Raw genomic sequence first — 57671 nt, 5'->3', positions numbered from 1 at the left:
TGATAATCATTTATCACACGGCCTCTAACCTCATCTAAAGTTTTAACCGCTGGAGCAAATGTTTCATCAATTTGAACAACATAGTAATAATCCCCAACTTTAACGATGTCTGAAATTCCTTTTTTGTATTCGTTCAGTTTTGGTAAGTTTTCAGAACCTACTTCGAAAGTTCCTCCGTTAGTCATTACCTCAACTTTATTGTTTTTGTTCAGTTGTTCTTTGATGTAATCAGCTGACTTTCCTTTCTTTAAAAACTTCTGAGCCTTTTTAATGATATCTTCTTTGGTTGACGAGAAAACATTCGCTTTTACACGCTCTTTCCATTGATACTTGGTTTTATTCAAGTCATAAAACTGTTGCAACCCTAACGAATCGGTTTTTGCTTTCTGCCAGATTTCTTTTTCCATCAAATCGAAAAGCAACAACCCGTCGCGGTATTCATCCATTACATGACCAAACTCCGGGAATTCCTTTTCTAAATTATTATCGTAATATTCCGCTAGTTTAGCATCTACGAAATCATTGTATAATCTTTCGTAAAGCTTCCCTAATGGTTTGATATTCAAATTCGCTTTCTGCTGGTTTGACATATAAGTGACAAACGCCGTAGATTTAACTTTTTGATCTTTATTGATTGTAAACAAAACCTCTTGTGGATCCTTCACTCCCGGCATTTCCCATTCTTGGGTATAAAATTTATCGTTCAAATAAAGCAGACAAGTATTGTAGGCTTTTTTGTTCTGCTCCACTTTATACTTCGCACGTAATTTATCATTCAGCGATTTGCTGATTAATTTGGAACGATCGTCTTTACGGATTCTGGAATCGAATTCCGCCTCAACTTCTTCAATTGGTTTTACGGGATGTTTCTCCAATAATTTGATGATATGCCAACCGAATTCCGATTGAAATGGCTCAGAAATCTGCTCTTTATCTTTCAATGAAAAAGCTGTGTTTTCAAAAATTTCAGAACTCAATTCTCCGGAACCAAATCGCTGTAAGGCACCACCTTTTCCTGAAGATGATTTATCCTGAGAAAACTGTTGTGCTAATGCCTCAAAACTTTCGCCTTGTTTCAATTTTTTATAAACTTCGTCAATAGTCTTTTTAGCCGTTTCAGCTTCGACAGGATTTTGACCATTTAACGTCATAATATGAGCTACAGTAACTTGTCCTCTGTTGTCTCTAACATCATTTACTTTTACCAAATGATATCCAAAACGCGTTCTCACTGGCAAAGAAATACTTCCTTTTGATGTTTTAAATGCCGCAGATTCAAACGGATAGACCATTCTAAAAACTGAAAACCATCCTAAATTTCCTTTATTCTCTTTAGCCGATGGATCTTGCGAATATTGTGTCGCAAGTGTTTCAAAATTTTCACCTGCTAAAGCTTTTTTACGGACATCCATTGCCTGATTGTAAGCCTTTAAAGTATCTGCAGGAGCAGCATTCTCATCAACATTGAATAGAATATGCGACGCTTTTACCTCCTTCAACGAACGCTCATAAGCCTCATTGATCAATTCTTTGGTAACTTTAGTATCCGAAGTATAGTTGCGGGAAAGTTGTGTTCTGTAGGATTTCAATTCATTCTGATACGCCACACCATTTTGCAAGCCTAATTTATTAGCTTTGGCTACTTTCAGTTTGTATCCGATAAACAAGTCCAAATATTGGTTCAAATCTTTTTGCGAATCGTCTTTGACCAAATCCAGATTTTTCCTGTAAACTCTTGCAAACTCGTCAGTATAATACGGTTTATCATCAATGGTAAAAAGAACTTCTTTTTTGATTTCCTGAGCATTGGCAGCAACACCTGAAGCTAAAATCAAGCCCAACAAAACAGCTTTGAATTTCATATAATGAATAGTTTTTGTTTGTATAAATAACGGCAAAAGATCTATTTTCTTTTTGCGACCAACAAAAATAGCAATTCATAGCTATTATACAACCACACTACATACTATTAACAAAAAATTATGCGCAAAATCAGTAGTTTATTTTCAAAAGCATCTTCACAAAATGACTTCTCATAAATTATACCTACTTTTGCAGCCTAAAATTAATGATTGATGAGTTTTCAGAAAGAAATACAACGCAGAAGAACCTTCGGAATTATTTCCCACCCCGATGCCGGTAAAACTACCTTAACCGAAAAGCTACTTCTATTCGGAGGAGCGATTCAGGAAGCCGGAGCGGTAAAAAGCAATAAAATCAAGAAAGGAGCCACTTCCGATTTCATGGAAATTGAGCGCCAGAGAGGAATTTCGGTTGCCACTTCCGTGTTAGCTTTCAACTACAAAGACAAAAAAATCAACATTTTAGATACGCCGGGTCACAAAGATTTCGCCGAAGACACTTTCAGAACTTTAACCGCCGTAGACAGCGTAATTGTAGTGATTGACGTTGCCAAAGGGGTTGAAGAACAAACCGAAAAATTGGTAGAAGTGTGCCGTATGCGTAACATTCCAATGATTGTTTTCATCAACAAATTGGACCGTGAAGGAAAAGATGCGTTTGATTTGATGGACGAAGTGGAAAAAAAACTTGGTCTTCACGTTACGCCGTTGAGTTTTCCGATTGGTATGGGATACGACTTCAAGGGAATTTACAATATTTGGGAGAAAAACATCAACTTATTTGAAGGTGATAGTCGTAAAAATATTGAAGAAACCATCGCATTTGACGACGTAAACAACCCGGAGTTAAGTAAAATTATCGGTGAAAAACCAGCCGATAAACTGCGCGAAGAATTAGAATTAGTTTCCGAAGTATACCCAGCGTTCAATCGTGAAGATTATTTGGAAGGAAAATTACAGCCCGTATTTTTTGGTTCGGCTTTGAACAACTTTGGAGTTCGTGAATTGTTGGATTGTTTTGTCGAAATCGCACCAACGCCACGACCAAAAGATTCTGATACCAGAGAAGTGAAGCCGGATGAAAATAAATTTTCAGGTTTCGTCTTTAAAATTCACGCAAATATGGATCCGAAGCACCGTGACCGTTTAGCGTTTATCAAAATTGTATCGGGTACTTTCGAAAGAAACAAACCGTATTTGCATGTACGTTTGAATAAAAATCTGAAATTTTCAAGCCCGAATGCCTTTTTTGCCGAAAGAAAAGAAATTGTTGACATTTCGTATCCAGGTGACATTGTCGGATTACACGATACCGGAAATTTCAAAATTGGGGATACGTTAACCGAAGGCGAATTGATGCAGTTTAAAGGAATTCCGAGTTTCTCGCCGGAACATTTCCGTTACATCAATAATGCCGATCCGATGAAAGCAAAACAACTTGAAAAAGGGGTTGACCAGTTAATGGACGAAGGTGTTGCGCAGTTATTTACGTTGGAAATGAACAATCGAAAAGTAATCGGAACGGTTGGAGCGCTTCAGTATGAAGTAATTCAGTACCGATTGGAACACGAATACGGTGCAAAATGTTCGTATGAAAATTTCCCTGCTTTTAAAGCGTGTTGGGTAAAACCGGAAGATGCTAAAAATGAGGAATTTGCCGAATTCAAACGTATCAAACAGAAGTTTTTAGCCAAAGACAAATACGGACAATTGGTGTTTTTAGCGGATTCGGATTTCTCTATTCAGATGACACAGAGTAAATATCCATCGGTTAAATTGCATTTTACTTCGGAATTTGATTAATGCAATTAATTAACTATCAACATGGTTGATACAACGAGAGAATTAATATATTTGCCATCAGAAACAAAGATTATGAAGTCAACACTTTTAAAAATATACATTTTTAGTTTTTTATTCATGACGGATTTCATCATGGCGCAACCCGGAACCGATGACGGTGGCGGCGGATTAGAAGACGATGATCCACCACCAGCACCAATCAATTCCAAGTTGATTATTTTAGCAGCTTTCGGAATTTTGTATGCTGCTTACTATTTTAAAAACAGAAAACAAACTGCATAAAAAAATCCACCGTTTGGTGGATTTTTTCTTTTTTAAATATTTTTTAGAATAGTATTTTCTTCTGAACCACCAATCCGTCTTGCGTTGTAATTCTTACCAACAACACTGAGTTTTCCATTCTTAAATTTGAAAACACAATCACATTGGCATCGATGTCTTTTTTGTCAGCGAGTAACTTTCCTTCAATATTGTACACTGAAACCTGATTCAAATTATCTGATTTCGATGTTACCATTAAATTACCATCTGTATTTTTAAAAACTGTGACAGCATTAGCAAAAAGCTGCTCGTCAGAACCTAAAGTAGATTCTTGGTAATGAATTTCAAAACGATTGTCAAACGCTCCAACATCCGATGTGAAATTGTAATCTGACGCTTTGATATCATGCATTACATTCAGCATATTATCTTTTAGATAAATATTCTGAGTTCCGGTAAAAATTCCGTCCAAATGATCGACAGCAATAGTATGCGAACCCGAAAAAGTGGTTTTAAAACTCAATGGCACCACATCGGTTATAGCAAAAGTTGGACGACCTTGAATGATATACTTCGTTCCATCAATATCCATGTTTAATGAAACCGGCGCGTCTTCAATAGCTTTTCCGTCGATTCCAAAATCAACATCTAAAGTTGCCGAATCGAAATAGCCAACCAACATTTGATTGTTCGCTCCGGATGTATTGGAAACATTCAGCCAAATTCTGTCACCAGATAACTCATCATTAGAAACTGCTGTTTTAAAGAACTGATTTGCAGTATTGGTTGAACGCATGGCATTGGTAAAAGCTACCGTCGTCGAACTTCCGGTCATTTCAACAAGAAAACCTTGTCCGGTTCGCAAAATCCCATTAGGATTAACAACCTGAGCTTCGCCATTACTTACAAAACCGGCTGTTGTCCAAGTACAATAACCTGGTTCTGTATTGGCGTTATTCGTTTTTCTCCAAAAGTATAATGTTCCTGTAATATTTCCCGAATTTCCATTTACAAAACTCGTCATATTAACTGGTGAAGGATACGGATTCGAAATGGCATTATATCTAAACCCTGCTCCACCGTTACTCGTTGTTAAATTGATGGCTCCATTATTAGGAACACCTGTGTACTGACCGTTCCAAATAGTTGGCGTAGTTGGATGATTATTAGGCATTCGAATTAAATAACCTTTTCCAAGTGCAAAATTACCTGAAGGTGAAATTGACGTATAAACATTCGTTGAGGGCGTATATTCATAGAAACGATTAGCCAAGGTTTGCGGTGAAAAACTCAACAAATTCTGATTCGAAACCGGAGAACCCCACATCGTATAATCCTGACGCATCAAAGCGGAACTGTTTCTGTTTACTGTAATATTCCCGGTATTGCTCACATTATTCACCTGAACCAGATTAGCATTATTCTGAAGTACAAATGAGGCTCCCGAAGCGACATTAAGAGCGTTTGTTATGGTTAAATTGTTTCCAGAAATTACGGTTATAACAGAAGTTCCATTAAGAGCTAATGATGCTGCCAATGCGTTTATTCCTGAAATTTGAATGCTGCCTGAATTAATTATAACATTCGTGGCTGCTGTCGGCACTATTCCACAACTCCAATTGCCTGCAGTACTCCATTGATTGTTTATTGCTCCCGTCCATTGATTGGTGGAATTAATCACAACTGTTGAGGAACCGGAAATCATTATTGAACAAGGAGCTAGGCTAATTGAAACCAAAGTAAGTGTTTGATTGACTGTCACTCCTGAAATTGTTACAGCAGCCGATCCACCTGTTAAAGTTATCACTTGATTAGCTCCTCCGTTTATGGTATAAGTTACAGTCGCACCAGTAGTTCCTGATAAGTTAAAAATAGCATTACCTCCAGCACAAACAGGACTATTATTACTCACAATGGATGCATTCAACTGCGGTATAACTGTAATAGTTGCAACGGTACTATTAGCTGTACATCCAAAATTATTAACCAAAACCACTCTGTAATATCTTGTGACAGTTAAGTTGGAAACCGTCAAAGAAGCCGAAGTATTACTCACATCAACCACACCGGAAGAAAAATCACTAACAAGGGAATACTGCCATTTTTGAATCGTACCACTATGCCCTGAAAGTGTTAATGCAGTACTATTAATTCCGTAACAAACTGTTGCACTTCCGGACAAGGTACCTCCATTCGGCACATTTCTAACACGAACTCTAGCCGAAGTACTATTCACTTGGGCGCAATTTCCACTCTGAACAACTGCTCGATAATATGTTGTAGTCGTTAAATTCGTAACAGTTAATGTCGTAGCAGTATTGGCAATATCTACCGGATTGTTGAAATTTTGTTGAAGAGAAGATTGCCATTTGACAACCGCTCCCGTATGACCCGATAAGGTTAAGGTAGTGGAATTGTTTCCGTAACAGACATCTACATCGGAATTTACATCCCCTCCTACAGTTTGCGGAGTTACCGTAACCGTAACTACAGCACTAAAAATAGTTCCACAGCCTCCTGTCAGCCTCGCCCTGTAATAGCGCGTTGCCGTTAATGTTCCCATTTGACCCGAAGTCAGAGTAGCATTAGTTGCGCCGTTGATGTTCACAAAGGTAACATTATCTGTTGAGCGTTGCCATTGAATCGTACCTGTACTGCCGGACAAAACTATATTGGCCGGTTGCGTTCCCGAACAAATACTTTGATCTGAAGAAACAGTACCAGCTGTTGGATTAACTGTTATTGTAGCTACATTACTATTTGCCTCACACAACCCATTCGTCACAACGCAACGATAATAAGTTGTAGTTGCTACGTTAACAGCGGTATAACTGGTAGTCGTATTGGCTATATCCACTACTCCTGAAGAAAAATCATTAACGGGTGACGATTGCCATTTTACAACACTTCCGGTATGACCCGACAAGGTTAAAGTTGTACTGTTTGCACCTGGACAAACCGAAGTACTTCCGCTTATGGTTCCACCCGTTGGAAGTGGATTAACCGTAAAAAGTGGTGAAGCTCCAGTTCCGTTAAATCCTCCTAAAAACAAAGGTCCAATCGAAGCTAAAGAAATTCTATAATTGCCCGAAGCGGTGGTAGGAATCGTCACTAAGGCCTGAACTCCTGAATTGACAGCACCATTTCCCGTTGTGAACGTATAAGGCAAAAGCGTCGCAACTCCGATAGCACTGTATGGAGCACCACCAGTATTGGAACTCAAACAAGCAATAAAAACTGTATCGGAATCGTATTGACCGTTGTTACCATTCCCATTGGTTGTGGTAAAAGTTAGCGTTACTTGTTGTCCTGCACATACCGGATTTGGCAGCACAGAATTGACTTGAATAGATTGTGAAAAAACATTTAAACCCCATAAAACAAATAATAAACAAATCGTTTTATGAATTTTAACCGAACAAGTTTTTTGTTTAAATAGTAATTTTATTATCAACATCCACCGAATATTTAACAACTCTATCTTATAAAGTTACCAATTAAAAGGTGAAAAATCACTTTTTTTAATCAAAATCGATAAAAGACAAGAATTATTACAAAAAAACCTCCAAAATAATGGAGGTTCAATTTAATGAATTATCTTTTTTGATATTCGGATTCCGGTTGTGTTTTGTATTTCAACCAACCATACTGAATGTTTGGGATTAAGCGGAACTTCAACAATATTATCTTTTATATCATTTTTTTGAGCGACAAGTCTTCCTTGTAAATCATAAATTCTTACGCTTTGAAGTAATGATCCTGAATTTCTTACTGTAATTAATTCACTATCGGAATAAACAATAAAATTATTTTCGTCGCTTGCAACATCCGAATTTCCTAAAGTAGTATTTGCATATACAACTTCAAACCTATTTGAAAAGTTTCCAATTTCAGACACAAAATTATAATTACTTTGTTTCAAATCGTGCAAAACACCAATTGCTTTATCTTTAAGATAAATTGCTTGATGTCCTGCAAATACGCCTTGTAACTGCTCTATGGAAATTGTAAACTGACCTGCTACATCCGTTTTAAAAGTTAAAGGAACAACATCGGAAACATCAAATGCTGATCTTCCTTGAATAACGTAATCCTCTCCATTTATCAGTGTTGTCAGACTAAGTTTGGAGTCTTCTAACGCCTTACCGTCAATTGCATAATCAACACCTTCGGTTGCTTCGTCAAAATACCCTAATAACATTTGACTTTTATCAGCTGATGAACCATTTTGAACATTAAGATAAATTTTATCTCCAATCAATTCTTCATTGGCAGAAGTAGATTTAAAAAATTGATCTGCAGTATTTCCTATACGCATACTGTTATTAAAAACCACAGTTGTTTCGGCATTGAGCATTTCCACCAAAAAACCTTGACCTGTTCTTAAAATCCCATTAGGGTTCACAACTTGCGTTTCACCATTACTCACAAAACCTGCAAGTGTCCATGTACAATATCCAGGATCTGTGGCAGCACTATTTGTTTTTCTCCAAAAATATAGTGTTCCGGTTATTCTTGTATTATTTCCATTGACAAAACTACTCATTCTCACTGGGGAAGGATAAGGATTCCCAATAGCATTAAATCGCAATCCTGAACCACCGTTCACAGTCGTCAAATTGATTGTTCCGTTGTTAGGCACACCTGTGAATTGTCCGTTCCAAATAGTTGGTGTTGTTGGATGATTGTTAGGCATTCGGATTAAATACCCTTTTCCCGTTTCAAAATTGTTGCTAGAGGGATTAACCGAACTATATGTATTTGTCAAGGCATTATAGTCATAAAACCTATTCGATAAAGTTAGAGGCGAAAAAGACAGTAGATTTTGAGCTGTTACCGGAGAAGACCACAAAGTATAGTCCTGGCGCATCAAAGGTGAACTGTTTCTAAAAACGTGAATCGATCCTGAATTGGGTCCGGTATATGAAGTTTGCATTAGGTTTGCATTATTCTCCATTGTAAGATTACCATCGCCTAACACTGTGACCGCCCCCGAAACTGTTAAATTATAACCGGAAGCAACAGTTAACAAACTTCCAGGTTGCAGAGTCAGCTCTTTAGCGTTTGCAGTTACAGCAACAATCGGATTATTCACCGCAGGCAATATTATTGCACTGCTCGCTGAACTTGGAACTCTGTTACAACTCCAGTTAGCAGGATCATTCCATGCAGAACTCAAAGTACCTAACCATCTATTTTTTCTAACCGCGATAGCCTCATTTAATGATGTTGCAACAGAACAACCTCCAGAGCCTTGCGCTAAGACTCTATAATTCCAGGTAGCTTCATCCGTTCCATAGGCAACGTTAATCGTAAGAATACTTGAAATCACTGTTCCTCCTGCATTAATACGCTGTTCCGTTGAATAACTTATTCCTGAAATAGGAAACAAGTTTAAATCCTGCCATACACCTGGGGCAGACTCAACTTGCCAAACAAAAACAACTGAATTAACATTGCCTGCAAAAACAGAACATGTTCCATTGGTGGTGCTCACAACTAATTTTTTGAAAGTACCCGTACACACATCTGTAGTGATTTGATCCAAATTATTATTAAAGGTAACTTGCCCTTTAATAAAACCTGACATCATTATCAAAATAAAACAGAGTAATTTTTGGAAATTCACTTTTGAAAAAAACATTGCAATGGTAGATTAATTGAAAATGGGGGTTACTATAATTTTAAGAAGTATACAGAGAACACAATCGTTATGCTTGACCTGTTGGACCGAAATTCAATGGAATTGGCGGCTGCTCAACTTCTTTAATTTCTCCATTAGCCGCTTCAAAACGATGAATATTTTCACCTAAAGCACGTAACAAACGCTTAGCATGTTGTGGCGTCAACACAATTCTTGATTTTACTTTTGCTTTTGGTACACCAGGCATAATGCTTACAAAGTCTAACACAAACTCCGTATTCGAATGGTTGATGATAGCCAAATTGGAATAAGTTCCTTCAGCAGTTTGTTCATCTAATTCTATATTGATTTGCGCCGGATTGGTATTTTTATCGCTCATTTTTAACACTTTAGTTTGATTGTACAAAAATATAAAATCCCAGCAGTTATACACTACTGGGATTCATAAATATAACAAGAATTTTAAATCTTAATAATTAAATTCTTCTTTGGCAGCCAACAATTCGTTGAACTCTTCTTTAGAACCTACGATCGTGTTATCGTAATCTCTCATACCGGTTCCGGCAGGGATTCTGTGTCCTACGATAACGTTCTCTTTCAATCCTTCTAAATCGTCCACTTTACCAGCTACAGCAGCTTCGTTCAATACTTTCGTAGTTTCCTGGAACGATGCCGCAGAAATAAACGATTTCGTCTGTAACGATGCTCTTGTAATACCTTGAAGTACCGGAGTTGCCGTTGCAGGAACTACATCTCTAGCCACTACCAAGTTCTGATCATTACGTTTCAGAATTGAGTTTTCATCACGCAATTCTCTAGGCGATACAATCTGACCAGGTTTTAAAGTTTGAGAATCTCCAGCATCTTCAACCACTTTCATTCCGTATAATTTGTCATTTTCAGCGATAAAATCAGAAGTGTGTGCCAATTGCTCTTCTAAGAACAACGTATCACCCGGATCCTGAATTTGTACTTTACGCATCATCTGACGAATTACCACCTCAAAGTGTTTGTCGTTGATTTTTACCCCTTGCAAACGGTAAACCTCCTGAATCTCGTTAACCAAATACTGCTGAACAGCTGATGGCCCTTGGATTCTTAAGATATCTTCTGGAGTAATTGCTCCATCCGACAATGGCATACCTGCTTTCACGAAGTCATTCTCTTGAACTAAGATTTGGTTTGATAATTTCACCAAGTATTTCTTGATTTCACCAAATTTAGATTCGATCACGATTTCACGATTACCACGCTTGATTTTACCAAACGATACTACACCGTCAATTTCAGACACTACCGCCGGGTTGGAAGGATTACGAGCCTCTAACAACTCGGTAATTCTTGGCAAACCTCCGGTAATATCACCCGCTTTCGAAGAACGACGAGGGATTTTTACTAAAATTTTACCTGCTTTAATTTTCTCACCGTTGTCAACCATTAAGTGAGCACCCACCGGTAAGTTGTACGAACGGATTAGTTCACCGTCTTTTCCGTAGATCAATAAAGTAGGAATTAATTTTTTATTTCTTCCTTCAGTAATAACTTTCTCCTGGAATCCGGTTTGCTCATCGATTTCAACCATGAACGATTGTCCTTGCTCGATATCTTCATAAGCTACTTTACCGGTAAATTCAGAGATAATTACACCATTATACGGATCCCATTTACAGATGGTAGCACCTTTAGCAACTACGTCGCCGTCTTTTACAAAAATGCTTGAACCGTAAGGAATGTTATGTGTGTTTAAAACAATACCTGTTTTTTCATCTACCAATTTCAATTCCGTTGAACGAGAAATTACGATATCCACAACGTTTCCTTCGTTATCTTCTCCTTTAACCGTTTTCAAATCTTCGATTTCCAATTTACCTCCGAAACGTGCAACGATGCTTGATTCTTCAGAAATACCTCCAGCAACCCCTCCAACGTGGAACGTACGAAGTGTTAACTGTGTACCCGGCTCACCAATTGATTGTGCTGCAATAACACCAACCGCTTCACCTTTCTGCGTCATCTTACCTGTTGCCAAGTTTCTTCCGTAACATTTAGCACAGATTCCTTTTTCTGCCTCACATGTAAGCGGAGAACGAACCTCTACTCTTTCAACCGGAGAAGCATCAATAGCTTTAACGATTGCTTCCGTAATCTGCTCACCAGCCGGAACAATTACGTCTCCGTTTAGTGGATTGATTACATCTTGTAACGCAACACGTCCTAAGATTCTTTCTCCTAAAGTTTCTACAATCTCTTCGTTTTTCTTTAAAGCCGAAACTTCAACACCACGAAGCGTACCACAATCTACAGAGTTTACGATTACATCCTGAGATACGTCATGTAAACGACGAGTCAAGTAACCCGCATCCGCAGTTTTTAACGCCGTATCCGCAAGACCTTTACGAGCACCGTGCGTAGAGATGAAGTATTCTAAGATCGAAAGTCCTTCTTTAAAGTTCGATAAGATCGGGTTTTCAATAATTTCACCACCACCAGCAGTTGATTTTTTCGGCTTAGCCATCAAACCACGCATACCGGTTAACTGACGAATCTGCTCTTTCGATCCACGGGCTCCAGAATCAAGCATCATATATACCGAGTTGAAACCTTGCTGGTCTTCACGGATATTTTTCATCGCTAATTCTGTTAACTGTGCATTGGCAGAAGTCCAGATGTCAATAACTTGGTTGTAACGCTCATTATTGGTAATAAGACCCATGTTATAGTTCATCGAGATACCTTCAACTTGCTCTCTGGCATCTGCAATCAACTGATCTTTTTGCTCTGGAATACGGATATCACCTAAAGAGAAAGACAATCCTCCTTTAAATGCAAATTTGTATCCCATATCTTTCATGTTGTCCAAGAAACCTGCTGTAGTAGGCACATCGGTTACACTTAAAATGTGTCCGATAATGTCTCTCAAGTTACGTTTGGTCAACACTTCATTGATGTATCCTGCTGCTTCCGGAACTACCTCGTTAAACAAGATTCTTCCTGCAGTTGTTTGGATAACTTTATAAACTAATTCTCCGTTTTCGTTGAAATCTTTTGTTCTGATTTTAACGCGGGCATTCAACTCTACTCTTCCTTCATTAAGTGCGATGTTACACTCTTCTGCAGAATAGAAAGTCAAACCTTCACCTAAAATTTTGTGATCCGGTGTAGACAAACGCTCTTTGGTCATATAATAAAGACCCAAAACCATGTCCTGAGAAGGTACCGTGATTGGTGCACCATTCGCCGGGTTCAAGATATTGTGAGAAGCCAACATTAATAATTGTGCCTCTAAAATAGCTTCTGGCCCTAACGGCAAGTGAACTGCCATCTGGTCACCGTCGAAATCCGCGTTGAACGCCGTACACGTTAATGGGTGTAACTGGATCGCTTTTCCTTCAATCAATTTCGGCTGGAATGCCTGAATACCTAAACGGTGCAAAGTAGGTGCACGGTTAAGTAGTACCGGGTGTCCTTTGATTACGTTTTCAAGAATATCCCATACTACCGGCTCTTTTTTGTCGATGATTTTCTTAGCCGACTTAACTGTCTTAACAATTCCTCTCTCGATTAACTTACGGATAACGAATGGTTTGTACAATTCAGCAGCCATATCTTTCGGAAGACCACACTCGTACATTTTCATCTCAGGTCCAACGACGATTACCGAACGTGCTGAATAATCCACACGTTTACCTAATAAGTTCTGACGGAAACGCCCTTGTTTACCTTTTAATGAATCGGATAACGATTTTAATGGTCTGTTCGATTCGGTTTTAACAGCAGAAGCTTTTCTTGTGTTGTCGAATAACGAGTCTACAGATTCCTGTAACATACGTTTTTCGTTACGCAAGATTACTTCCGGCGCTTTGATTTCCATTAAACGCTTCAAACGGTTGTTACGGATGATTACACGACGGTATAAGTCATTCAAATCCGAAGTCGCGAAACGACCACCATCAAGCGGCACTAACGGACGTAATTCTGGCGGGATCACCGGAATAACTTTCAAAATCATCCACTCAGGAAGGTTCTCTCTGTTGTTGTTAGCCTCACGGAAAGATTCTACAACCTGAAGACGTTTTAACGCTTCTGTTTTTCTTTGTTTAGAAGTTTCGTTATTAGCAGCGTGACGCAATTCGTATGACAAGGCATCCAAATCAGTACGAGCTAATAAGTCCATGATACACTCCGCACCCATCTTCGCGATGAATTTGTTCGGATCGGTATCATCTAAATATTGATTTTCCATTGGAAGCGTATCCTGAATGTTCAGGTATTCTTCTTCTGTAAGGAAATCTAAACGGTTTAATGCTTCTCCGTCCGGACCTTTTGCAATACCCGGCTGGATTACTACGTAACGCTCGTAGTAAATGATCATGTCTAATTTCTTAGACGGTAATCCTAAGATATACCCGATTTTGTTCGGAAGCGAACGGAAATACCAGATGTGAGCGATAGGCACTACCAAATTGATATGTCCAACACGGTCACGACGTACTTTTTTCTCCGTAACTTCAACCCCACAACGGTCACAAACGATTCCTTTATAACGGATTCTTTTGTATTTTCCACAAGCACATTCGTAATCTTTTACAGGACCGAAAATTCTTTCACAGAAAAGACCGTCACGCTCTGGTTTGTGGGTACGATAATTGATGGTTTCCGGTTTTAAAACCTCACCTCTTGACTCAGCCAAAATAGACTCTGGAGATGCAAGACCGATAGAAATTCTATTGAATCTTTTGATCGTATTTTTATCTTTATTTCTATTATTCATCATAGTTTTTACTATTGATTTAATGCAATTAAAAATTGTTTTTTGACCTGTTTTTACTTCTTTTCAAAAATAAATTCATCATGTCACTACCTCGAATTACTTCTCTAAACTTCAAACTCTCACTTGAAGTGCTAATTATACAATGCCGCGCATTGGTATAAAAAATCGGAACGGGTTACGGGTATAAATCCCTAAAAACTTATTATAAATAAGCATTCAGCTCCGACGTATCGGAACTGAATACTGCTTTTGTTATTCTTCTAATCTGATGTCTAATCCAAGACCTTTCAATTCATGCATTAATACATTGAATGATTCTGGTAATCCTGGTTCCGGCATAGTTTCACCTTTAACGATTGCCTCGTAAGTTTTCGCTCTACCGATTACGTCATCCGATTTCACTGTTAAGATTTCACGTAAAGTACTTGATGCACCGTATGCCTCAAGAGCCCAAACCTCCATCTCTCCAAAACGCTGACCTCCAAACTGTGCTTTACCTCCTAAAGGCTGCTGCGTGATCAACGAGTATGGTCCGATAGAACGTGCGTGCATCTTATCATCTACCATGTGTCCTAATTTCAACATGTAGATTACACCCACTGTAGCCGGCTGGTGGAAACGCTCTCCAGTTCCTCCGTCATACAAATATGTATGTCCGAATCTTGGCACACCTGCTTCATCAGTCAAGGCATTGATTTGGTCCAAAGAAGCTCCGTCGAAAATTGGCGTAGCATACTTCCTTCCTAATTTCTTACCTGCCCATCCTAATACAGTTTCGTAAATCTGTCCGATGTTCATACGAGATGGTACCCCTAGTGGATTCAATACGATATCTACCGGTGTTCCGTCCTCTAAGAATGGCATATCTTCCTGACGAACGATTTTCGCAACGATACCTTTGTTACCGTGACGACCTGCCATCTTATCTCCAACTTTCAGTTTACGTTTCTTAGCGATGTATACTTTAGCAAGTTTCAGGATTCCTGATGGTAATTCATCTCCAACAGTAATCGTGAATTTCTCTCTACGTAAAGCTCCCTGTAAATCGTTCAACTTAATTTTATAGTTGTGGATCAAGTCATTTACCATAGCATTTGACTCGTCATCTGTAGTCCACTGACCTTTTGTTAAGTGTGCGAAATCCTCCACAGCGTATAACATTTTTTGCGTGTATTTCTTACCTTTTGGCAATACTTCTTCACCCAAATCGTTCATTACACCCTGAGATGTTTTTCCGTTTACGATTTCAAACAATTTCTCAACTAACTTATCTTTCAACTGAACGAATTTCACTTCAAATTCAGATTCAAGAACTGCTAAATCGTCTTTGTCTTTAGAACGCTTACGTTTATCTTTTACCGCTCTCGCGAATAATTTTTTATCTAAAACCACACCGTGTAATGATGGAGAAGCTTTTAATGAAGCATCTTTCACATCACCCGCTTTGTCCCCGAAGATTGCTCTTAACAATTTCTCTTCCGGAGTTGGATCTGATTCTCCTTTTGGTGTAATTTTTCCGATTAGAATGTCGCCAGGCTTAACCTCGGCTCCGATTCTGATCATACCGTTTTCATCCAAGTCTTTAGTAGCCTCTTCTGAAACGTTTGGAATATCATTCGTTAACTCTTCGTTACCCAATTTCGTATCACGAACCTCTAACGAGTAATCGTCTACGTGGATGGATGTAAAGATATCGTCACGAACTACTTTCTCAGAAATTACAATCGCATCCTCGAAGTTGTACCCTTTCCAAGGCATGAAGGCAACCTGTAAGTTTCTTCCAAGTGCTAACTCTCCGTTTTGCGTTGCGTATCCTTCACAAAGTACTTGTCCTTTCACCACTCTGTCCCCTTTTCTAACGATAGGTTTCAAGTTGATAGACGTACTCTGGTTGGTTTTTCTGAACTTGATTAACTGATACGTTTTCTCATCCGGATCGAAGCTAACCGCTCTTTCTTTCTCAGTACGGTCGTATTTGATGGTAATTTCGTTAGCATCAACATACTCTACCACTCCGTTTCCTTCTGCATTAATTAATACACGAGAATCTGAAGCTACCTGACGCTCTAAACCGGTTCCAACAATTGGTGACTCAGGACGTAATAATGGTACGGCCTGACGCATCATGTTCGATCCCATCAACGCACGGTTAGCATCATCATGCTCCAAGAATGGAATCAATGATGCAGAAATCGATGCAATCTGGTTCGGTGCAACGTCGGTGTAGTGAACTGCTGTTGGCTCTAATACCGGGAAGTCACCCTCTTCACGTGCAATTACACGTTCTGCAGTAATTTTCCCTTTCTCATCCATATCGATGTTGGCCTGAGCAATCAATTTACCTTCTTCTTCTTCTGCGCTCAAATAAACTGGTTCAGATTTTAAATCTACTACACCATTTTCAACCTTACGGTAAGGTGTCTCGATGAATCCCATTCCGTTTACTTTCGCATATACCCCAAGAGATGAAATCAAACCAATGTTTGGTCCCTCAGGAGTTTCAATCGGACATAAACGCCCGTAGTGTGTATAGTGAACGTCACGAACCTCGAAACCGGCTCTCTCTCTGGATAAACCTCCAGGTCCTAAAGCGGATAAACGACGTTTGTGTGTAATCTCTGCTAATGGATTCGTTTGGTCCATGAACTGAGATAACTGGTTGGTTCCGAAGAATGAGTTGATAACCGATGATAATGTTTTCGCGTTAATCAAATCGATTGGCGTAAACACCTCATTGTCACGAACGTTCATTCTCTCACGGATGGTTCTTGCCATACGAGCCAAACCAACACCAAACTGTGCAGACAATTGCTCACCAACTGTTCTAACACGACGGTTTGATAAGTGATCGATATCATCAATCTCTGCTTTAGAGTTGATTAGCTCAATCAAATACTTCACGATAGTGATGATATCCTCTTTGGTCAAAACTTGTTTGTCCATAGGAATATCCAAACCTAATTTTTTGTTCATTCTGTAACGACCTACGTCACCTAAGTTGTAACGTTGATCCGAGAAGAACAATTTATCAATAATACCACGAGCCGTTTCTTCATCAGGCGGTTCTGCATTACGCAACTGACGGTAAATGTGCTCAACAGCTTCTTTTTCAGAGTTGGTTGGGTCTTTCTGTAATGTATTGTGGATGATTGCGTAATCCGCTTGGTTGTTGTCTTCCTTATGTAAAAGGATAGATTTCACGTTAGCTTCTACAATTTCCTCTACATTGTCTTTATCTAAAAGCGTATCACGGTCTAAGATGATTTCGTTACGCTCGATAGATACTACTTCTCCAGTATCCTCGTCTACGAAATCCTCATGCCAAGTGTTCAAAACACGCGCAGCTAGACGACGTCCGATGTACTTTTTAAGACCAGTTTTTGAAACTTTGATTTCCTCAGCAAGGTCAAAGATTTCTAAAATATCCTTATCACGCTCGAATCCGATTGCACGGAATAAAGTCGTTACAGGTAATTTTTTCTTTCTGTCGATATACGCGTACATTACGCTGTTGATATCGGTAGCGAATTCAATCCAAGAACCTTTAAAAGGAATTACCCTAGCAGAATACAATTTGGTTCCATTAGCATGGAAAGATTGTCCAAAGAAAACACCAGGAGAACGGTGTAACTGAGAAACTACTACACGCTCCGCACCGTTAATTACGAACGTACCGCTTGGCGTCATGTATGGGATGGTTCCTAAGTAAACATCCTGTACAATTGTTTCAAAATCTTCATGCTCAGGGTCTGTACAGTACAATTTCAAACGTGCTTTTAACGGCACACTGTACGTTAGACCTCTGTCTATACACTCTTCAATTGTATATCTTGGCGGGTCAATAAAATAGTCAAGGAACTCCAATACGAACTGATTTCTGGTATCAGTAATTGGGAAGTTTTCCATGAAGGTGTTGTAAAGACCCTCGTTTCCTCTTTCATCGGATTTGGTTTCCAACTGGAAAAAATCCTTAAAAGATTTTACCTGAATATCCAGAAAATCCGGGTAGTCAGGGATGTTTTTCGTCGAGGCGAAATTTAATCTTTCAGTCTGATTTGCTAACATCAATGGACAAAATTTGGATTAAAAAAAAGTAATTTTTTGTGTAAAAACACAGCTTATTTGTACTTTCTTTTTTTAACCAATACATCTCTGAAAATGAACAGAAAGTGGTAATTTCATTTTCTTTCTTCGTACGGATTAAAAGGGATTACGCTTTGAATTACCTATCAAAAACAACAGATAATTTATTATACGCAAAATGGTTTAGGTCTTTGAGAGTACTTCCCAAGACCTAAACCTATTTTAAAACCGGAGTTTAATTATTTCAATTCAACTACAGCACCAGCCTCTTCTAAAGCTTTCTTAAGACCTTCAGCCTCATCTTTAGAAACTCCTTCTTTAACATTTGTAGGAGCAGCATCAACTAAATCTTTAGCTTCTTTAAGACCTAAACCAGTTAATTCTTTAACCGCTTTAACAACTCCTAATTTAGAAGCTCCAGCATCTTTCAATACTACAGTGAATTCAGTTTGCTCTTCAGCAGCACCTGCGTCACCACCACCTGCAGCAACTACTACAGCAGCAGCAGCTGGCTCGATACCATACTCGTCTTTTAATATTGTTGCTAATTCGTTAACTTCTTTAACTGTTAAGTTAACTAATTGTTCTGCGAATTGTTTCAAATCTGCCATTTTTTCTATCTTTTAAAATGATTTGTAATATATTAATTAATTAGTGCGCAATTTATTCAGCCGCCTCTTCTTTGTTTTGATTCTGAAGAGCAGAGATAATTCTCTGAGCTGGAGATTGAAGTAATCCGATGATTTCTCCGATAACTTCTTCTTTCGATTTGATTGATACTAATGAATCAAGTAAGTTATCTCCAATGTAGATTTCTTCATTGATATAAGCACCTTTCAATAAAGGCTTGTCTCCTTTTTTACGGAATTCTTTAATGATTTTTGCAGGAGCATTTGCTGTATCTGCAATCATGATTGAAGTGTTTCCTTTTAAAACTGTTGGAAGTTCACCAAAGTTTGCTTCTGAAGACTCCATAGCTTTCGCTAATAAAGTATTCTTAACAACCTCTAATTTGATTCCCGCTTTAAAACAAGCTCTTCTTAAGTTTGAAGTAGTATCTGCATCAAGTCCGGAAATGTCTGCTAAGTACACAACATTTACACCAGCTAACTGTGCAGTTAAATCTTCAATAGCGATTGATTTTTCTTCTCTAGTCATACTAAAAACTTTTAACTACCAATTATACTGCTTTAGGATCTAAAGCAATTGCAGGACTCATTGTAGCTGAGATGTGGATAGACTTAATATAAGTTCCTTTTGCTGCAGTTGGTTTTAATTTAATTAATGTTTGAATAATCTCGTGAGCATTCTCCTGGATTTTCTGAGCGTCGAAAGAGATTCTTCCGATTCCAGCATGAACGATACCTGTTTTATCAACTTTAAAGTCAATTTTACCAGATTTCACCTCTTCTACTGCTTTACCTACTTCCATAGTTACAGTACCAGTTTTAGGGTTTGGCATTAAACCACGAGGTCCTAAAACACGACCTAATGGCCCTAATTTACCCATAACTGCAGGCATTGTGATGATTACATCAACATCTGTCCAACCGTCTTTAATTTTTTGTAAATAGTCGTCTAAACCTACGTGGTCAGCACCTGCTGCTTTTGCTTCAGCTTCCTTATCTGGAGTAACTAACGCTAATACACGTACGTCTTTACCTGTTCCGTGTGGTAAAGAAACCACACCTCTAACCATTTGATTCGCTTTACGAGGATCAACTCCTAATTTCACTGCGATATCAACAGACTCATCAAATTTTGCAGAAGCAACTTCTTTAATTAATGCAGATGCATCTTTCAAAGAGTACAATTTGTTCTTCTCAATTTTTGCTGCAGCCTCTTTTTGCTTTTTTGTCAATTTTGCCATTGTCTTTTCTTTTTAAAGATTAAAAAGGAGCAGTTCCTGATACTGTTATACCCATAGATCTAGCTGTTCCAGCAACCATACTCATTGCTTTCTCAATTTCGAAAGCGTTTAAGTCAGCCATTTTGTCTTCAGCAATAGTTCTAATTTGATCCCAAGTAACGCTAGCTACTTTTTTACGGTTAGGTTGCCCTGAACCAGACTTGATTTTAGCTGCATCTAATAATTGAATTGCAGCCGGTGGCGTTTTAACAACAAAGTCAAAAGACTTGTCTTTATACACAGTAATTTGTACTGGTAATACTTTGCCAGGTTTATCTTGTGTTCTAGCATTGAACTGCTTACAGAACTCCATGATATTAACCCCAGCAGCCCCCAAAGCAGGTCCAACCGGCGGCGAAGGATTCGCGGCACCTCCCTTAACTTGTAGTTTAACTACTTTACTAATTTCTTTAGCCATTTTGTTTAAAAAATTTAGCACATCTATCAATTGGAAGCGATTGATGTGGGTTTATAATGTAACGATATTATACTTTTTCAACTTGCATAAAACTCAACTCTAATGGTGTCTTTCTTCCGAAAATTTTCACCATTACCTCAAGTTTACGCTTCTCTTCATTTACTTTTTCAACCGTTCCGTTGAAACCGTTAAATGGTCCGTCAACTACTTTTACAGTTTCTCCAACCGTGTAAGGAATTGCTCCGTGATCCACTTTAACTGAAAGCTCATCCACTTTACCAAGCATTCTGTTAACTTCTGCCTGACGCAATGGTACAGCATCACCACCTTTAGTTTCACCTAAGAATCCGATTACCCCAGTAATTGACTTAATAATATGAGGAATCTCTCCGGTTAAGTTAGCTTCAATCATAACGTAACCCGGAAAGTAAACTCGGTCTTTACTGATTTTTTTCCCATCACGTACTTGCACCACTTTTTCAGTAGGCACCAATACCTGAGAAATATAATCTGCCATACCCAAACGACTGATTTCCGTTTCGATATAGTTCTTTACCTTATTCTCCTGACCGCTTACGGCACGAACTACATACCATTTTTTGACATTATTGTCTGACATATCAAAAAAATTAAGCTTTTAACCAATTAAAGAAAACCCCTAATACTTTTGTAAATACAGTATCCGTACCCCAAGTTGCCAAAGCAAAAAGGATCGAAAATAAAGCCACTACAATAGTTAAACGTTGTACTTCAGCCCACTCTGGCCAAGTTACATTTGATTTTAACTCTTCAAATGCTTCTGTAATGTAATTAACAACTTTTGTCATTGTATTTTTCTTTTGCACGGGCGGAGGGATTCGAACCCCCATCAATGGTTTTGGAGACCACTATACTAGCCCTTGTACTACGCCCGTTTGTTAAAAAAGTCGGCAGCATTAAACCGCCGACTTTATATCAACTAATAATTAGTCTAAAATTTCAGTTACCTGACCAGCACCTACAGTTCTACCACCCTCACGAACAGCGAAACGTAAACCTACTGATAAAGCGATTGGGCTTAACAATTGTACTTCAATAGTTAAGTTATCACCTGGCATAACCATCTCAACTCCTGCAGGTAAAGAAATAGTACCTGTTACGTCAGTTGTACGTACGTAGAACTGTGGACGGTAGTTGTTGTGGAATGGAGTGTGACGTCCACCTTCTTCTTTTTTCAAGATATAAACCTCAGCTTTGAATTTAGCGTGTGGCTTAACTGAACCTGGCTTAATGATAACCATACCACGTTTGATATCAGCTTTATCGATACCACGCAATAATAAACCTACGTTATCTCCAGCTTCACCTCTGTCAAGGATTTTACGGAACATCTCAACTCCAGTAATTGTAGAAGTCAATTTCTCAGCTCCCATACCGATGATTTCAACAGCATCTCCAGTGTTAGCAACTCCAGTTTCGATACGACCTGTAGCAACAGTTCCACGACCTGTAATTGTAAACACGTCCTCAACTGGCATCAAGAAAGGCTTATCAACATCACGAGCTGGTAACTCAATCCAGTTATCAACTGCTTCCATTAATTCCATAACTGTAGCAACCCATTTTGGATCACCATTCAAAGCTCCTAATGCAGAACCTTTAACAACAGGACCATTATCACCATCATACTGATAGAAAGATAATAAATCTCTGATTTCCATTTCAACAAGCTCTAACAACTCAGCGTCGTCAACCATGTCAACTTTGTTCATGAAAACAACCATTCTAGGCACACCAACCTGACGTCCTAAAAGGATGTGCTCACGAGTTTGTGGCATTGGACCATCTGTAGCAGCAACTACCAAGATAGCACCGTCCATCTGAGCAGCACCAGTAACCATGTTCTTAACGTAATCCGCGTGACCTGGACAGTCAACGTGAGCGTAGTGACGGTTAGCTGTTGAATACTCTACGTGAGAAGTATTAATAGTAATACCTCTTTCTTTTTCTTCAGGAGCGTTGTCGATCTGGTCGAATGATTTAGCTTCTGATAAACCAGCGTCAGCCAATACTTTAGTAATAGCAGCTGTCAAAGTAGTTTTTCCGTGATCTACGTGTCCGATAGTTCCGATATTTAAATGGGGCTTCGAACGATCAAAGGTTTCTTTTGCCATGATTTAATAATTTAATCTTAGTTATATAATTAGTGTTCAAATATTCAATATTGAGCCAATGACGGGATTTGAACCCGTGACCTCTTCCTTACCAAGGAAGCACTCTACCCCTGAGCTACACCGGCTTTTGTGCATTTCAGAAGTTAGAATTCAGAATTCAGAAATTTCCAAATCCATTTTTTCTAAATTCCAATTTTTTTGTGGGGAGAGCAGGATTCGAACCTGCGAAGGTGTAACCAGCAGATTTACAGTCTGCCCTCGTTGGCCGCTTGAGTATCTCCCCAACTATTTTACTTTCAATCACTTACAATTTTGAGCCGATGGAGGGACTCGAACCCACGACCTGCTGATTACAAATCAGCTGCTCTAGCCAGCTGAGCTACACCGGCAATTGAAAATAAAAAAGTCCGCTATTTCTAACGGACTGCAAATGTAGGCAATTATTTTTTTAATCAAAATAATTTTTTCCTTTTTTTTATTTTTAGCTGTGAGCTCTAATTTTTTCTTTTCGTTTCATCAAAAGTCTTTCCAAAGAATCTACCGATAAATCTACTGCCTCTTCAAACGACTTACCTTGTTTTTTTACCATAAATTCATCACCCGGCACGTTTACTTTTACTTCTACAATTTTATTTTCCTTATCGCTCGTATTTTCAACTTTCAGGAAAACATCGGATGCCACCACCCTGTCATAATATTTTTCTAGTTTATCTAATCGCTCTTGTACAAATTCTACTAATTTTCTATCAATATTAAAATTGACTGCATGAACATTTACTTTCATAATTAAATTATTTATTTGGGTTAAACGTTTAGAATTATTTCCGGTTACGCGGATGAGCATCTTGATACACCCGTTTTAGTTCAGCCAAGCTGCTGTGCGTATAGATTTGAGTGGAAGATAAACTGGCGTGACCTAACAATTCTTTTACTGAATTTAAATCGGCACCATTGTTCAGCAAATGCGTCGCAAAGGTATGCCTAAGAACGTGCGGACTCTTCTTTACTTTTTCAGAGACCTTACTAAAGTAATCATTTATTAGTCGATACACAAACGTTTCACTAACTTTATGCCCGTTTTTATTTAAAATTAACAAATTGTCAGATGAAATACTTGGCAACGTTTTTCTAACTTCCTGATAACGATTTAATAATTCGATAGTGCAGTCTAAAAGTGGTAAAATTCTCTCCTTGTTTCTCTTTCCTAACACCTTTAATGTTTTGGCATACGGACTGAACGCAGACAATTCTAAACCTATCAATTCCGCCCGACGAATTCCGGTTGCATAAAAAAGTTCAATAATCAATCGATTGCGAATTCCTTCAAAATCATCCGGATAGTCATTTTCATCAAATACCAATTCAAGTTCTTTTTCTGAAAATGGAACCTGAACCTTCTTAGGCATTTTTAATGATTTGTGTTTTTGCAGAGGATTGATTTCAATTTGTTTGGTCTTCAGCAGAAATTTATAGAATGATTTAAGCGAAGACATTTTTCGGTTGACGGAAGTGTTGGAAATTCCATGCTCCACCAACTGAACAATCCAACTTCGTATTTGGGAATAATTCACTTCTTCCAGAATAGAAGCCGAATCTTGTTCTTTTAAAAAAAGTTCAAATTCAACAATATCATTCAGGTAAGCCAATATCGTGTGCGAAGAATAGTTTTTTTCTTTCTGAAGATAATCCCGATATGCCTGCTGAGTTGAAACCATAAAAAAACCGTTAGCAACAAAGTTATAAAACTAAGTTTACTAACGGCTATATTTAGCATTCAAAATCTACTAGCTCTCTAAAGAGTCTCTCAAACCTTGAATATACTGTGCTTTCTGAATCTGAGCTCTTCTAACCACAGATGGTTTTGTGAACTGCTGACGTGCTCTTAATTGACGAACTGTACCAGTTTTATCAAATTTTCTCTTATAGCGCTTTAATGCTCTATCGATATTCTCTCCGTCTTTAATTGGGATAATTAACATAGTTTAGACACCTCCTCTCATTTAGGCCGCAAACTTATGACTTTATTTTGATTCAAACAAATTATTATTTCTTTTTAATTTTCAAAAGGAATTATTCAAAATAATAAGTAATTGTTTTGACAGATGTCACATCATACTCATCTGTTGTTGAAACCTGGCTTAAAATAAATCCGTTACTACCTATTGTGTAAGTAGCCTCGTTTCCTTGCACAAAAGAAAGATTTTTTGGATTTGTAAAAGCCACATTATTCTCTGAATCCATAGTACCAAACCCAGGTGCATTAATCAACATCAAGCTTCTCTTCCCATATGTTCTTTCTTCAATATAATTCATATTATTGACAATCGGCGAATATTGAAAACTACTATTTACACCGTTATAACTTGATGAAACTAAATTGTCATTCACAAAAACATTACTAACCAAAGAATCATAAATGCCTGAAATTTCGTCTACTCGCTGATAACTTTCAATATTGTCATTTTCATCAAAATTCACGATTACTTTCGTATAAAATTCAGCAGTAGGATCATCATACATAGCATTACCACGTTGAACAAGCACTTGGTTTTCACTCTGATAGACAAATCGCCAATATCCAAAATCTTCTGCCCCATAAAGAGCAATTTTACCCCCAACCAACCTTGAATTTGAATCATAATAAAAGTACGTTTCTTCTAAAACTCCGCTAGTACCAGTTTTAATCCTACTAATTAACAAGTCGTTCTGATAGTTAAATTGTGTAAAAGTAACGTCAGTAGAAACAGTAGATCCATCAGCAAAAACCTCAAGATTCAGGCTTTGCAACTTATTATTATTCAACACAGCAGTTGTTATAGCAGTTGCAGTATGAGCACCTCCCTCACCCGTATATTCAGATTCATTTACAATTTGATATCCCGTAATCACTACATCAGAATTTTGAATTTCAACCGGATCATTTTGACAGGATTGTAAAACCAAAACAATCCCAAACAAAACAAATACCCTCTTTAGTTTTTTCATATTTTTATCATTATTTATCTTACAAACGAAAAAAATAAAAATTTAGTATCTCAAATTTGTTTAACAAAAAAGCCAAGATACAATTTCTTGCTTCTTGGCTTCAATTTATATATTCCAACTTGATTAATGCTTAACCGCCGGATCGTAACTTTTGCTGTCAATAATCATTTTCGACAAAATTTCTTTCAAGATTTCCGAAGTTCCACCGCCGATTGGCCCTAGACGGCTGTCTCTAAACAAACGTGCCAACGGATATTCTTCCATATAACCGTATCCGCCCAGCATCTGTAAACAACTGTAAATTGTCTCATCAGCCACTTTAGTTGATTTCAATTTTGCCATTGTTGCTTCTTTCACTACATATTCACCACCGTTTAAACGAGCTGTCGCAGCGTAATTAAAGATTTTACAATGTTCAACATCAGTAGCGTGTTCTACTAATTTATGACGCAACGCCTGGAATTTATCAATCGTTCTTCCGAAAGCTTCACGTTCTGCCATATACCCAATTGTATATTCGATGGCGTATTCTGCACGTGCGTGTGCATTGATAGCCATAATTAAACGCTCCAAAGCAAAATGCTGCATAATGTATGGAAAACCTTTTCCTTCTTCTCCCATTAAGTTTTCAGCTGGAATTGCTACATTATCGAAAGCGATTTCCGCTGTATCGGAAGCTCTCCAACCTAATTTATCCAATTTAGTCGCAGAAATACCCGAAGCTTTTGCATCCACTAAAAACATGCTGATACCTTTGTTACCAAGTTCAGGATTGGTTTTGGCAGCAACCACATAATAATCAGCGTAAACTCCGTTAGTAATGAATGTTTTGGAACCGTTGATGATGTATTTATCACCTTGTTTCACAGCAGTGGTTCGCATCCCTGCAACATCACTTCCTCCAAAAGGTTCTGTGATACACAAAGCGCCAATCATATCACCAGAAATACTTGGTGCTAAATATTCTTGTTTGATGCGTTCGTCACCTTCTGCATTCAAATGTGTCATCGCTAAATAAGCATGAGCCCACATCGCAGCTGCAAAACCGGACGATTTAACTTTCTGCAATTCTTCAAGGAAAACTACCGTGTAAAACAAATCTAAATTCATTCCACCGTAGGCTTCCGGATAACGCAATCCGAAGAAACCCATTTCACCGAATTTCTTCCAAATGAAACGCTCGATGGTTCCCGTCTTCTCCCATTTTTCTATATGAGGAACAACTTCTTTCTGTAAAAAATCTCTAAAACTTTCCCTAAATAATTGATGTTCTTCTGTAAAGTACATTGAATTCATATCGTTGCAATTGTTTGCACTATTTCTAGCGCCTTTTGGTTTGTTTGTTTAAAACTCCAAATATAAGGCAATAATATCAACTTTGTCAACTGGGAAATTCTTAATTTTTTGTAAATCTTCTTTGGTTTTTATAGCCCCTTGCATACTGCGATAGGTTACAATTTCCCTAGCAAGCGCATATCGAAAATATGGAAACTGCTGCATTTCTTTTATGGACGCTTCATTAATGGCAATCTTTTTTACCTCTGGAACTGATATAATTTTAAAATGCATCTGCAATTTTTCAACCACTTCGGGAGACAAACCCCAAACTTCTTTCAATTGGTTCATACTCAGAAAAGCGCCGAATTTTTCACGCTCTTTCAGAATTCTTTCAGACAAGGCCGGACCGATGCCGTAAACTTTCATCAAATCTTCCTGAGTCGCTTTATTAATATCGAGAACTACTATTTTCTCCTTTTTAGCGGATTGAAATTTTCCTTTGTCATAATTTACGAACGATGCTTTTCTATTTTTCACCCAATCCGGAAACTTAAAATAAGGAGCATATTTTTTAAGCCATTCATCCGAAACCTTAGTGACATTTTGAAACTCTTCGGCCGAATTTGCAAACTTATTCTCTGCTCTGAATTTATGCAGCCGATCGATTTCCTTTAACGACATTCCCAACACATAGCCTTTGTAATCTGAAATAAAATTGGGATTGAAAGGATAAACCTTACCACTCTCACTTGATTTGGCTAATTTCAGACTATCAATCACACGTTGTTGCGACAACCAGTCCAATTCATTCTCCGACAATTTTTCTTCAGCATTCAAAGCATAAGAACAATATGCATAATACCCCAATTGAATCAATACCATCAAAACCAGCAACGCTACAATACCCGCGCGCTGCTCTCGTGTGAATTTCACACTGAACACTTCTTCTTTGACCATAATTCAGGAATTACAAATCGAAAACCGAACTGCGTTTTGTATACACCATATCTTTCAGGCGAAGCAAAAAGGCTAAAGTGAGATAAACCCCAAACCACAATCCGACCGTGAAGAAAGAAATGTAAATGAAAAACAAACGCACACTGGTGGTACGCATTCCGAGTTTATCGGCCAAACGCGACGACACTTCGAAACCGTGTTTCTCAAAAAAATGACGGATGTTGGTAATTAGTCCCATAATACAGCAACAAATGTAGTTAATTTTTCAGCAGCTTTATCAGAACCGGGTAAATGAACCGAAGACAAAAACAGTCTTCGTAAACACGAAATTTTCATAGGCAAATAATAGTTTTATGGCTAATAATCTGAAGACGAATATAAGTATTCTTTTATCTTTGTGAAAACAATTCAACAAAAAAATGAAAAATTTTCTTACTTTTTTATTTCTTTCGGCAATTTGCCTGGTTTCGGCGCAAAAGAAAATACAACCGGGTGAATCGCTTAAAATTACTTATTTAAAAAGTTCCAACGGAAAACTCATAGAAAATCAAGATGCTATTATTGTACTGGCGGATTCAGACAAATCGCTGATTTCCTCTCAAAACATGCAAACTGGAAAAGCAACTTTCCCTTTCGAGCAAACTATTATTTATCCATCATCACAGAAAACGCTGCAACTCGGGCAACTGGCTACAACCAAAAAAGTAAGTACCATTGACAGTCTTTCACTGGGTAAACAGCAATTTGAAATTACGTCGGAAACCAAAACTATTTTAGGTTACAAATGCACTAAAGCCAAAACCGTTATCAATTCTAATCACATTGATATTTGGTTCACTACTGAACTACCCATTAAAGGAAGCCCGACCGTTTTAGGTGCCAACTTAGGATTGGTTTTGGAAATGAACCGAAACAATACTTTTCTAATTTCCGCATCTAAAATTGAAAAAGCAACCAAAAAAGACCTTTGGCCCGCAACCGAAAACATCTCAAAAACAGATTTGTTGAGTTATCGCGATTTATTATGGAAAAGCCGTTTCACCACATTGAAGGTATTTGAAAACGAAATCATCAATTTTTCAGGAGAATCAAAATCGAACGATAGTATTTTGCGCTTTGCCAACGGTACTATTGCACTGCGAAAAGTCAAATTTCCAACCATAAACCACGGAAGTCAAATTTTTATAGATTTAACCGAACAATCCAATGGCGATGCTTATGACAGAACAGGATCAGTGTTTGTAATTCCGACCGATGCTAAACAATCCTTTTACGATGGGTTGACCAACGGAGCAAAAACACTTCCGATTTATGAAAATGGCAACGGGAAGCAATATCAAGGCGTTGTAAAAACAGAAAACTATTCTCCGTTAATTGAATTGATGCGCTTTTTCACACCATTCGGAATTAAACAATACAACCACATTCAACTGAAAGATAAAACGTGGCACGATATTGTACCGTATCGTCAGGATATTTCTGAATTGCATGCATCATTAAGCAACAAAGAAGTTTGGATTGGAACTTTTATTGGCAATTATGACAAAGGCGGTCACAAAATCTCCTTAAACATTACAATTCACAACGAAGAAAATCAAACCTCAAAAAACAATTTCCTGTTACCGCTTTTCAATACGACCAATGTTATGGAAATGGCCGAGCAGAATTACGGCACCATGTTCAACCACGAAAACGGTTTACTTGTTGATTTTACTTTAGAAAAAGAAGTGAAAAATGCCAAACTACGCTATATCACTACGGGTCATGGCGGCTGGGAAAATGGAGATGAATTTGTGCCGAAGAAAAACACGATTCTTTTAGACGAAAAAGAAGTGTTTTCATTTATTCCTTGGCGACAGGATTGCGGAAGTTATCGTTTGTTTAATCCAGCATCGGGGAATTTCAACAATGGCTTATCGTCTTCAGATTACAGTCGTGCGAATTGGTGTCCTGGAACGGTTACCAACCCAACGATTATTGAATTAGGTGATTTGAAAGCCGGGAAACACAGCATCCGAATTAAAATCCCGCAAGGTGAACCGGAAGGCGGTAGTTTCAGCGCCTGGAATGTTTCCGGAGTTTTGCTTGGAAACTAAATAAAAAAAGCCGTTCAAATTGAACGGCTTTTTTAGTATTATTTAATCGAGTTGATTACATCGTGTTTGGTAATGATGTGGTGTTTTCCGTTACCCAAATCAACCAGTACAGCCTGATTGTCTTTGTTGATTAACTTTGAAACTTCTTCAACAGAAGTACCCAACTTCACAATCGGGAATGGAGCGCCCATTACTTCTCGAATTGGTTTTTCAGAAACATTTTTATCGGCTACATAACTTTGAAACAAATCCGTTTCATCTACAGAACCCACAAAACCGTTCACATCAATAACCGGAATTTGGGAAATTTTGTGTTTGCGCATACGATCGATAGCGTGTGACACCAATTCTTCGGTACGAACTACCACTAACGGCTTGTCGATGTGATCCTGAATCAAATCTTCTGCTTTGGTGATTTCATCTTCCAAATAACCGCGCTCACGCATCCAGTCGTCGTTGAACATTTTCCCAACATAACGCGAACCGGAATCGTGGAATAAAACCACTACAACGTCATCCGGACCAAATTTATCCTTTAATTGCAACAATCCTTTGATTGCCGCTCCTGAAGAGTTTCCAACAAAAAGTCCTTCTTCCAAGGCTAATTTACGGGTGAAAACTGCTGCATCTTTATCGGTTACTTTAGTAAAGCCGTCGATTAAATCGAAGTTTACGTTTTCCGGTAAAATATCTTCTCCGATGCCTTCGGTTACATAGGAATAGATTTCGTTTTCGTCGAAGATGCCGGTTTCTTTGTATTTTTTGAAAACCGAACCATAGGTGTCGATTCCCCAAATCTTTACATTCGGGTTTTGTTCTTTTAAATATTTAGCAACTCCGGAAATCGTTCCTCCAGTTCCAACTCCTACAACAAAATGCGTTACTTTACCTTCGGTTTGATCCCAGATTTCTGGGCCGGTTTGTTCGTAGTTCGCTTTCGTATTCGATAAGTTATCGTATTGGTTCACATACCAGCCGTTTGGCGTTTCTTCCGCTAATTTTCGAGAAACAGAATAGTAAGAACGTGGATCGGTTGGTTCTACATCGGTTGGACATACGATTACTTTGGCTCCAACGGCGCGCAAAATATCCATTTTCTCTTTGGATTGCTTATCGGTGATTACACAGATTAATTTGTAACCTTTAACAATAGCTGCCAAAGCTAAGCCCATTCCTGTGTTTCCGGAAGTTCCTTCGATGATGGTTCCGCCTGGTTTTAAGCGTCCGTCTGCTTCAGCGTCTTCTATCATCTGCAAAGCCATACGGTCTTTACACGAATGGCCCGGGTTGAAATATTCTACTTTAGCCAGAACCAAAGCTGGAATTTCAGCTGTGATTTTATTTAATTTGACCATCGGCGTGTTTCCGATAGCACCTAATATGTTTTCTACGTATTTCATTTTTATAACAATTTCGTTTGCAAATGTATTGATAATTACATTGTTTCCAAAAAGTATGCGGCATATCTTCTAGCCCCGATGGAAGCAACTACCTTGTAGTGCGTACAGCGGGAACTAGGACCACTGAAAAGCCCTAACCTCTCGCTTCAAAAATTAACTAAAGAAATCCCAAATCACCCCAAAACGCACCATAAAGTCGCGGTACGGATAGTTGGGCGCCGTGTAATATTTGAATCCGGTGAAGCTGGAATTGAAATGCTCTGCTTTCAGGAACATTCTAAACGTGCGGACTTTGGCATTGATAAAAAAATCTAACATCGGGAAATCGCCAATTTCTTTTTGATTCTGGATATAGAATTCTCCCAACAACGGATTGTAATCGTTCGCTTTGTACTTAGTAAAATAGTTCAAAGTAACACCGGTTTGAATGAATAAGGCTTTCTTGAAAAAGTAATCGGAATAGTATAATGTATTTCGTGTGGTGAATTCCGGTACATTTAAAATATCGTCTTGTTGATCAACTTTCTGATACAGCAAAGTTGTATCAAAACCTAAAACCCAGAATCGAATATCTTTCGACGCTTTAACCGACATGTAGTTTATGGTTTGTCCGTATTGAAAAGGTTTCACGATCAGTTGTTCCGCTATTCCTTGCGTATTATAAACAGGATTTTCATTAGCAAAGAACAAATGGTCGTTTAAAACGGTGTATTGCAACGACGCGTCAAACCATTGCGTTTTAGCTTCTACTTCAAAGGAATTGATTTTTTCGTTTTTGAAATTATTATACCAGTTGTATTCAACGTAATCGCTTTGGTACAAGTTATAGTTCAAATCCGGAAGCTTATTCATATTTTGATACTTCAACTGAAATACATTCTTTTCATTCAAAGTATAGCGAACATTCGCTTCAATATTAGCCAACGACTGCTTGGTTAAGGAATTAGAGACTAATAAACTTCCTTTCCAAGCCTTTTTTTGGTAATTATACTGCGCGCCCCAAGTGTTAATTCGGTCATTCAACTTGTTGGAAACAAAACCGGTTGTTTGGTTAACGGTGCGGTAATAGAAATAATTATAATTGTAGTCTTCAACGAAAAACTGAAAATCACCTAATTTTTCATTGGAATAAGCGACTCCCAACTTATTGTACATACGATTGTAACGGGTTTTGTTATTAACATAAGAAGAATAACTATCTCCAAAACGCTCGTGCGCTGTCATTTTGTATTCAAAGAATTTGTTCTCAAAATTGAACTGATGCTTCACCACCAAACTGTTTGGATTGGTTTTACTTAAACGGAAAGCATGGTCAACAAAGAAGCGATTTCCTTTTAATAAGGATTCAGCATCCGTAAAATAAGTTTCCAAACGGGGACGCTCTTTATATAAGTCTTCACCACCTTCAAATTGAGACAAATCAGATATACCTCCATTTTCCTGATTCAAAACATCCTGAGCAGTAATATGAGCCTTTAGCAAATAGCGCTTATCGGTTGTTGTGTAACTGGAACCAAATCTGAAATTCCCGGTACTTGCCAATTGATTGGTATACTTTCCTAAAGAACGAAGTCCTTTATACGCGGCGAAGAAATTCAGATTTTTAGAAGTATTCAAGGTTATAAATGCGTCAAGATTCTGGCCTTGTTCCATAACCGACTTGAAATACATATCCGAATATGGCGTTGGAACATGATAATAGTTGATATCTTGAACTTCAAGGTAATTAAAGTGTTTCGCTTTAAAACCAAATTCTGGAAATGGATTAAAACGTGTTAATCCGAAATCTAAAGTGTTATAAGTTTGTCCTTCATTTACAAACTGTAACAACCCAAAGTTATCTTTACGTAAATAATTGAATTTGTATTCACGTTGGATGGTTAATGTGGTGTCAACGTATGTGGTATCGTTGTCTAAGGTGATGATTTTGTAGAGGTCTACCGGTGCTTTTACGACATTTTTCCTTTTAGTTCTAATACTATCTCCTTCATTAATACCAGCGTTTCCAATACCCATCAATTTCACTTGAGAATAATGAGCCAAAGAGAAAAACAAAAAAAATACAAAAAAAAAATTCTTCATTATTCTTAAGAAATATTGGCAAATATAATGAGAAAAAACAATAAAAAAAGCCCTTGACTAAACAAGGGCTAAAGATTATTTTTTTACAATTTTTTCTAAATGATTACCTTTTTCACTGATTAAGTTAAGCAAATATACGCCTTGTGTAAGTGAACTTGTGTCAATGGTAAAATTAGATTGATTTGATAATTTTTCAGATTTAATCAATCGCCCTTGAACATCGTGTAGCTCATACTTAACAAAAACAGCATCACCTCCTTCTATATTTAAAATATCTGATGCCGGATTCGGGTAAACACTTACTTTACCCATAACAAAATCACTTTGAGAAAGAACAGTTTGATCAAATCCTGAAATTACTAAACTATAATTCTGAGAACCATTAAGCAAAGCTCCTTTATGTGTAACCTGAACTGTATAAGTTCCAATTGCATCATCAACTTCAACCTTCTCGACGTTATCAACTAAATTATCACCTTTAATTGCAGGTGCAGAAACATCAGACAATTGAAGCTTCCACGGATAATAAACTTCCGCATTCTTAATTACTCTAACATCCAAATCATTCACCAAAGCTGGAATTGAAGAATTAAGTTGTCCATTCTGGCTTGCTCCCGGTGCATCTGTCCAACAAATAGTTGCCTTCAACTTTTTTGGGCTATTAACGGCAACATTAAAAGTATAAGTTCCTCCCTGAGAAAGATTCAATTCATTTACGATAGCTGTTTGAGTTGTGTTTACTGAGTTATTCAAAACAGTTGCAGCCTCTCTAGCATCAAGCAATCCATAACCAAATTTAGGATCAGGACCAACACTTGCAGCATCATCCAAAGCCGTATGACATACCAATGCCTTTACAGTGGATGCTCTCATAAATTCAGAAGGATGCAAGTTATTATAATGTTGCTGTAATAAAGCAATAGTTCCAGAAACATTTGGAGAAGCCATCGAAGTACCTGAAGCAGTTCCATACGAAGTAGTTGTTTCATACGATGTAGAATACAAGTTAGTACCATCCCCAGCAATATCTGGTTTAATCCTTCCATCATCAGAAGGTCCTTGACTACTTCCTGGATTAATAACTAAAGATGTCATAACTCCAGTAATAACATGAACACTTGGATTTGCATTAGCAACTATCAACGAGTTCTTCGCATTCTTATTGCCTGTCAATTTATCATAACCATTAGCAAGACCTCCTGTATAAGATGTTCCTCCTTCATTACCAGCAGACATAACAGGCAAATAATATTGATGATTATAAGTAAACTCATCCCAATCTCGTGCAACAGTACTATACGCCCCCATGTACCAAACAGGTAGCTCAGGATCATACGGTGTCCCATAAGAATGATTGGAAATCATTAATCCAAATTCCGTAACGTGATTGTTAACCTCGCCTAAATCAGCTGTCCAATCAAAAGATTTAATAAGTGACGCCGGAGCCATCCCCTTAGCAGAAGGTGTAGCACCTCTAGCTCCAATTGTCCCAGCTACATGGGTAGGATGAAAATCGGCAGCCGGTACTCCAACCGCATCTGGAGTAGTTACTTTACTAACTCCACTAATCATAAATTCGTTATGACTGCGAAGAACCCAGCCTCCATCCCACACACCTACAGTAATACCAGACCCGTCAAGTGACAATCCCATTGACCCTCCTGCATACAAAGTATTAGCTCTAACACTTCTTGCCGCCGCTGCATTTTCTGTTGCAATAAACAAAGGCTTACCCTCAAGAATATCAACTATTCTATAGCGTACACCCTCTTTGAAAAAATCTTGCTTAAGCCCAGGATTAGCCACCAAATAAGTTTCAACTCTTTGCTTACGAACCAATTCATCAACATTAAACTTATCCAGTAGTTCTTTACTTTTCGCTAAATCATATGTTCTTATAATCTTTTTTTGCTCATCGATGTTTTGCCCAAAAACCGAACAAACTCCTAATAAAGCAACAACTAATAATTTTATTTTCATATTCTTAAACTTAAATGTTCACAAATATACAAATATAATTATGGGTGCATAGCACAAAAAATAATAAGAACGTTAAAAAAAAGAATCGCTCCCAATGGGAGCGATTCAACAACTTTTAAAATATATAGCAATTACGGTAAGCTAAATGTAACTACATCTGAATCACCGAAAACACCATTTTTAGCAATCTCAGAAACTTCTTGACCATATGCATCACGTTTTGTCAAACGATAGTAACCATTCCCATAACCTGAATCCATACCGTCTGAATATTGATCGTAAGCTACAAAAGTATAGTCACCTGATGGCAAGCAAAAATCATTTGGTGTCTGAGGATACGCTCCAGAAGCAGCTGCATCTGTGTAAGGACCACCACTTGCAATAAGTGTCATTGTAGAATCATACAATTCCCATGTAGTCTCACTTCCATATCTGTCAGTTACAATTTCTACACGCAAACCATTATCATAGCATATTTCTTTGATAGTCAAAGTATGCTTTTTAGTAGCTGTTTGCAATGTACCAGCAGGACCATCACCAGTATATGTAGTTGCTAAAACTAAGCCTGGTTCTGATACAATCCCTAAAACAATTGTTTTCTGAGGAGCAATATTAACTCCAGTAACAGTAATGTCAATAGTTGCAACATTAGTACCTGCAGGAATAGTAACCGAAGTCGGAACCGTATAATTAGCAGGATTCATAGTACTAGAAGCATCTACAACAAGACCGATCTCTCTATCAAAGCCTTCAACTTTTGAAGTAGCAACTTTCACTTCTATTACTTTTGTTTCACCATCAGCAACATAGTCAGTTTTACTAGCCTCAAAACTCACATAATTCACCCCTCCTAGCGGATTGTCAGTTGATGATTCATCCTCACATCCAACAAACGCAGAAGAAAGTAATAAAACTGAAAATAAAAATTTTAATTTATTAAATTTCATCTTTTTACATTTTTAAATTAGTAATTAATTTTGTCCTGTGATGTTAGGATTATTATTCATCTCATTTAGAGGAATCTGGAATGACAACTCATCAATGTTATAAATGAATGATTCTCCAGAACGGAACACGTGATTAGTTCCTCTAGTTACAGTAGCCTGATTACGCTTCATTGCTAAATAACTTTTACCTTCACCCCATAATTCTATACGAGTCTGTAAATAAATAGCATCTTTTAAAGCTTGACCTGACAAAGGATCAACATAAGCGTCTGCATTAGCCATACCACCTAAACGGTTAGCCAACAACTCCTTAAGACGGTTCTTTGCAGAAACATCATCTCCCGTTTTTGCAGAAGCTTCAGCACTTAACAAATAAAACTCATCAACACGCATAAAAATATAATCCGTTGTAATAGTTTGCTGACCACCAGCTACTCTTCCAGGGTGGAAAAACTTATTAACTGGAAGTAAAGCCATACCTGGGTTAAATTGAGTTTTTCTAACGTCATTTGCAGGAATTAAAGCATACAAACCATTATCAATAGATTTTCTATCACCAGCAAATGCGTAGCTATAAGTATAATAATCCATTTGTCCCCACCAGTTAACTAATTGGTGACCCATAGCCTCTGTAATATCATATCCCCACATCCATGAAGGTGTAGCAACATCATTAAATCCAGAACCTGTACCTGGATAAGCTAACTCACCAGTCGATGTTAATGGATAACCCGCTGAAATAATTTCATCAGATAAGGTTTTTGCTTGAGCATAATCACCCATTGCCGCATAAGTATATGCTAATAAACCTTTTGCTACATCTTTATTAATTTGATGTTTCTGAAGACGATTGAAATCATCCAACATAGTAACTGCAGTATTCAAGTCACTAACAATCAAATCATAAATTTGAGATGCAGCAACTTTAGATGGCGTCACAGATGATGCCGTATATAAAGGCAAAATAGGCTGCGCAGGATCATATCCTCTTTGGAAATATTGAGCTAAATAAAAATAAGCATAACCTCTAAGAGCTTTAGCCTGTCCCATCATATGACGAGAAGATTCTGTAACAGGAACTGCATCATCACCTCCTAAAGTATTAATAACCAAATTGGATAAATTAATTACTTTGTAATAATATTCCCAAACAATTCTATTCTCCTCACGAGTATAATCTACCGTACTAACAAGATTTGCAGTATTTTGATACCATCCGTAAGTATTAGCAGACAATGCCATATCTCCTGTTAATATGTCAGACCAGATATCCATCCCTTTTTGACCTAAATCATAGTGACGTGTACCAGTTACAGGCATATCATCAGAAATATAACTATAGATACCATCAAGAGTACCCGCTACAATAGCCGGATTAAACTCCGAAGCATTCGCCATATCGACTTGCGTTAATGAACGATTGTCTCTAATCGGATCTAAGAAATCTTCGCTACATCCAACTCCAACAAGTGAAGCAGCAATCATTGAATAAATTAAACTTTTTTTCATATAATATATTTTTAGAAATCAACTTTAGCTCCAAAACTGAATGTTGTCATCGGCATATAAATACCTGAGTTTGAAGTACTGAAGAACGTAGTAGGATTAAACCCTTCTCTTGCACTTAAAACCATTAAGTTATCCCCAGACACGAAAATATTAAGTTTAGAAAGCATTAATTTACTTGTAAAACGCTCAGGTAGTGTATACCCTAATTTAACGTTGTTAAGTGATAAATAATCAGCTTTTGTTAAGAAACGAGTTGATTGTGCATTAACCTGAGTATCGTTAGTAGTGAAACCACTTGATAATCTCGGAACGTTAGTCACATCTCCAGGCTCCATCCATCTGTCTCTGATATCAGCATGATAGTTATTAGCCCCAATTAAGTCTCCATTATCCATTAATTGCGCATAACCATTATCATATGCATAACCACCAATACTATATCCAAACTGAGTTGTTAGATCAAAGTTTTTATAACCTGCATTTAAACGGAAAGCACCTCTAACATCTGGAATAGCAGATTTACCTACATATTTTTGAGTAGCCTGGCTATAGTTATTTGTAACTGTCTGTTTAACATTCGCATTTGGATTATCATGTAAATACAATGTCATACTACTGATTTGATTATCACCAGCATCAAAAATACCATTACCATTGATATCATCATAATTCATATTCCACAAACCTTCTCCAGTAGCAGGATCAACTCCAGCCCACTCTCTCATATAAAAATCAAAGATTGAATGTCCTTCAGAATAGTTACCATCAAGGATCTTTTTCTCTCCAGTAAAACGGTCTCTTGGCATCTCAACAATCTCATTCTCTAACAATTCACCATTAATTCCTAAAGATAAGCTGAATCCTTCAGGACTCTTAGCTTTAACTAAACGAGCTAAAACATCAAACTCTATACCACTGTTACGTAATTTACCATCGTTAATTTGAACATTAGTAAATCCACTTGAAGGAGGTAAAGCCTGAGTAAAGAATAAGTTAGAAGTATTTTTAACATAATAATCAACGTTAACATCTAACAAATTATTAAACCAAGTACTCTCAAAACCAACCTGAGCAATTTTTGAAGTTTCCCAAGTTAATTCAGGATTTGCTAAAGTAGAACTTTGTGTAAAAGAGTAATCTCCATTTCCGGTTTGGTTAATTGTGAAAATTTGCCATCCATAACGTAAACTCGTTCCTTGGTCTCCAATAACACCATAACTCGCTTTAAATTTCAAGTAGTTTAAGAAACTTACGTTAGACAAGAAATCCTCTCTTGAAGCAACCCAACCTAAACCAACTGAACCAAAAGTACCCCATTTATCTTCGATGAAACGAGACGAACCATCACGTCTTCCTGAAGCAGTAATGTAATATTTCTGTGCATAGTTATAATTCAACTGTGCAAAATAACTTTCCAAAGTCCATCCTAAAGTATAAGAATCTGCAGTACCATAAGGTGTAGTATATTGACTCAAATCTAATGAATTTGGATCAATAGCCTTAGTTTTAGCAGCACTCATATTCTTTTGTTGCCAATCAGTTGATTCGTGAGCAACAAAAGCTTCAATTCCATGCTTACCAAAAGACTTATTAAAACGTAATAATTGTAAAAAGTTCTGGTTAGTATCAGTAGTAAATGATTTTCCTAAATAACCAAATGTATCAGCACCAGCCCAACCACCATAATAAGGATTGTTTCTATTTGACTGATCATACGTTTGATATTGACCACTGTAACGAGTTTCAAAACTCAACCATTTAGTAATATCAACACCAATATTAAAGTTACCTAAGAAAGTAGCCGCATCAGTTCTATTCAAATCGTAATGAGCATCTGCAATACCATTTGTTAAAGTCCAAGATCTTCTACCAATACCATAATCATACTGATTTCCACCAAAAATTGGATCAGCAACTAAATTCCCAGCAGCATCTCTTAAATATACATCATAAATAGCTGGCGTAGTATTTGTCAATGCAAATATGTTTCCAGAAGAACCTGCTTGACCTTCATCACTTGATGAATTTGTATATCTACCTCCTGTATAAGCAATATTACCTCCTACTGTCAACCAATCTTTCGGTTTGTGCTCTAAATTAATTCTAGTAGAATAACGCTTATAACCTGAGTTAATAGTATAACCTTGATCATCTAAGTAACCAAAAGATGTTGCATAGCGAGTTTTATCGTTACCCCCACTAAACTGAACATTCACTTCACTTCTATAACCCGTACTAAAAGCAGCATCTGACCATTTTGTTGGATCATACTTACGAGAAACACCATTAGCAACTTTACCTGTAGCAGGATCAATAAGCACCGAACCATCAACATTCCAAATGTTATATTTTGGATCAATACCCAAAGTTCCAGCATATAAATTTTGACTTGCAAAATCAGCCGGATTTGGAACACCAGCTAAAGTTCCTCTTTGTTTTAAAGCACTCCAAGACAACTCAATATATTCCTCTGGAGAATCAATAACATCGTATTGCGGTAAAAACATTGTATTAAAACTTGATTTAAAATCAACAGTAATTACAGATTTACCAACTTTACCTTGTTTAGTTGTAATTAAAATTACACCATTAGCTCCTCTTGAACCATAAATTGAAGTAGCTGCAGCATCTTTCAAAACTGTCATACTTTCAATATCTGCAGGATTAATAGCACTCATATCACTACTAAATGGAGCACCATCAACAACATACAAAGGAGCCTGGTTACCATTAATAGAACCAAAACCACGAATACGAACAGTAGCATCACTACCTGGAGCTCCGCTTCCAGTAACAACATTAACACCCGCAACTTCTCCTCGAAGAGCCTGAGTAACGTTTGAAACCGTCTTAGCTTCCAAATTTTGCTTACTTACTTTTGTTGCAGTACCTGTATAGGCTTCTTTAGTTGTCTTACCATATCCAACAACCACAACCTCTTCAATCTGCTTAACATCAGCCGCCATCGTCACATTTACTTTACTCGCAGCTCCAACTGTAATTGTCTGGTCTGCCATACCAATAAATGAGAAGACTAACGCCTCTCCTGTTTTAGCCTTGATGGAATAATTACCATCCATGTCTGTTTGCGTTCCACGTGTTGTACCTTTTACAACAACGCTAACACCTGGTAACGGCAAACCTGCTTCGGTAACTGTACCAGTAATAGTTTTCTCCTGTGCGAAGGAAAACTGCATTGAAAACGCCAATAACAGCGTAAAAATCCATTTAAACTTCGATCTCATATTAAATTTATTTGAGTTAGTTATTTCGCAAACTTCTTAATAATTTCTTAAATAACCAAACAATCCCTCTTATTTTATGGCATTTTCTATATGTTAAAAAAGAAGAAGCTTTTAGAAATTCTTAACAAACATATATATAAGATATAAAAACAATAAAATGGTTGCGTGTATTTTTATATTTTTGCTAAAAAGATGTTACTTACAAAATTTTCTTCACACGAATTCGAAGCCGGCACCGACGAAGCCGGTCGCGGATGTCTAGCTGGACCCGTTACCGCAGCAGCTGTCATTCTACCCTTTGACTTTCAACATAGCTTATTAAACGACTCCAAAAAACTCTCTGAAAAAACAAGAGAATTACTTAGACCTATTATTGAGGAAACAGCAATTTCTTTTCAAGTAACCCATCTCGAGCCTCTAATTATCGATAAAATAAACATTTTAAACGCTTCGATTAAAGCGATGCAGGAAAGTATTATTCAATTAACACCAACACCAAATTATATTATAGTAGACGGAAACCGATTTAAACCTGTTAACGACATACCTTATAGTTGCATCGTGAAAGGAGACAGCAAATATTTAAGCATTGCCGCTGCATCGGTATTAGCTAAAACGTATCGCGATGACTATATGAATAAAATTCACGAAGAATACCCGATGTACAATTGGAAGAAAAACAAGGGCTACCCAACCGAAGAACATCGAGAAGCCATAAAAAAATACGGCACAACCAAATACCATAGAATGTCATTTCGATTATTACCCGAACAACTCACTTTAGAATTATAAAAAAAGGAAGTCAATTGACTTCCTTTTTATTATATCATTTCCGCTTCAAACAAATCTGAAAAATGGTTTAGTATTTTTTGCTTCACTTCTTCTTCTTCAACTTTAGCAACGCCCAACTCTACATGTAACGAAGTAACTGCTTTTCCTTTTATACCACATGGGATGATATTATCGAAATAACCTAAATCTGCATTTACATTTAAAGCAAAGCCATGCATGGTCACCCAACGAGACGCTCGAACTCCCATCGCACAAATTTTTCTAGCAAACGGTGTTCCGACGCCTAACCAAACTCCGGTTTCTCCTTCGCTCCTTTCACATGCTAAACCGTATTCTGCCAAAGTTAAAATTATCGCTTCTTCTAACAAACGTAAATATTTATGGATATCCGTGAAAAAGTTTTCCAAATCCAAAATCGGATAACCAACAATTTGACCTGGTCCGTGGTATGTTATATCGCCACCTCTATTAATCTTATAAAAGGTTGCTCCTTTTTCCTCCAACTGCTTTTCACTTAAAAGCAAATTCGACAAATCACCGCTCTTTCCCAAAGTATACACATGCGGATGTTCCACATAAAGAAAATGATTGTTCGTTATAATTTCAGGATTATCGCGTTTGGCAACTTTTTGCGCAACAATCTCAGCAAACAACTTTTCCTGAAAGTCCCATGTTTCTTTATAATCTTTTCGCCCCAAATCCTGAAGCAGCACTTTTTTATTCATCGTATTACTCTGTTTCGATTTCGAAATTCAGATTTTTACTTTCCATATAATCTTTCATCGGATAAGAAATGGTTACCGACTTTTTATCTTCACTGATTTTAGCATTAGCCGCCGAAACCTTTTTTATCTTCTTCGGAAAAGTAACTGTCATTTCATAATTCGATTCCGTCATTACCATTTCTAAAGATTGCGTCATCTGGTTAGCCAAAGCTTCTGCTTCTTCTGAATTCGAACCTTCTTTTTCAAAATCTTTTTTGTAATCCTCTTTAATTTGTTCTTTCGGTTTCACAGTAACTTGCTTGCTGAATTTTTTTCCGTCAAAAGCATAACGTGTCACTCCATTATTTTTCATTGACTCCAAATCCGAAGCTTTCTTTCCATTCGGCACTACATCAGACAAACTATTAACCGGCGAAATCATATCCTGCAATTCCGATGGATTTTTAAAATCAGAGAACATTTCGTATTGAAAAATACCTTCCTCTTCTTTCATCACCATTCGACAGGTGAATTTTTCCATTTTCTTAAACTTCTCCTGCTCCTCTTTTGACAATTTTGCAATACTGTCTTTTTTGGAAGCATACAACGAAGCCATCGTAAAAGTAGAATCCACATCTTTTTTATTACCTGTTGATTCCGAACCCATTTTTCCGCCAGCCATCTGCATCATCTTCGACATATCAAATTTGTAATTGATTTTTCCCGAATTATCCGCATTGAAGTTAACCGTTTCACTAACCACACAACTCGTAAGGTTAAAACCAACAAGAATAGCAAACAGATATTTTACAATTTTCATCTTTTTTAAATTTCCTCAAAAGTACAAAATAGTTTGCAGTCTTAATAGTGCTTTCAGAAGAGTAAAACCTAAATTTCAGACTTTGCAACTTTCCAACTTATATAGTATCTTTGCACGCTTAAAAATCAATTGTATATGCAACTTTCAGAACAAGAAATCATCAGAAGAGAGAAATTGAGCAAGTTGAGAGAACTTGGCATCAATCCGTATCCCGCAAATTTGTTTCCGGTAGACCATACTTCGAAACAGATAAAGGACGCTTTTGCAGAAGGAAAGAAAGTTGTAGTGGCCGGACGTTTAATGAGTGTTCGCGATCAGGGAAAAGCTTCTTTCGTAGAATTACAAGACAGTGAAGGACGAATTCAAGCGTATTTTAATCGCGATGTAATTTGTGAAGGCGAAGATAAAACTTTATACAACACTGTTTTTAAGAAATTAACCGACTTAGGCGATTTTATCGGCGTGGAAGGCGAATTGTTCACCACTCAGGTTGGCGCAAAATGTATTCGTGTTTCAGGCTTTACCTTTCTAAGCAAAACATTACGTCCTTTACCATTGCCCAAAACGGATGCAGAAGGAAAAACGTATGACGAATTCGTTGATCCGGAATTGCGTTACCGCATGCGCTATGTAGATTTAGTGGTAAATCCGCAAGTGAAAGATGTTTTCATGAAAAGAACCAAATTGTTCACTGCCATGAGAACCTTCTTCAACAACGCCGGTTATATGGAAGTGGAAACTCCGGTTTTACAATCAATCCCTGGTGGAGCAGCGGCACGTCCGTTCATCACCCATCACAATAGTTTAGATATTCCTTTATACATGCGAATTGCAAACGAATTGTATCTAAAAAGATTAATAGTTGGTGGTTTTGATGGTGTTTATGAATTCTCGAAAAACTTCCGTAACGAAGGAATGGACCGCACCCACAATCCGGAATTTACAGCAATGGAAATTTACGTAGCCTATAAAGACTACAACTGGATGATGGAATTCACAGAAAATCTTTTGGAATATTGCGCCACTCAGGTAAACGGAACCTCGGAAGCTACTTTTGGAGAACACAAAGTAAACTTCAAAGCACCATATGCAAGAGTTACCATGACCGATGCTATTAAACAATTTACTGGTTTTGACATCACAGGAAAATCGGAAGCGGAATTATTCGAAGCGGCAAAAGGCATGGGCATCGAAGTAAACGAAACCATGGGTAAAGGAAAATTAATTGATGAAATCTTCGGAGAAAAATGCGAAGGTAACTTTATCCAACCAACTTTCATCACTGATTATCCAAAGGAAATGTCGCCGTTATGTAAATCACACCGTGACAATCCGGAATTAACCGAACGTTTCGAGTTGATGGTTTGCGGAAAAGAAATTGCAAATGCCTATTCCGAATTAAATGATCCGATTGACCAAAGAGAACGTTTCGAAGCACAAATGGCTTTAGCTGCCAAAGGTGACGACGAAGCCAACGGTATTATTGACGAAGACTTCTTAAGAGCTTTAGAATACGGAATGCCGCCAACATCCGGTTTAGGAATTGGAATGGACCGTTTGATTATGTTCTTGACGAACAATCCGTCAATTCAGGAAGTGTTGTTCTTCCCACAAATGCGTCCAGAGAAGAAAGCACCACAGTTGGAATTGGAAGCTGAAGAAAAATTGATTGTAGAATTGCTTCAGAAAAATGAGAACACTATGGAAATTGCGGAATTGAAAACTCAATCTGCACTAAGCGGAAAAAAATGGGACAAAGCAATGAAAGCATTAGCGCAACATGGCCTAACCAAAGTTGCCGTTAGCGGCGATAGCAAAGTAGTGGAATTGACTATGTAATTTCAACATGAATATACTCTAATTAAAGGTTGTCGAAAGGCAGCCTTTTTTATTTCTCAAAACTGAATTAAACCTTTTAACTCTTTTAAGGTCATATAGCTGTAACTCAAAAAGTAATATCATGAAAAAATTAGCAATCTTGGCAATCGCATTTATCGGATTGACCACACAAGCACAAGAGAAAAAAACGACACGCGAACAATTATCTCCAGAACAGCGTGTTGATTTACAGGTTAAAAAAATGACTTTGGATTTAGATTTGAACGAAAAGCAGCAAAAAGACATGAAAACGCTTTTGGTTAAACAACAACAAAAAAGAGAAGAAGCAAAAGCAAAACGTGAGGCTATTAAATCCGACGATGTAAAACCAACAACAGAGCAGCGTTACGCCATGAAAAGTAAAATGCTTGACGAACAAATTGCGCATAAAGCGGAAATGAAAAAAATTCTGTCTGAAAAACAAATGGAAAAATGGGAAGCACAAAAAGCAGACCGAAAAGAACATTTTGACGGAAAAAGAAAAGAGATGCGTCACAAATCAAAGAAATAATGTTATTATAAATTTGAAATTTTGGTTTTATCACATTTTTGTTTAGATTTGACGACAATAACCATAAACCTTTAACAAATTATGAAAAAAATAATTGCTCTTTTTGTGATGTTATTTGCTTTTTCAGCAGGAATGAACGCACAAGAGAAATCGAAATTTGACGAAGCAGCTAGACATGATGTTCGCTTATTGAAAGAAGTTATCGATTTTGACAAAAATACAGAAGAAGCTTTATACTATTTGTTTTTGAAAAAACATGATGGGCTTTCAACTCCTGAATTGTCAGATGAGCGTAAAGACGGAATCGCAAAAATTATTGATGCTAAGTTAAGAGCAACTTTAAGCAATGAGAAAATAGACATGTTGATGAAAAAAGACAATGCACTATACAGACAACTCATTGTAAATGAGAAAAAATAAAAATAAAAAACCACCTTTTAGGTGGTTTTTTTTATTTTATAATATTTCGGCAACTCTTCCCGCTGCCGCTATAGTAAAATCTAAATCTTCATAAGAAAGCGCATCGGTAATAAACCAAGTTTCGTAGGCTGATGGTGCAATATAAACTCCTTCTTTCAACAACCCGTGAAAGAACTTCTTGAACGTTTCGTTATCGCCATTAGCAGCTGTTTGAAAATCATAAACCGGATTAGGATCAAAATGAACGGAAATCATCGAGCCCACTCGGTTAATCGTATATGCTATTGAATGTTTTGATAGTTCAGCATGCAATCCTTTTTCAAGATAAGCAGTTTTCTCTTCTAAACGGTTAAACAATTCCGAATCATTATTAATGCTTTTCAACATCTCATATCCGGCAGCCATTGCTAAAGGATTTCCCGAAAGTGTTCCTGCCTGATAAACCGGTCCTAGTGGCGCCAAATAATCCATTATCTCTTTACGCCCGGCAAAGGCACCTACCGGCAAACCACCGCCAATTACTTTTCCAAAACAAATAATATCTGCCTTAACTCCGAATAATTCTTGCGCTCCGCCTTTTGCCAATCGAAATCCGGTCATTACTTCATCAAAAATAAGCAAAGCTCCATTTTCAGTACAAACTTCACGTAAAGCTTTTAAAAAACCATCTTTTGGAGGAATACAACCCATATTGCCGGCAACAGGTTCAATAATGATTGCTGCTATTTCATTTCGATTCGCCGCAAACAATTCTTTTACGTTAGCAATGTCATTATATTTTGCAAGTAACGTATCCTTTGCGGTTCCTGAAGTTACCCCAGGGCTATTTGGCACACCGAAAGTACTCAATCCACTTCCGGCTGCTATTAAAAACGAATCGGAATGCCCATGATAACAGCCTGAGAATTTGATTATTTTATCACGCTTCGTATAACCTCTAGCCAAACGCACTGCGCTCATACAAGCTTCCGTACCAGAATTAACAAATCGGATCTTATCTACATTGGGCACCATTGAAACTGCCAAAGCAGCAATTTCGGTTTCAAGAGCTGTTGGTGTTCCAAACGATGTTCCTTTTTTAGCTTTTTCAATTACTGCATTAACTACCGGTTCAAAAGCGTGACCCAGCAACATTGGCCCCCAAGAATTAATATAATCGATGTAACGATTTCCGTCCTCGTCAAAGAGATAAGCACCTTTGGCTTCTTTTACAAAAATCGGAGTTCCGCCTACCGCTTTAAATGCACGAACGGGAGAATTAACGCCTCCCGGTATAACTTTCGCAGCCTCAACAAACAGCTGACTGCTTCTTTGATAGTTCATTATGATTTTATTTTTAATATTTGTCCGATTGAAATCGCATTGGAAGGTAAATTGTTAAGCTGTACCAACTGTTCTACTGTTAAATTAAATTTTTTGGAAATAGAATACAGCGTATCGCCCTGAACTACACGATAAGAAGTTGAATCCAGAGGCATTTCAGATACTTTTGCAATACTTTTGTAGCTTCCTCCTAAAACTTCCTCATCTAATTTATATAGTTCGTAACGTTCAATCAAACCGATTAATTTATCCGGATATTTAGGATCTGTAGCATAGCCCGCTGCTTTTAATCCTTTAGCCCAAGCTACATAATCGCCTTTCTCTAATTTAAAAAGGGTTGCATAACGGCTTCTTGAAGTTAAAAACAAGGAATGGTCACGATAGGATTCTGAAGCATGATCATACTTACGGAAACATTCTTGAGCTGCATCATCATCGTGTCTTACGCTTTCCCCTGTCCAACCTGTATGGCATTTTATTCCGAAGTGATTATTCGCCTTTACACTCAAAGTACCTGTTCCGGCGCCCGATTCTAAAATCCCCTGAGCCATCGTGATACTTGAAGGAATTCCGTGTTGACGCATATTGTCTTTGGCAATTTCACTAAACTGAGAAATGTACGTTTTTACATTATCCGAAGTTACTCCTACTTTAGATGTCGCCTCCAAAATCTCAGTTTTACTCCCCGAAGTGTTTTTAGAAGACGAAGTAACCACCGGCTTTTTAACTGTCGTTTTAGGTTTTGGCTTTGTAGTGGTCGTTGTTCTCACTTTATTAGAACTTCCGCAGCTATACAATATCGCCAGCAAACACAATACAATTATTTTCTTCAACATAAATTAGTAGTTTATAATGGGCAAATTCTTTTTTAACAAATGTTGGTTCATTCCTTGGATTCCTTGCAAGCCTCCAGTGTGAATGGCTACTATTTTTGAATGCTCAGGAAATTTCCCTTGCCGAATCATATCCAGTATCCCAAACATCATTTTTCCGGTATAAATTGGATCCAGTGGGATTTCAGTCTTTTCATAAAAGTCATTCAAGAAATGTACCAATTCAGGAGAAATCTTAGCATAGCCACCAAATTCATAGCCTTGAATCAAATTCCAGTTGTCATTCCGGGCAAATCTACGAATATCGTCGAATAAAAACGAACCTTTTAACGCTGGAAAACCGAGAACTTTTTGATTTTCAGCAGAAGAATTAATCAAACCGGAAATGGTTCCTCCTGTTCCGACTGCACAACACACATAATCAAAAACAGCATCTTCGTCAGTTAAAATTTCTTCGCAACCCTTAACCGCCAATGGATTTGTTCCACCTTCCGGAACCAAATAAGCATCCGAATACTTCAATTTTACATCCCTTAGAAATGACTCCGAATCCTTCTCTTGATATGCCTCTCTGGGAATAAAAACCAATTGCATCCCAAGTTCTTTTGCTCTGCTTAAAGTTGGATTCTCAGCGATTTTAAAAGCAAGTTCTTCTCCCCGAATTATGCCAATTGTAGCTAAATCATACACTGAGCCCGCAGCAGCTGTTGCCAAAATATGATTTGAAAATGCGCCTCCAAAAGTTACAAGCTTAGTAAACCCTGACGCTTTAGCTTTTTCTATATTGTATTTCAGCTTTCTGAATTTATTCCCTGAAATATCCGGATGCAACAAATCTTCTCTCTTTATAACTAGAGATATATTGTTTGGTAAATCATATTGAATTTGCTGATTAAAAGATTTCATTTTACAAAAATAAAAAAAGTGCAACCTTTCGATTGCACTCCTACCTTTAATATTATAGTATCGATTATTTTTTAACGATAACTTTTTTACCAATTTGCTGATTATCATTAGTGTTTAAACGAACGATATAAACTCCCTCAGCCAAAGTACTTGTTGAAAACTCATACGTATCGTCTGAACCTAATTGCTGCTTAGCAAAAATCTGTTTTCCGGCAACATCAAATACTTCGCACGATTTCAATTCAGCTTGAAGTGGATTTTTAATGGTTAACAATCCGGCATCGTTATTCTGATATACTTCTAAAGAGGAAATCACAGAATCATCAATTGACAATGTCGCATCTCTAAACGTAACTTCAAATCTGTCCTGAACATTTCCAGCTGGCAAAGTAACCTCAAAGAAATTATTTTTGATATCGTGATACAATCCAGTTTGTTTGTCGTGCATAAAAATGGTTTCAGACATATCGAAATTAATCAACTCCGCTACCGTTACTCTAAATGTAACTTGCTGATTGTTTTTAAAGGCAACAGGTATACGAGCATCGATATCGAATGGTTGCGTAGAAATCACACATTGTTTATTGTCAATTGGAAAATACATGTCCATTGGCAAATTTCCATCAGGAGTAGAACCATCGAAAGCATTGTCTAATCCATTTGATGCAATTGGATTAAATGCTAAAGCCGTTTCACGTGTATATTGATTATTTAAAACCGTATGCAATTTGAATTGCGGTACTTGTCTTTTAGAAATCTGAGTATAATCTGTTCCGGCAACATTTGGAATATCTTCCCAATTTTGGTTATCCTGAGTAAATGATGAAGAAACATTAGCTGATTTCTCAAATTGTGAATCGTTAACAGCTCCTTCTTTTTTGTAAACTCTATAGATATTTTTCATTTGTGCATTACCATTGGCAATTCCACGAATCATGAAACCTTGTCCGATTGGAGAAAATTGCCTTTTGTATGTACTTCCTGTAAGAGCTCCGGTTGTATTCGGTGTTCCGTCAGCATTATACGTATTCCATGTTGCTGAAACATAGGTTCCTGGAGTTCCGATGTTAGCACCGTTTGGAGAATAAACTCCATAACCTCCAATATATTGATTCAAATAATGTGATGTCGCTGGTTTTACGTGCTCCCAAAAGTAGGCATTTCCGTTAATCACGTTAGTTGCACCACCTGCAGAAACCACTCCAGTTGTATAATTAATACTCCAACCGCTATTTTCTAACAAAAAGGCATTAAGATTAATTGCTGACGGATACGGATTTCCTGTTAAGGTTTGATTCGGGTAATCTGGTCCGGCTGTGCTTCCAACAGCGATATTGATTGTTCCATCGTTTGGTTTTCCTCTAAAATCGTAACGCTGATTGTTACCCGGATTGTTTTGAACACCTAAAATGGTTGTATTATCAGATCCGCTAACACCTTTCATTGTAAAACCTTCACCTGCATTAATTGTATTTGCAGATCCTACATATACCCAATTTGCATAGATGTTAGAGGTAATGTATTTGTAAATCCATTTATTTGAAATCGCTAAAGTCGCGTTTGTAGCAGAACCATCATAGGAAGAAATAATACTCTGTCCGCCAAATCCCATAACTCCGTTAGGTCTTTTCAATTGACCAATCCCAAAAGTATTATTACCCGCTGCAGCCAAAGGCATACCTACAGGTGAACACCAATAGTTATAACCAAAGTTGTTAGAGGTTCCTTCCTGATATACTGATAAATCACCCACACCTTTGTTTACTCCCGATCCAGTGGTTCCTTGTAAAAGCTGACCATCATTTCTCAGAAACAAATTACTTGTCGCTGAATTTAACTCTAAATCACTAGTAACAAATACATGCTCATTATTCACATAAACATAGCTATTTGGACTTACATACATCTGAGCTGTACAGGCATACCCTCCAACAAACAAAAGCAATAAAACGCTTTGAAGTAATTTTCCATTCATAACAAACAGAGTTTTAGATTTCATGCTACAAAAATATCAATAAATAAGGTAGTTGCAATTTTATATTCAATATTTATATTAAAAATCGATAAAGAGCATTTTATAACCCATTAAAAACATAAATATCAAAAAATAAAACTCAAATAAAAGCATAGAAAAATAAGTACTTGACAATAATTTAACACTAGAAAAACAATAATTTTTAACAAAACAGCAGTTAAATTGAGAAAAAAATATTTATATTTATAAATGTTTCATTTCAAAAAATTGCCCTATGAAAAAAAACTACCTAACCCAAAAAACAAAAGAGTGTACATTTTTAAGTTTACTTCTCTTTATACTAACTTATAGTACAAGTTTCGCTCAAACAACGATTACAGTCAACACTACAGGAAACGGAAGTTTTTATGTTCCTTGCGATGTTACCTCCATAACAGTTGAATGCTGGGGAGGTGGTGGTTCCGGTGCCGGAAAAGGAAATCCGAATGGACAATCCGGTGGTGGTGGTGGTGGTGCATATGCAAGCTCTACAATCGCAGTAACACCTAACACAACAATCAATTTTTACGTAGGTCAAGCTGGAGCAGCTACAGCAGCCGGAAACAATAACGGAAACAACGGAGAAAACACAACCTGGAACACTAACCAAATAGTAGCCCAAGGTGGTTTTGGAGGCTCTACAAATGGAAACGGAGGAAACGGAGGAACTGTAGCCGGAAGTACTGGAACAACGCGTTTTCGCGGTGGTAATGGCGGAACATCAGCTGCAGGAACATCAGGCGGAGGCGGCGCTGGCGCTGGTACATTAGCAAATGGCGGCGATGCCGTTGTTGGTGTAGGAGGTATAGGAGTAGCTCCTGCAGGTAATGGCGCTACCGGAGTAACCGGAAATACCAACGGAAATAACGGAAATAATTATGCCAGTGGTGGATCTGGAGCAAGTAGAACCGGAGGTAACAGAACTGGAGGCGCAGGTGCACAAGGATTGATTCGAATCACTTATACATCTGCTTTTACCAATCTACCAACTTGTACCAAACCATACACCATCAATATTGAACCTATAACCAATGTCAATTTTGCCGGAATCAACAATACAACATCCGCCACTATTAATGGCACACCCGCAAATGAATCCTTTTGTGATATCGCAACTGTCAACCCAGGCCAAACTTATCTATTTTCAACACAAGGAAATACTGGAGGAAACTTCACAAACTACATAAGAGTCTATATAGACTTTAACCAGAATGGCACGTTTGAAACAACTGCCGGTGTAGAACAGTTTAACATAGGAACCATAACCAACTCAACAGGTATTGATGCTATTATAGCATCCGCAAACATAACTGTTCCCGCAGGAGCAACATTGGGCTACACCAGAATGAGAGTTGTTAAAAACTATAATGTATATACCGGACCTTGTACCACAACCGATTATGGACAAGCCGAAGATTACACCGTTCGAGTTGTAGCTCCTTTACCATGTATAACACCAACAGCTCAACCAACAGCCTTAAATCTAGTCCCTTCAGGAAACTCTATTTCAGGCTCATTTACTCATGCTGTTCCTCAACCTGATAATTATCTTGTTATTCGCAATACATCAGGTGTTGCTCCAACCGGATTAATTAGCAATGGAACAACCTATACAGCTGGTCAGAATTTAACCGGTGGTAACTATGTTGTAGATGTTGATGGAAACAACACTTTTAACGCAACAGGACTTACAGCCTTAACCACATATTATTTCTTTGTTTATTCCTACAATTCTGCTTGTACCGGTGGACCATTGTATTTTACAACAAGCCCATTAACAGGAAACACAACAACTTTAAATGTAAGCTACTGCTCGCCTACTTCATCAAATCCGAACACAAGATACATTCAAAGTGTACAAACAATCGGAAATCTAACCAACATGTCCAACACAAACACTGGAGGAACAGCTGGCGGATATGCTGATTATACAGCTCTTCCTACTACCACACAAGTAGAAGGCGGCGGAATTAATGTTGACTATTTATTAGCTCAATCTCGTATGTTTATGAGAGTTTGGGTGGATTGGAATCTTGATGGTGTTTTCACTGATGCCGCACCCGAGTTAGTCTATCAAACAGGAGGTGTTCAAACGATTGCAGGTTCGTTCGGTTTTGTAGTTCCGATGGGCACACCTCCCGGAAATTACAGAATCCGAATCAGAGCATACGAAACCGCTCAAGCATTCGGACCTTGTGGTAATCTAGCCAATGGAGAAACTGAAGATTACACCATCACTGTTGTTGCTGACTGTCCAGCAAAAATAACTTCGGTAACCGATGGAACCCGATGTGAACCTGGCACAGTGGATTTATACGCATACGGAACAGCCGGAACCACACAATACCGTTGGTACGACTCAGCTACAGGAGGAACTCTTGTCGGAACTTCGGGTGGAAATTTATGGACAACACCTTCAATAGGGACAACCACGACATACTATGTAACAGCTTTTAACGGAGCTTGCGAATCTTTGTTCAGAGAAAAAGTAATTGCAAAAGTTAACTTATCATCCATAATTACAGTAACCCCATCAACTCCTGAGGTTTGTGGAGAAAACAATATCGTTTCCATCACTGCTTCCGGAGACAATGTAATAGAAGATCTGATAAATGTTAATTTTAACGATGGTACTTTCGGAACTTTAATTCGTCAAAACGTTGCTGCAAATGCCAACACACAATGGACAGTTCGCACAAGCCCATACATCCCAACCGGAGCGGTATGGAAGCCTGCTTTAGTTTCAAGAACCGTAGGGGATCAATTTGCACTATCAGTGTCCGACTTTGCGGCTCCGAACCCTAAAGACATGATTTTAAGATCTGGAGTTTTAAATGCATCTACTTACAGTGATTTATTCCTAACTTTCAGACATCACTTTTCTTATTATGCGGGTGAACCCGCTCAGTGGGCAGATGTAGATGTATCAACCAATGGAGGAGGTGCCTGGACAACTATTCAGTCTTACACTTCAACACAAGGATACGCAGGTGATTTTGCTCAAGTTTCTTTAGATTTAACGGCATATGCCGGCGCTCCGAGTTTAATGATACGATTTCGTTATCATTTAGCTGGTGGTTCGGCATGGGCAGATGGCTGGGCTGTTGATGATGTTCGCTTATACGGAACAAGACCAATGAACACAACATTTACTTGGAGCGGTGCTACAGTTGATGCTTATATTGATGCAGCTTGTACAATTCCTTATGTAGCACAAAGTGTTTCAACAGTTTATGTTAAACCAACTGGCGCACAGCTAACAGATCCTGATTGGTCATTTACCGCTACAGCAACATTAGCTAATGGCTGCCCAGTTTCAAGACTTATTACAGTTAACAATAAAACCAAATTCTGGCGCGGAATTAGCTCAGACTGGAACGATCCAAACAACTGGGAGCCAGCTGGAGTTCCGGATGCTAACACTTGTGTTGTTGTGCCTTCAGCTCCGAATAATTCAATTATATCTGGCGCAGGCTACAATGCTTATGGAAGAAATTTAACTGTTAAAAATACTGGCCATTTAGAACTACAATCTAGCAACAACATTACTGTTACTGATTGGGTTGATGTTAACGCCGGAGGAATATTCAACATTCATAACAGCGGCAGTTTACTTCAGATAAACAATGTTGCTAACACCGGTATTATCAATTATGAGCGAATTTCACAACCGATGTACAAACTGGATTACACCTATTGGAACTCTCCGGTTACAACAGCTTCAAATTTTGCTGTCGGCAACTTAACTTCAGGAACTAATTTAATTTACAGATACACCCCAACACAAGCTGGAGGTAACGGAACTTGGACACAAGTAGCAGCGGCTACAGCAATGAATCCAACTTTTGGTATTATTGCAAGAGCGCCAAGCACGTTCCCAACAACAGGTCCGAAACAAACGTTTACTACTAACTTTATCGGTACACCTAACAATGGAAACATTTTAATGCCGATTTCAAAAGGAACCAATGCAAACGTTGGTACAACACCGCCAGGCGGCACGACTGCTGTTACCAATGCAGATGATGAGTGGAACTTAATCGGAAACCCATACCCTTCTGCAATTGACATTGTTTCCTTTTTAACAGACGCTGCCAATACACCAGTAGTTGACGGAACAATTTACCTTTGGACACATAATACTGCTCCTGCAACAGCAACACCAGATCCATTTTATGGAAATTACGCTCAAAATTATACCATAAATGACTATGCAACGGTAAACCAAGCAGGAACAACCACAACCGCACCTTCTGGAGGAATTCCACCAACAAGATACATCGCAGCGGGTCAATCGTTCTTCATTAGTGCCGATGACGGTATGGCTAACGGAACTACTCAAAATGTTACCTTCCGAAACTCAATGCGTGTTGCAAACCAGAATACTAATTTCTTAAGAGCAAGTAACCCAAGCAGCAACTTTAATGCTGATGGTGTTACTAGCCAGAGAGTTTGGTTAAACTTAGCAGGTAACGGAGGATTTAGCCAAATGTTAGTCGGTTACATTGAAGGTTCTAGCCTTGGATGGGACAGAGGTTTAGACGGAGAAGCTTTAGCAGGTAATGCTGTTCGTTTCTACTCTTTAGGAGCTGACAAAAAATTAACTATTCAGTCTCGTTTTTGGCCATTTGACCAAACTGATTTAGTTCCACTTGGCTTCAAAGCAACCAGTCAAGGAAACTATACTATCGGAATCGACCATTTTGACAGTGCTTTCAACAACCAGAATATTTATTTGGAAGACCGCGACTTAGGCATCATCCACGATTTGAAAGCGGCGGCATACAACTTCACTTCAAACGCGGGAGAATTCGAAAATCGTTTCATCTTACGTTATACTAATGCAACTTTAGGAAACGATGATGTTACAGCACTTGAAAACTCTGTAATCATTTATACTGATAATCACTTGAATGTAAAATCGACTTTACAGCCAATCAAAGAGATTAAAGTATACGACGTTTTAGGCAAATTATTACTAGACAACACTAAAGTAAATGCTAACGAATTTATGGCTACTACTTTAAGTCCGAAACAAAATGCTTTAATTGTCATGATTACTCTTGAAGATGGTTCAACTGTAAACAGAAAAGTAATTTTCTAAATAACCATACAACATCTTAAAATACATAAAGACCTTTCAAAAAAATGAAAGGTCTTTTTTATTACATGTTGCTTATCTGTTAATTTTTTGTTGATAAAATAATATCACTCGGAAGCCGCATAAACACTAGAGATATCACAAAATTATATCACAAAAAATATAAATTTTATCGTTTTTTTTTGCATATTATCGACAAATCATTATTTTCACAATTCCTTAACATTGTTTAGTAAAATATTATAACAAATCAATACAGAATCGTGAAAAAAAATTACTTTTATCAAAAAAAATCTTCAGAATCTTCTCAAGATGAATGCAATGGAAAAGCAAAAGTAAGCTGGAAGAAAAAAAGCACTTCCTTGTTCGTTTTTCTTACCTTTTTTCTGCTTTTATCGATTCAGAAAAATTTTGCACAAGGTACTAATTGTGGTACAGCGACATCCGTTACAATAAATGGGGCCTGTGTAAGCGGAACAATTAACGACGGCACACAAACCAATCCTGGAATTGCAGCAGCTCCTTGTGCACTTGGAGGAACTTTTAGACGTGAGGGTTGGTACATTATTAACGTTACAACTGCTCCTGTAACCATAAACGTTACAGCTAGTGCTGCGGATAGAAATCTAGCTCTACAATTAATTGGCTCATCAAATGGAGCTTGTGCTGGTACACTTTCAAATTTAGCTTGTGCCAATGCAGACACCGCAAATAACAGTGCTCAAACTGAGACATTGTCATACAATATTACCACAAACGGTAACTATTGGATAAAAGTTGTTAACGTCGGAAATAATAACGACATGGTCTTAAACAGTTTGTGCGTTACTACACCTCCTGCAAATGACGTATGTAGTACTGGAACAATCTTAACTCCAGCTGCAGCTTGTACTCCAGTTACTGGATCAACACTAGGCGCAACAGACAATAATGAAACTGGAGAATGTACTAACGGAACTGAAAACGCCGTTTGGTATCGTTTTCAA

The 57671-nt window shown here is 37.7% G+C and carries 41 protein-coding genes and 4 tRNA genes (2 of these 45 cut by a window edge); 9 read left to right on the top strand and 36 right to left on the bottom strand.

All coding sequences use genetic code 11. The features are described 5' to 3' along the window. On the bottom strand, positions 1-1862 hold the 5' portion of the coding sequence (locus RUH60_RS01690; protein WP_313804466.1) for a peptidylprolyl isomerase. 100 nt of this gene lie to the left of the window's left edge; the window shows 1862 of its 1962 coding nt (coding positions 1-1862); the start codon lies at positions 1860-1862; its stop codon lies beyond the left edge, outside the window. Between the two features lie 213 nt (positions 1863-2075). Between RUH60_RS01690 and RUH60_RS01685 the strand changes: the two genes are divergently transcribed. Continuing rightward, positions 2076-3665: a peptide chain release factor 3 gene (locus RUH60_RS01685; protein ID WP_313804463.1), complete on the top strand. Its 1590-nt coding sequence runs from the start codon at positions 2076-2078 to the stop codon at positions 3663-3665. Between the two features lie 72 nt (positions 3666-3737). After that, positions 3738-3947, top strand: a complete 210-nt coding sequence (locus RUH60_RS01680) for a hypothetical protein (protein ID WP_313804461.1) — start codon at positions 3738-3740, stop codon at positions 3945-3947. Between the two features lie 43 nt (positions 3948-3990). Here RUH60_RS01680 and RUH60_RS01675 read toward each other — a convergent pair whose 3' ends face one another. The 23 genes from RUH60_RS01675 to RUH60_RS01565 all read right to left on the bottom strand — a co-directional run bounded on the left by RUH60_RS01675 (position 3991) and on the right by RUH60_RS01565 (position 28362). Then, positions 3991-7260, bottom strand: a complete 3270-nt coding sequence (locus RUH60_RS01675) for a hypothetical protein (protein WP_313804458.1) — start codon at positions 7258-7260, stop codon at positions 3991-3993. 252 nt (positions 7261-7512) lie between these two features. Beyond that, positions 7513-9423, bottom strand: a complete 1911-nt coding sequence (locus RUH60_RS01670) for a hypothetical protein (RefSeq protein WP_313804455.1) — start codon at positions 9421-9423, stop codon at positions 7513-7515. Between the two features lie 214 nt (positions 9424-9637). Then, on the bottom strand, positions 9638-9949 hold the full coding sequence (locus RUH60_RS01665) for a DUF3467 domain-containing protein (RefSeq protein ID WP_313804452.1): 312 nt from the start codon (positions 9947-9949) through the stop codon (positions 9638-9640). A gap of 90 nt (positions 9950-10039) precedes the next feature. Continuing rightward, positions 10040-14344, bottom strand: a complete 4305-nt coding sequence (gene rpoC, locus RUH60_RS01660) for a DNA-directed RNA polymerase subunit beta' (RefSeq protein ID WP_313804449.1) — start codon at positions 14342-14344, stop codon at positions 10040-10042. A gap of 249 nt (positions 14345-14593) precedes the next feature. Beyond that, entirely contained in the window at positions 14594-18406 is a 3813-nt protein-coding gene (rpoB, locus tag RUH60_RS01655) for a DNA-directed RNA polymerase subunit beta (RefSeq protein ID WP_313804446.1), read from the bottom strand. Between the two features lie 257 nt (positions 18407-18663). Further along, positions 18664-19035 carry a 50S ribosomal protein L7/L12 gene (rplL, locus tag RUH60_RS01650; RefSeq protein ID WP_023570840.1) on the bottom strand — a complete coding sequence of 124 codons (372 nt, stop codon included), beginning with the start codon at positions 19033-19035 and terminating at the stop codon, positions 18664-18666. Positions 19036-19087: 52 nt separating this feature from the next. After that, complete coding sequence (gene rplJ / locus RUH60_RS01645; RefSeq protein WP_026979451.1) at positions 19088-19582, bottom strand: 50S ribosomal protein L10; 495 nt, start codon at positions 19580-19582, stop codon at positions 19088-19090. Between the two features lie 22 nt (positions 19583-19604). Next, positions 19605-20294 (bottom strand): 50S ribosomal protein L1, encoded by a 690-nt coding sequence (gene rplA, locus RUH60_RS01640; protein WP_313804435.1) that lies wholly within the window; start codon positions 20292-20294, stop codon positions 19605-19607. 19 nt (positions 20295-20313) lie between these two features. Beyond that, positions 20314-20751 carry a 50S ribosomal protein L11 gene (gene rplK, locus RUH60_RS01635; protein ID WP_313804432.1) on the bottom strand — a complete coding sequence of 146 codons (438 nt, stop codon included), beginning with the start codon at positions 20749-20751 and terminating at the stop codon, positions 20314-20316. Positions 20752-20818: 67 nt separating this feature from the next. Beyond that, entirely contained in the window at positions 20819-21370 is a 552-nt protein-coding gene (gene nusG, locus RUH60_RS01630) for a transcription termination/antitermination protein NusG (RefSeq protein ID WP_313804429.1), read from the bottom strand. Positions 21371-21380: 10 nt separating this feature from the next. Beyond that, positions 21381-21578 (bottom strand): preprotein translocase subunit SecE, encoded by a 198-nt coding sequence (gene secE / locus RUH60_RS01625; protein ID WP_313804426.1) that lies wholly within the window; start codon positions 21576-21578, stop codon positions 21381-21383. Positions 21579-21593: 15 nt separating this feature from the next. Continuing rightward, positions 21594-21665: transfer RNA gene (locus RUH60_RS01620), tRNA-Trp, on the bottom strand. A gap of 51 nt (positions 21666-21716) precedes the next feature. Further along, a complete protein-coding gene (tuf, locus tag RUH60_RS01615) occupies positions 21717-22904 on the bottom strand; it encodes an elongation factor Tu (RefSeq protein ID WP_313804423.1) in 1188 nt (395 codons plus the stop codon). Between the two features lie 53 nt (positions 22905-22957). Continuing rightward, a tRNA-Thr gene (locus RUH60_RS01610) sits at positions 22958-23029 on the bottom strand. Positions 23030-23105: 76 nt separating this feature from the next. Further along, positions 23106-23187: transfer RNA gene (locus RUH60_RS01605), tRNA-Tyr, on the bottom strand. A gap of 32 nt (positions 23188-23219) precedes the next feature. Then, positions 23220-23293, bottom strand: a tRNA-Thr gene (locus RUH60_RS01600). A gap of 92 nt (positions 23294-23385) precedes the next feature. Continuing rightward, the gene (hpf, locus tag RUH60_RS01595) at positions 23386-23688 is read right to left on the bottom strand and encodes a ribosome hibernation-promoting factor, HPF/YfiA family (RefSeq protein WP_313804682.1); all 303 of its coding nucleotides are present in this window, start codon (positions 23686-23688) and stop codon (positions 23386-23388) included. A 34-nt stretch (positions 23689-23722) separates the two neighbouring features. Beyond that, entirely contained in the window at positions 23723-24619 is an 897-nt protein-coding gene (locus RUH60_RS01590) for a tyrosine-type recombinase/integrase (RefSeq protein ID WP_313804420.1), read from the bottom strand. A 69-nt stretch (positions 24620-24688) separates the two neighbouring features. Further along, entirely contained in the window at positions 24689-24883 is a 195-nt protein-coding gene (rpsU, locus tag RUH60_RS01585; protein ID WP_313804417.1) for a 30S ribosomal protein S21, read from the bottom strand. Between the two features lie 91 nt (positions 24884-24974). Then, positions 24975-25889 (bottom strand): hypothetical protein, encoded by a 915-nt coding sequence (locus RUH60_RS01580; protein ID WP_313804414.1) that lies wholly within the window; start codon positions 25887-25889, stop codon positions 24975-24977. Positions 25890-26012: 123 nt separating this feature from the next. Further along, the gene (locus RUH60_RS01575; RefSeq protein WP_313804411.1) at positions 26013-27185 is read right to left on the bottom strand and encodes an acyl-CoA dehydrogenase family protein; all 1173 of its coding nucleotides are present in this window, start codon (positions 27183-27185) and stop codon (positions 26013-26015) included. Positions 27186-27233: 48 nt separating this feature from the next. After that, a complete protein-coding gene (locus RUH60_RS01570; RefSeq protein WP_313804408.1) occupies positions 27234-28124 on the bottom strand; it encodes a helix-hairpin-helix domain-containing protein in 891 nt (296 codons plus the stop codon). Between the two features lie 10 nt (positions 28125-28134). Next, positions 28135-28362: a PspC family transcriptional regulator gene (locus tag RUH60_RS01565; protein WP_026979462.1), complete on the bottom strand. Its 228-nt coding sequence runs from the start codon at positions 28360-28362 to the stop codon at positions 28135-28137. A 181-nt stretch (positions 28363-28543) separates the two neighbouring features. Here RUH60_RS01565 and RUH60_RS01560 point away from each other — a divergent pair, with 181 nt between their 5' ends. Then, positions 28544-30220 carry a GLPGLI family protein gene (locus RUH60_RS01560; protein WP_313804398.1) on the top strand — a complete coding sequence of 559 codons (1677 nt, stop codon included), beginning with the start codon at positions 28544-28546 and terminating at the stop codon, positions 30218-30220. Between the two features lie 38 nt (positions 30221-30258). On the opposite strand, the gene RUH60_RS01555 is transcribed toward RUH60_RS01560, so the two are convergent. From RUH60_RS01555 to RUH60_RS01530, 6 genes are all read right to left on the bottom strand, one after another. Beyond that, positions 30259-31620 carry a pyridoxal-phosphate dependent enzyme gene (locus tag RUH60_RS01555; RefSeq protein ID WP_313804395.1) on the bottom strand — a complete coding sequence of 454 codons (1362 nt, stop codon included), beginning with the start codon at positions 31618-31620 and terminating at the stop codon, positions 30259-30261. Positions 31621-31773: 153 nt separating this feature from the next. Further along, positions 31774-33702, bottom strand: coding sequence for a putative porin (locus RUH60_RS01550; RefSeq protein WP_409559643.1), 1929 nt, complete (start codon positions 33700-33702; stop codon positions 31774-31776). Between the two features lie 75 nt (positions 33703-33777). Then, positions 33778-35682, bottom strand: a complete 1905-nt coding sequence (locus tag RUH60_RS01545; RefSeq protein WP_313804389.1) for a S8 family serine peptidase — start codon at positions 35680-35682, stop codon at positions 33778-33780. A gap of 131 nt (positions 35683-35813) precedes the next feature. Beyond that, complete coding sequence (locus RUH60_RS01540; RefSeq protein WP_313804386.1) at positions 35814-36629, bottom strand: hypothetical protein; 816 nt, start codon at positions 36627-36629, stop codon at positions 35814-35816. Positions 36630-36653: 24 nt separating this feature from the next. Continuing rightward, on the bottom strand, positions 36654-38138 hold the full coding sequence (locus RUH60_RS01535) for a RagB/SusD family nutrient uptake outer membrane protein (protein ID WP_313804383.1): 1485 nt from the start codon (positions 38136-38138) through the stop codon (positions 36654-36656). Between the two features lie 11 nt (positions 38139-38149). After that, the gene (locus tag RUH60_RS01530; RefSeq protein ID WP_313804380.1) at positions 38150-41383 is read right to left on the bottom strand and encodes a TonB-dependent receptor; all 3234 of its coding nucleotides are present in this window, start codon (positions 41381-41383) and stop codon (positions 38150-38152) included. 192 nt (positions 41384-41575) lie between these two features. Here RUH60_RS01530 and RUH60_RS01525 point away from each other — a divergent pair, with 192 nt between their 5' ends. Continuing rightward, positions 41576-42175, top strand: a complete 600-nt coding sequence (locus RUH60_RS01525) for a ribonuclease HII (protein WP_313804377.1) — start codon at positions 41576-41578, stop codon at positions 42173-42175. 29 nt (positions 42176-42204) lie between these two features. On the opposite strand, the gene lipB is transcribed toward RUH60_RS01525, so the two are convergent. Both lipB and RUH60_RS01515 read right to left on the bottom strand, forming a co-directional pair. Continuing rightward, complete coding sequence (gene lipB / locus RUH60_RS01520; RefSeq protein WP_313804374.1) at positions 42205-42900, bottom strand: lipoyl(octanoyl) transferase LipB; 696 nt, start codon at positions 42898-42900, stop codon at positions 42205-42207. Positions 42901-42904: 4 nt separating this feature from the next. Continuing rightward, the gene (locus RUH60_RS01515; RefSeq protein ID WP_313804372.1) at positions 42905-43699 is read right to left on the bottom strand and encodes a hypothetical protein; all 795 of its coding nucleotides are present in this window, start codon (positions 43697-43699) and stop codon (positions 42905-42907) included. Between the two features lie 135 nt (positions 43700-43834). Between RUH60_RS01515 and lysS the strand changes: the two genes are divergently transcribed. From lysS to RUH60_RS01500, 3 genes are all read left to right on the top strand, one after another. Next, positions 43835-45538, top strand: a complete 1704-nt coding sequence (gene lysS / locus RUH60_RS01510) for a lysine--tRNA ligase (RefSeq protein WP_313804369.1) — start codon at positions 43835-43837, stop codon at positions 45536-45538. 121 nt (positions 45539-45659) lie between these two features. Continuing rightward, positions 45660-46088, top strand: coding sequence for a hypothetical protein (locus RUH60_RS01505; RefSeq protein ID WP_313804366.1), 429 nt, complete (start codon positions 45660-45662; stop codon positions 46086-46088). 81 nt (positions 46089-46169) lie between these two features. After that, the gene (locus tag RUH60_RS01500; RefSeq protein WP_313804363.1) at positions 46170-46508 is read left to right on the top strand and encodes a hypothetical protein; all 339 of its coding nucleotides are present in this window, start codon (positions 46170-46172) and stop codon (positions 46506-46508) included. 36 nt (positions 46509-46544) lie between these two features. Here the strand turns inward: RUH60_RS01500 and hemL are convergent, their stop codons facing one another. From hemL to RUH60_RS01480, 4 genes are all read right to left on the bottom strand, one after another. Next, on the bottom strand, positions 46545-47831 hold the full coding sequence (gene hemL, locus RUH60_RS01495; protein ID WP_313804360.1) for a glutamate-1-semialdehyde 2,1-aminomutase: 1287 nt from the start codon (positions 47829-47831) through the stop codon (positions 46545-46547). Then, on the bottom strand, positions 47831-48667 hold the full coding sequence (locus tag RUH60_RS01490; RefSeq protein WP_313804357.1) for a glucosaminidase domain-containing protein: 837 nt from the start codon (positions 48665-48667) through the stop codon (positions 47831-47833). The genes hemL and RUH60_RS01490 overlap by 1 nt, the downstream gene beginning before the upstream one ends. A gap of 3 nt (positions 48668-48670) precedes the next feature. Further along, the gene (locus RUH60_RS01485) at positions 48671-49570 is read right to left on the bottom strand and encodes a pyridoxal-phosphate dependent enzyme (protein WP_313804354.1); all 900 of its coding nucleotides are present in this window, start codon (positions 49568-49570) and stop codon (positions 48671-48673) included. Positions 49571-49634: 64 nt separating this feature from the next. Further along, on the bottom strand, positions 49635-51545 hold the full coding sequence (locus RUH60_RS01480; RefSeq protein WP_313804351.1) for a T9SS type A sorting domain-containing protein: 1911 nt from the start codon (positions 51543-51545) through the stop codon (positions 49635-49637). A 274-nt stretch (positions 51546-51819) separates the two neighbouring features. Between RUH60_RS01480 and RUH60_RS01475 the strand changes: the two genes are divergently transcribed. Continuing rightward, the gene (locus RUH60_RS01475; protein ID WP_313804348.1) at positions 51820-56688 is read left to right on the top strand and encodes a GEVED domain-containing protein; all 4869 of its coding nucleotides are present in this window, start codon (positions 51820-51822) and stop codon (positions 56686-56688) included. Between the two features lie 260 nt (positions 56689-56948). Beyond that, a protein-coding gene (locus tag RUH60_RS01470) for a GEVED domain-containing protein (RefSeq protein WP_313804345.1) crosses the window boundary here: on the top strand, positions 56949-57671 show its start. Its footprint extends 4866 nt past the window's final position; the window shows 723 of its 5589 coding nt (coding positions 1-723); its start codon is at positions 56949-56951; its stop codon lies beyond the right edge, outside the window.

The organism is Flavobacterium sp., from assembly GCF_032153895.1.
In the GTDB taxonomy this organism is placed as follows: domain Bacteria; phylum Bacteroidota; class Bacteroidia; order Flavobacteriales; family Flavobacteriaceae; genus Flavobacterium.
Note: the sequence above shows the minus strand (reverse complement) of the source record. Positions and strands in the feature narration are given on the sequence as shown.

What these genes read in the sequence shown, in the direction of transcription:
- RUH60_RS01560 (WP_313804398.1), top strand. Translation starts at nt 28,544, where the DNA reads ATGAAAAATTTTCTTACTTTTTTATTTCTTTCGGCAATTTGCCTGGTT.
- RUH60_RS01485 (WP_313804354.1), bottom strand. Translation starts at nt 49,570, where the DNA reads ATGAAATCTTTTAATCAGCAAATTCAATATGATTTACCAAACAATATA.
- RUH60_RS01475 (WP_313804348.1), top strand. Translation starts at nt 51,820, where the DNA reads ATGAAAAAAAACTACCTAACCCAAAAAACAAAAGAGTGTACATTTTTA.
- rplA (WP_313804435.1), bottom strand. Translation starts at nt 20,294, where the DNA reads ATGGCAAAATTGACAAAAAAGCAAAAAGAGGCTGCAGCAAAAATTGAG.
- RUH60_RS01525 (WP_313804377.1), top strand. Translation starts at nt 41,576, where the DNA reads ATGTTACTTACAAAATTTTCTTCACACGAATTCGAAGCCGGCACCGAC.
- tuf (WP_313804423.1), bottom strand. Translation starts at nt 22,904, where the DNA reads ATGGCAAAAGAAACCTTTGATCGTTCGAAGCCCCATTTAAATATCGGA.
- hemL (WP_313804360.1), bottom strand. Translation starts at nt 47,831, where the DNA reads ATGAACTATCAAAGAAGCAGTCAGCTGTTTGTTGAGGCTGCGAAAGTT.
- RUH60_RS01480 (WP_313804351.1), bottom strand. Translation starts at nt 51,545, where the DNA reads ATGAATGGAAAATTACTTCAAAGCGTTTTATTGCTTTTGTTTGTTGGA.
- RUH60_RS01590 (WP_313804420.1), bottom strand. Translation starts at nt 24,619, where the DNA reads ATGGTTTCAACTCAGCAGGCATATCGGGATTATCTTCAGAAAGAAAAA.
- rplL (WP_023570840.1), bottom strand. Translation starts at nt 19,035, where the DNA reads ATGGCAGATTTGAAACAATTCGCAGAACAATTAGTTAACTTAACAGTT.
- RUH60_RS01505 (WP_313804366.1), top strand. Translation starts at nt 45,660, where the DNA reads ATGAAAAAATTAGCAATCTTGGCAATCGCATTTATCGGATTGACCACA.
- rpoC (WP_313804449.1), bottom strand. Translation starts at nt 14,344, where the DNA reads ATGATGAATAATAGAAATAAAGATAAAAATACGATCAAAAGATTCAAT.
- RUH60_RS01535 (WP_313804383.1), bottom strand. Translation starts at nt 38,138, where the DNA reads ATGAAAAAAAGTTTAATTTATTCAATGATTGCTGCTTCACTTGTTGGA.
- rplJ (WP_026979451.1), bottom strand. Translation starts at nt 19,582, where the DNA reads ATGACTAGAGAAGAAAAATCAATCGCTATTGAAGATTTAACTGCACAG.
- rpsU (WP_313804417.1), bottom strand. Translation starts at nt 24,883, where the DNA reads ATGTTAATTATCCCAATTAAAGACGGAGAGAATATCGATAGAGCATTA.
- RUH60_RS01565 (WP_026979462.1), bottom strand. Translation starts at nt 28,362, where the DNA reads ATGGGACTAATTACCAACATCCGTCATTTTTTTGAGAAACACGGTTTC.
- RUH60_RS01490 (WP_313804357.1), bottom strand. Translation starts at nt 48,667, where the DNA reads ATGTTGAAGAAAATAATTGTATTGTGTTTGCTGGCGATATTGTATAGC.
- RUH60_RS01540 (WP_313804386.1), bottom strand. Translation starts at nt 36,629, where the DNA reads ATGAAATTTAATAAATTAAAATTTTTATTTTCAGTTTTATTACTTTCT.
- RUH60_RS01665 (WP_313804452.1), bottom strand. Translation starts at nt 9,949, where the DNA reads ATGAGCGATAAAAATACCAATCCGGCGCAAATCAATATAGAATTAGAT.
- RUH60_RS01500 (WP_313804363.1), top strand. Translation starts at nt 46,170, where the DNA reads ATGAAAAAAATAATTGCTCTTTTTGTGATGTTATTTGCTTTTTCAGCA.
- hpf (WP_313804682.1), bottom strand. Translation starts at nt 23,688, where the DNA reads ATGAAAGTAAATGTTCATGCAGTCAATTTTAATATTGATAGAAAATTA.
- RUH60_RS01550 (WP_409559643.1), bottom strand. Translation starts at nt 33,702, where the DNA reads ATGAAGAATTTTTTTTTTGTATTTTTTTTGTTTTTCTCTTTGGCTCAT.
- RUH60_RS01575 (WP_313804411.1), bottom strand. Translation starts at nt 27,185, where the DNA reads ATGAATTCAATGTACTTTACAGAAGAACATCAATTATTTAGGGAAAGT.
- lysS (WP_313804369.1), top strand. Translation starts at nt 43,835, where the DNA reads ATGCAACTTTCAGAACAAGAAATCATCAGAAGAGAGAAATTGAGCAAG.
- RUH60_RS01545 (WP_313804389.1), bottom strand. Translation starts at nt 35,682, where the DNA reads ATGAAAATAAAATTATTAGTTGTTGCTTTATTAGGAGTTTGTTCGGTT.
- RUH60_RS01555 (WP_313804395.1), bottom strand. Translation starts at nt 31,620, where the DNA reads ATGAAATACGTAGAAAACATATTAGGTGCTATCGGAAACACGCCGATG.
- RUH60_RS01570 (WP_313804408.1), bottom strand. Translation starts at nt 28,124, where the DNA reads ATGGTCAAAGAAGAAGTGTTCAGTGTGAAATTCACACGAGAGCAGCGC.
- rpoB (WP_313804446.1), bottom strand. Translation starts at nt 18,406, where the DNA reads ATGTTAGCAAATCAGACTGAAAGATTAAATTTCGCCTCGACGAAAAAC.
- RUH60_RS01580 (WP_313804414.1), bottom strand. Translation starts at nt 25,889, where the DNA reads ATGAAAAAACTAAAGAGGGTATTTGTTTTGTTTGGGATTGTTTTGGTT.
- lipB (WP_313804374.1), bottom strand. Translation starts at nt 42,900, where the DNA reads ATGAATAAAAAAGTGCTGCTTCAGGATTTGGGGCGAAAAGATTATAAA.
- RUH60_RS01515 (WP_313804372.1), bottom strand. Translation starts at nt 43,699, where the DNA reads ATGAAAATTGTAAAATATCTGTTTGCTATTCTTGTTGGTTTTAACCTT.
- nusG (WP_313804429.1), bottom strand. Translation starts at nt 21,370, where the DNA reads ATGTCAGACAATAATGTCAAAAAATGGTATGTAGTTCGTGCCGTAAGC.
- RUH60_RS01530 (WP_313804380.1), bottom strand. Translation starts at nt 41,383, where the DNA reads ATGAGATCGAAGTTTAAATGGATTTTTACGCTGTTATTGGCGTTTTCA.
- RUH60_RS01685 (WP_313804463.1), top strand. Translation starts at nt 2,076, where the DNA reads ATGAGTTTTCAGAAAGAAATACAACGCAGAAGAACCTTCGGAATTATT.
- secE (WP_313804426.1), bottom strand. Translation starts at nt 21,578, where the DNA reads ATGACAAAAGTTGTTAATTACATTACAGAAGCATTTGAAGAGTTAAAA.
- RUH60_RS01680 (WP_313804461.1), top strand. Translation starts at nt 3,738, where the DNA reads ATGAAGTCAACACTTTTAAAAATATACATTTTTAGTTTTTTATTCATG.
- rplK (WP_313804432.1), bottom strand. Translation starts at nt 20,751, where the DNA reads ATGGCTAAAGAAATTAGTAAAGTAGTTAAACTACAAGTTAAGGGAGGT.